A 56,612-nucleotide genomic window follows, 5' to 3' on the forward strand; every position below is an offset into this window, starting at 1 on the left:
CGGGCGCCGGCTCGACGGCTGCCGGAGCGGGCGGCGCGGCGGCGGCAGGCGCTTCGGCGGGCGCCGGCGCCTCGGTCGAGGGAACCTCGGCGGCAGGTGCCTGCTCGGCAGGCGCTGCGGCGGCCGAACCGTCGCCGATGGTCACCAGCGGGGTGCCGACCTCGACGGTCTCGTCCTCCTGGACGAGGATGGCTTCGATGACACCGGCGATGGGGGATGGGATCTCCGTGTCGACCTTGTCGGTCGATACTTCGAGCAGCGGTTCGTCGACTTCGACGCGGTCTCCCACGTTCTTCAGCCAGCGGGTAACCGTACCCTCTGTGACACTCTCACCGAGTGCCGGGAGGTTGACGGATTCGCTCATGCGTTTGTCTCCTTTGAAACCATTAATGTCTGACCAATGTTAGTGAGAATCTGTGTGCCGTAACGGGCTACATCGCGTGCAAGGGCTTGCCGGCGAGGGCCAGGAAGGCCTCGCCAAGCGCTTCGTTCTGGGTGGGGTGCGCGTGCAGCAGCGGAGCGAGGTCCTCCGGGTACGCTTCCCAGTTCACGATGAGCTGGCCTTCACCGATCAGTTCGCCCACGCGGGCGCCGATCATGTGGATGCCGATGATGGGGCCATCGGCCTCGCGGACGACCTTGATCGACCCCGTGGTGCCGAGGATCGAGCTCTTGCCGTTACCGCCGAGGCTGTACTCGTAGCTGGTGACCTTGTCGGCACCGAACTTGGCGACGGCCTTGGCCTCGGTGTAACCGACTGACGCGATCTCGGGGTCGCAGTAGGTGACCTTGGGGATGTTCAGGTCGTCGACGACGATCGGGGCCAGGCCCGCGATCTCCTCGGCGACGAAGATGCCCTGCTGGAAACCGCGGTGCGCGAGCTGCAGGCCGGGAACGATGTCGCCGACGGCGTAGATGCCGGGGATGTTGGTGGCGAGTCGTTCGTCGGTGATGACGAAGCCGCGGTCCATGGTGATACCGGCCTCTTCGAAACCGAGACCAGCGGTGGACGGGCCGCGACCGACGGCGACGAGCAGCAGCTCGGCCTCGATCGTGGTGCCGTTCTCGAGGGTGACGACCACGCCTGAGTCGTCCTGGCTGACCGACTGGAACCGCACACCGAGGGAGAAGTCGATGCCGCGCTTGCGGAATGCCCGCTCGAGTTGCTTGGAGACCGACTCCTCCTCGTTCGGAGCGAGGTGGGGGAGGGCTTCGATGATGGTGACGTCGGCGCCGAAGGACTTCCAGACGCTGGCGAACTCGACGCCGATCACGCCGCCGCCGAGCACGGCGACCTTCTTGGGCACGTAGTTGAGCTCGAGGGCCTGCTCGCTGGTGATGACGCGTCCCTCGATGGCCAGGCCGGGCAGCGACCGGGAGTACGACCCGGTGGCCAGCACGACGTTCTTGCCGACGATGGTGTCCTCGCCGACCTGAACGGTCGTGGGGGAGATGAGCTTGCCCTCGCCCGCGATGACGGTGATGCCGCGGGCCTTGATCAGTCCCTGCAGGCCGCGGAACTTGCTGGCGACGATGCCCTCGCGGAATTTGGTCACGGCATCCATGTCGATGCCTTCGAAGGAGGTGTTCACCCCGTACTTGGCCGATTCGCGGCTCACGTCGGCGACCTCGGCCGAGTGCAGCAACGCCTTGGTCGGGATACAACCGACGTGCAGGCAGGTGCCACCGAGCTTGTCTTTCTCAATCAGGCCGACGGTCAGGCCCAGCTGAACGGCACGCAACGCGGCTGCGTAGCCGCCACTGCCGCCACCGAGAACTACAAGGTCAAAATTCTGTTCAGACACCCAGATACTCCCTCGTGCATCACATACACTTTCACGGCCCGTCCGACGCACGTGTTGTGCGTGGACAGACGTTGAACGGCAAGGATTTTCCTGCCTATAAGACCTTACTACGGGCGTGAAAAGTCCTCGGCCAGTCGCAGCAGGGTGCGCACCGTCACGCCGGTGGGCCCGGGGGACGTGAAGCCGAGCCCGCTGCCGACGAGCTGGGCGCTGCCGGCGATGTCGAGGTGGGCCCACGGAATGGTGGTTGCGTCAGCGCCCTCGCCGGTCTTGCCGATGAATTCGTTGAGGAAGACCGCGGCCAGGAGCATCCCGCCGCCGGTGTTGCCGATCTTGGCGTTTGCGATGTCCGCGACGTCGGAGTTGAGCAGCGCGCGCAGTTCCTCGGGCATCGGCATCGGCCAGGCCAGTTCACCCTCGGCCTTGCTGGCGGCGAGGACGTGCGCGACGAGGTCGTCGTCGCCGAGCACGGCGGAGTAGCGGGTGCCGAGGGCCACAACGGCAGCGCCCGTGAGCGTCGCCACGTCGATGATCGCGTCCGGGGTCTCCTCCCCGGCCGCGACAAGTCCGTCCGCGAGCACCAGCCGGCCTTCGGCGTCGGTGTTGAGCACTTCGACGGTCCGTCCGCCGCGGATGGTGAGCACATCGTTCGGGCGGATCGCCGAACCTGAGGGCATGTTCTCGGCGATGCACAGCCAGGCCGTGAGCCGCACATTCAGGCGCAGGCGGGCGGCGGCGAGCGTGACGGCCAGCACGGTTGCGGCACCGGTCATGTCGTATTTCATGCCCACCATCGATGCCGGCGGCTTCAAGGACAGTCCGCCGGTGTCGAAGGTGATGCCCTTGCCCACCAGGGCGAGGTGCTTGGTCGCGGCGATCGGGTCGTAGCTGACCTTGACCAGCCGGGGCGGCCGGGTCGAGCCCTGGCCGACGCCGGCAATTCCGCCGAACCCGTCGGCGACGAGCTGCTCCTCGTCCCACACCGTCAGGGTCACCGGGAGCCCCTCGGCCGCGGCCGCGGCCAGGTCGGCCAGGGAAGCGGGGTAGAGGTCGAGCGGCGGCATGTTGACGAGGTCCTTCACCAGGCTCACGGCGTCAGCGATGATCCCGGCCCGTTCGGATGCGTCCTCGGCGGCCTGGTCGGTGTGCACGGTGATGTCTGCGGCCGGCAGTTTTGTGGACGCCAGCGATGCCGTGCGGTAGGTGGTGAAAGAGTACGCACCGAGCGCGGCGCCCTCGAGCACGGCGTCGGCCTGGTCCCGATCGGCCAACGGAAGGGCGAACGCCACCGTGGTGGTGCCGGTGAGCTGCCGCACCGCCGAACCGGCCGCGTAGCGCAGCGACTCCGGTGAGACGACGGAGCCGAGTCCGATCACGGCGATGCTGCGGGCGGCTCCGACCACGGGCGCAAAACGGACCAGCTGATCCTTCGTTCCCGACACGCCGACGGCGGCGAACTGAGCGGCGATCTGCTCGAATCCGGGGTCGGCGAGCAGGGTCGGTCCGTCCTTTCCCTGCACGGCGCCGAGGACGATGACGTCTGCGGTGGATTCGATCGAGGGCTGTGCGGACACGGAAACGCGGGAAACGGTCATGCCTTGATGGTACGGGGCGCAGGTGTTCGCTCTGGGCACCACGGCCTGGCCGCGATTCCCTGACGCCGGGCGAAACCTCCGCCTAGAGTTAACGAATGCGCGATCCCGATGAAATCTACACGCTCACTGCGGACGCCGCCGGCGTCCCCGAAGGGCTGCATCTCGTCGCCGGCCTCACCGGCTTCGCGGACGCCGGTGGGGCCGTGTCGCAATTCACCGAATACCTGCTCGCCACCCTCGAGCACGAGGTGATCGCGGAGTTCGACGCCGATCTGCTGCTGGACTACCGGGCCAGGCGCCCGATCATCTACTTCGATCAGGACCACCTCACCGACTACCAGCCGCCGAGACTGCGCCTATACCTGGCACGAGACGAGATCGGCCAGCCGTTCCTTCTCCTGGCCGGCTTCGAACCGGACTTCCGATGGGAGCAGTTCACGGCCGCTGTGCTCGAGTTGGTCAGCCGGTTCACCGTGTCGTCCACGACCTGGGTGCACGCGATCCCGATGCCGGTGCCACACACCCGGCCCATCGGCGTGACGGTCAGCGGCAACCGCACCGACCTTATCGAGAGCATGTCGGTGTGGCGCCCGCACACCCAGGTGCCCGCGAACGCCCTGCACCTCGTCGAGTTCAGATTGCAGGAGATCGGAGCCTGGACCATCGGCTACGTCCTCCTCATTCCGCATTACCTGGCCGACACCGAATACCCATCCGCGGCCCTGTCCGCGCTGGAAAGCACCAGCGCCTCCACCGGGCTGATCTTCCCGACCGACCGGCTCCGCGAGAAGAATCGCGAGTTCATCGGCCGGATCGACGAGCAGGTCGGTGACAACCCCGAATTGGCCAAACTCGTCGGCACCCTCGAGGAACGCTACGACGCCTATATGGAGGGGAACACGCTCAGGTCGCCGTTGACCGACGAAGACGGTGCGCTGCCGTCGGCGGACGAGATCGCCGCCGAATTGGAGAAGTTCCTCGCCACCAGGCGCGGCCGGGACGACGGGCAACAGCCGTAGCCCGTCGGCAGCGGGCCTGTCACCAGCCGAATGGTCCGGGGAGGCCGACCGTCCGGCTAGATTGAGGCGAGTGAACTCTCGTCGATCCTGGTTGATCTTTTCCTTCGGATCGTTCGTGTACCTGTCCGCCGTCATGCAGCGCACGTCGCTCGGCATTGCGGGGGTGTCGGCAACCGAACGATTCGGTGGCTCCGCCGCCGTCCTGTCCAGTCTGGCCGTGGTGCAGCTGATCGTCTACGCCGCCGCCCAGATTCCGGTCGGAGTCCTGATCGACAGGTTCGGGCCCCGCGTGCTGATGCTCTCCGGCACCGTGCTGATGGTGGCTGGACAGCTGATGCTCGCTTTCGCACCGTCCATCACGATCGCAGTGCTGGGCCGGATGCTGGTGGGGGCGGGCGACGCCACCATCTTCATCTCGATGATCAGGCTGATCACCTCCTGGTTCTCCGGCCGCACCGTGCCCCAGCTCTCGCAGTGGTTCGGCAATATCGGCCAGCTGGGCCAGGTGCTCTCCGCCGTGCCGCTCGCCTGGATCCTGCACGAGTTCGGCTGGACGCCGGCGTTCCTGGCCGCCACCCTGGTGGCCTTCGTGGCCTTCGTTGTTGTGGTCGTCGGCATCCGCGACCGGCCGGCCGGTTCACTCGACCAGCCCCGGCCGAGCGACTGGGGGAGTGCACTGACCCAGCTGCGGCACAGTTTCAGCCGGCCAGGTACCCAATTGGGCTTCTGGTCGCACTTCGTGACCCAGTCGTCCGGAACCGTCTTCACCCTGCTGTGGGGCTTCCCGTTCATGGTCTACGGACTCGGCTACGAGTCGAGCATGGCCGCGATGATGCTCACCATCCCGGTCGCGGCGGGAATCATCTGCGGGCCGATCCTGGGCGTGCTGACGGCGCGGCATCCATTGCGGCGCAGCAACATCGTGCTGGGCATCGTCACGGCGATGGCCACTGCGTGGGCGCTGGTGCTCCTGTGGCCGGTGGCCCCGCCCCTCTGGCTCATCGTCCTGCTGTTGATAGTGCTGGGCGGTGGTGGCCCCGGGTCGCTGATCGGCTTCGACTTCGCCCGCACCTTCAACCCGCAGCGCAGCCTCGGGTCGGCGAACGGCGTCGTCAACGTCGGTGGATTCCTGGCCAGCTTTGTGATGATGTTCCTGATCGGGGTGCTCCTGGACCTGCAGGACGGCTGGCGCCAGGCGCAGGGCGGAGCCAGTGACCTGTACTCGTTGGACTCCTTCCGTATCGCGTTCACGGTGCAGTTCCTGATCGTCGGCACCGGCGTGGTGATGCTCATCAACACCCGCAAGCGAACCAGGCGCCTGCTCTCCCGTGACGAGGGAATAGAAGTAGCCCCGCTCTGGGTTGAACTCTCTAGGAAGTTGCGGCACCGCAGACGGGGACTGTAGGCACGCGTGGCTCGGTTTATACACAATCCGTGCAATAATTGTCAATAGGACCCGTTCTGGTTCCTGGGCGCACCGACTGCTTGTCGGCTGCAATCCCGGGGACTTGACATGGGTCCTAGTACTGCCCAAAAACGTACTGCCCACAAACGTAATGGCCACAAATCCCCGCTCCTTTGCTGAACCCGGCCCGTGCCGGATGTCAGAAGGAGCGCGGCCGCGCCGCACGCGCACGAACCACGGCATGAGAGGTGTTCGAATGGCAACCCCAACGAAGACAGAGCCCGAATTGAAGACCACCGAGACCGCGCCGGCCGACGACGCATCGACCGCCACCGTGGCCAAGACGCCCGCGCAGAAGGCCGCGGCAACGCGCGCCGCCAAGGCCGCGGCCGCTGACGGTGCCGATGCGCCCGAGAAGGCCGCGCCGCGGAAGCGCGCCGCCGCCAAGGCCAAGGCGCCTGCGGGCAAGAAGAAGGCCGGCGCTGCCGAAGCCGGCGACGACGAGGTCGCGGCGCCCGGCGATGAGCACGACAACGATGACGACGACTCCACCGACGGCACAGCCAAGCGGGTCACCCCCGCAGAGCCGCTGCCCAGCGGTGCGCTCGTGCTGTCCCTCGTCGACGACGAAGACGAGGTCCCGGTCTACTCCAGCGCCATCACCGGCGCGACGGCCGACCCGGTCAAGGACTACCTGAAGCAGATCGGTAAGGTCGCGTTGCTCAACGCCGCCGAAGAAGTCGAATTGGCCATGCGCATCGAGGCCGGTCTCTTCGCCGAGGACAAGCTCTCCCAGATGACCGACGCCGAGAAGAAGAGCGCGCTAGGACGCGAACTGCAGTGGGTCGCCAAGGACGGCGCCCGCGCGAAGAGCCACCTGCTCGGCGCCAACCTGCGCCTGGTGGTGTCGCTGGCCAAGCGTTACACCGGTCGCGGCATGCAGTTCCTGGACCTGATCCAGGAAGGCAACCTGGGCCTCATCCGTGCGGTCGAGAAGTTCGACTACACCAAGGGCTTCAAGTTCTCCACCTACGCGACCTGGTGGATCCGCCAGGCCATCACCCGGGCCATGGCCGACCAGGCCCGCACCATCCGCATCCCGGTGCACATGGTGGAAGTCATCAACAAGCTCGCCAGGGTGCAGCGTCAGATGCTGCAGGACCTCGGTCGTGAACCCACGCCGGAAGAGCTGAGCCGCGAACTTGACATGACCCCGGAAAAGGTCGTCGAGGTGCAGAAGTACGGCCGCGAGCCGATCTCCCTGCACACCCCCCTCGGCGAGGACGGCGACAGCGAATTCGGCGACCTGATCGAGGACACCGAAGCGGTGGTTCCCGCCGACGCCGTGGGCTTCACCATGCTGCAGAAGCAGCTCGAGAGCCTGCTGGACTCGCTGTCCGAGCGTGAAGCCGGCGTGATCCGGATGCGCTTCGGCCTCGGCGACGGCATGCCCAAGACCCTCGACCAGATCGGCGACACCTTCGGCGTCACGCGGGAGCGTATCCGCCAGATCGAGTCGAAGACCATGGCCAAGCTGCGCCACCCGTCCCGGTCGCAGTCGCTTCGCGACTACCTCGAGTAAAGAGTTGCCTGTGCGGTACGCGCCGGCGATCCTGCTCGGCAGGATCGCGCGCACCCTCGCGCGCTGGCGCAAACCCGGTGGCGGGTCTGCGGTACCCGGCCTGGTGGTCAACACCATCGCGCCCGGGTTCCTCCCGCGCACCCTGAACGGCTTTCCCGGTGGGCTCGTCATCGTGACGGGGTCGGCCGGCAAGTCCACGACCACCAAGATGCTCGTTGCCGCCCTGCGCGCCCACGGTCTGTCGGTGTTCACCAACCAGTCGACGGCGAACATAAGCCAGGGTCTCACCTCGGCGCTGCTGGAGCGGGTCAGCCTGACCGGCCGCATCGCGGGCGATATCGCGGTACTGGAAATGGACGAGGGCCACGGCGCGCTGATCTCGGGCACTTTGCACCCGCGCGTGGTCGTGCTGACCAACGTGATGGTCGATCAGATCGACAGGTTCCACGATTCCGACATGGTCGCCGCGATGCTGGCGAAGATCGCCGCACGCGCCACCGGCACCGTCGTGCTGAACGCCGACGACCTCTACCTGGCCAGGCTGGGCGAGGGTATCGCCGCCGGCGTCAGCGTTGCCCGCTACGGGGTGGCTGACGAGGTGCTCGCGGCGAACCCGCGCGGATTGGGATACACGCTCACCTCGCCGACCCGGCTCGAGGCCGCCGACGGCATGATCCTGACCGGGGTCAGCGGGCTCGACGCAACTGTCCTGGTCGATGGGCGGATGCACGAGCTGCGGTTGCCTGCCAGGGGCACCCACTATGCAGTGGACGCACTCACCGCCCTCGCCGCCGCCCGGGCGGCACTGCTCGAGACGTTCGATGCCGCCGTCGCAGCCGCGGCGATCTCAACCATCCCCCCGGTGTTCGGCCGGGGTGAGATCGTGAAAGTGCGCGGTACCACGGTGGAATTCGTGCTGGTGCAGAACCCGGCCAGCCTGCAGCTGAACGTGGACAGCCTCGACCCTGACACCGAACAGATCCTCGTCGCCATCGGTTCCGATGTGCGCGACCCGTCCTACCTGTGGCCGGCCGACACGTCGGGCCTCGGCCACGTGCTGATCGCCTCCGGTTCGAAAGCCCACGACATCGGCCTGCAGCTGGCCTACGACGGCGTGCTCGTCGACCGGATCGAACCCGACCTCGGCCGGGCGCTCGACGATTTCCTGGCCCTGCCGGAGCCCACCCGCGGTGTCAAGACCATCATCTTCTCGGCCGACTCGATGCGGCGCACCCGGGCTCACCTCGGCCTGGAGACCAACGAAGCGGACCCGTCATGACAGCAGATCACCCGGCAGACCTCACCATCGTGACCCTGCTGCCGCGGCTGCTGGACACCAACGGCGACGCCGCGAACGCGCGGGTGCTTGCCCAGCGCGCCCGCTGGGCCGGACTGTCGGCCCGGATCGTGGCCGTGCAGTCCGCCGCCGACCTTCCCGAGGCCGTCGACCTTGTCGTGATCGGATCGGGGACCGACACCGATCTTGTGGCAGCCCGTGATGCCCTCGCCACCCTGGCCGAACCCCTGCGCGCATGGCTGGCCGGGGGAGTGCCCGTGGTGGCCGTCGGTACCGGGTGGGAGCTGCTCAGTGCCGGGCTTGACCTGCCCGACGGCTCGTCGGTTGATGGTCTGGGCCTGGTGGCCGGGCGCGCGAGCGCCCTGCCCGTCCGCGTCGCCGACGATCTCGCCGTCGACGCCGGGGGTCTGCGCCTGCTCGGCTTCGAAAACCACGTCCGCGGCTACACCGGGGGCGCGACCGCGCTCGGCACGGTGTCCTACGGCATCGGCAACGGCGACGGCACCGAGGGTGTGGTCGACGGAAGCTTCACGGGGACTCACCTGCACGGCCCGGTCCTCGCCCGCAATCCAGAACTGGCCGACCGGCTCCTCCGGGCCGCCTGCCACGCCAGGGGCCTGACCCTGGCACCGTCCGCGCAGACCGAATCGGTCGATGGCATAGCAAAAGCCGCACGCAACCAGGTTGCAGTGCGGCTCAGCCTCACCTCTGAATAGTTATCGTCAGATAGATCTCGTCAGATAAATCTCGTCAGAAGATTTCGTCAGGCGCCCTCGGCGCCGCAGCGGACTGCGGCGCCGACCGGCGACTACGACTTCTGGTCTTCGAAGAGCCGACTCGACTCGTCGTGCCAGCTTTCGGCGATTGCGGCGAGCTTCTCTTGGTGCTTGCGTCCGTGGTGGGCGCAGAAGAGCAACTCGCTGTTGTTCACGACTACACGGATGTAGGCCTGAGCGCCACAAGCGTCGCAGCGGTCGGCCGCGGTGAGCTGGTGGGGGGCGCCCTGTTGGTCGACGGCACCATTTTCGGTGGCGATCTGGGACATATTCTCCTCCTCCAGACTGATACCAGGTGATACCAATTGAATCCTTACTCACCATGTAAACACGGCCCGGCCCCGATTGGGCCACAGTTGGGTGACATTTCGCTCACCGCGTAGCATTCGGCGCGGTGAACCCGGCGCATTGGACCCCGCTCGAGTGTCGATCGGAGCGGGACGCAGTCGGGTCACTATCCTTAACCCTTGTGAGTTCTGACTATTCCGCCCGCCACCTCTCGGTCCTCGAAGGCCTCGACGCGGTGCGCAAACGCCCCGGCATGTACATCGGCTCGACCGACTCCCGTGGGCTGATGCACTGCCTCTGGGAGATCATCGACAACTCCGTCGACGAGGCACTCAGCGGCCACGGGTCGTCGATCGGCATCGTCCTGCACCCCGACGAGAGTGTCGAGGTCAGTGACACCGCACGCGGCATCCCCGTCGACATCGAACCGAAGACCGGCCTGTCCGGTGTGGAGGTCGTCTTCACCAAGCTGCACGCCGGCGGCAAGTTCGGCAGCGGCTCCTACGCGGCCTCCGGCGGCCTGCACGGCGTCGGCGCCTCGGTCGTGAACGCGCTGTCCGAACGGCTCGACGTCGAGGTCGACCGCGACGGCAAGACCTGGGCGATGTCCTTCCACCGCGGCGAGCCAGGAGTCTTCGCCGACACGGGCGAGAAGAGCCCGGATGCCCCGTTCACGCCCTTCGAGAACAAGAGCGAACTGCGCGTGATCGGCAAGGTGCGCAAGGGCGTGACCGGGACGCGCATCCGGTACTGGGCCGACCGCCAGATCTTCACCAAGGGCGCAACCTTCCAAACCGAGGACCTGATGGGCCGGGCCCGCCAGACGGCGTTCCTGATTCCGGGCCTCACCATCGACATCGACGACCGGCGCAGTGCCGAGCCCGCGAAAGCGTCCTTCACCTTCGCCGGCGGCATCTCCGAATTCGTGGACCACCTCGCCGTCGATACGCCCATCACCGATACCTGGAGGCTGACCGGCGCCGGAAGCTTCACGGAAACAGTGCCGGTGCTCACCGAGACCGGCGCGATGATCCCCACCGAGCTGGTCCGGGAGTGCCAGGTCGACATCGCCCTGCGCTGGGGGACCGGCTACGACACCGTGATCAAGAGTTTCGTCAACATCATCGCCACCCCCAAGGGCGGCACCCACCAGGCGGGCTTCGACGCGGGCATGCTCAAGTTCCTGCGGGCGCAGGTCGAGCAGAATGCCCGGCGGCTCAAGGTCGGCTCCGACAAGCTCGAGAAGGACGACATCCTCGCCGGCCTCACCGCGGTGCTCACTGTCCGGTTGCCCGAACCGCAGTTCGAGGGTCAGACCAAGGAGGTGCTCGGCACGCCTGCGGTCCGGGCCATCGTGGCCGCCGTGATCAACAAGACAATGACCGAGCGGTTCACATCGCCCAAGCGCGACGACAAAACCCAGTCGGCAGTGGTGCTGGACAAGATCGTGGCAGAAATGAAGTCCCGCATCTCCGCCCGCGCACACAAGGAGACCCAACGGCGCAAGAACGCCCTGGAGAGCTCGTCGCTGCCGGCCAAGCTGGTGGACTGCCGCAGCAACGACGTCGCCCTGAGCGAGCTTTTCATCGTCGAGGGCGACTCGGCGCTCGGCACGGCGAAACTGGCCAGGGACAGCGAGCACCAGGCGCTTCTGCCGATCAGGGGAAAGATCCTCAACGTGCAGAAGGCCTCGGTCTCCGACATGCTCTCCAACCTGGAATGCGCGTCGATCATCCAGGTGATCGGCGCCGGTTCCGGCCGCAGCTTCGACCTGTCCGCCGCCCGTTACGGCAAGGTCATCATCATGAGCGACGCGGATGTCGACGGCGCGCACATCCGCACGCTGCTGCTCACCCTGTTCTTCCGTTACATGCGGCCCATGATCGAGGCCGGCCGGATCTTCGCCGCCGTACCCCCGTTGCACCGGGTGGTCGTGATGAACCCCGGCAGCAAGCCCAACGAGACGATCTACACCTACTCTGAAGCCGAACTGCAGGGCGTGCTCGCCGCGCTCAAGAAGAGCGGGAAGCGCTATCAGGATCCCATCCAGCGCTACAAGGGACTGGGCGAGATGGATGCCGACCAGCTGGCGACGACGACCATGGAACGGGCCCATCGCACCCTGCGCCGGGTCCAGGTGGCCGACGCCGAAATGGCGGGAAAGGTCTTCGAACTACTGATGGGAAACGACGTCGCCCCCCGCAAGGAATTCATCATCGAGAGTTCGGACAAGCTCAGCCGCGAACGTATCGACGTCTGACCGGCCGGCCGCTCGCGCCGGTCAGACTGGCGCGAAGGCCGTGCTGGGCAGGTCCCGTTCGCCGTCGACGATGCCGCGCACGATTCGCGCGCACACGGCGGCGGGATCAAGTCCGGCCGGCAGAGGCGGCGCGGTCCCGCTGATCGGATGCGTGGACAGGGCCGTCTCGGTGTGCCCCGGTCTGGCGTCGATCACCCGGATGCCCGCCCGTCGCAGTTCCCGGCCCGCCGCGGACCCGAAGGCGGCCAGCGCGGCCTTCGACGCTGAGTAGGCCGCGAGATTCGCGGTCGGGCTCTCGCTGACGACCCCGCTGAGGGTGAGCAGGAAGGGCGACCGGCCGGCGGCGGCGGATGCCGCGAGGGGAGCGTGGGCGGCCTGGAGCAGCAGCATCGGCGCGGTCGTGTTCACCGCGAAGAGCCGGGCAATGGTGTCAGCGGTGAGTTCCGCCGCCGGGCCGAAGGCCACCACCCCCGCCGCCACCACGATTCCGTCGAGCTGGCCGGTCACGGTGGCCGCAACGTCCACGAGCCGTCGCACGGCGGCCGGGTCGGTGAGGTCGGCGGCGACGACGGCGCCCGGCAGGCCGAGGGCGGCCAGGGCGTTGGGGTCCCTGGCACTGAGGACCAGGGTCGCCCCGGCCTCGGAGAGCTGGCGGGCGATCTCCCGGCCGAGCCCGCCCGTGGCCCCGACAACGAGGATGGTGGAACCGCGAAGTTCAAGCATGCCCCACCCTACTGCGGACACCGGGCCGTGCGGCGGGAACAGCCGGGCGAGGGGTCAGCCGATCCCCGAACCGATCGAGCCGACCACGGCATCCAGCATGGTGCCGGAGGCGTCGCGTCGTGCCCCGGTCTCGGGCAGGGTCCGGGCTGAGCCCTCGACGCCCAGCGCACGCGCCGGTGCAGCACCGACCCAGGCCACAGCCAGGACATCCTCGCCCTTGAGAAAACGGTGGGACCGCACCCCTGACGTGGCTCGTCCCTTGGCGGGGAACTCGGTGAACGCAGACACCTTCGCACTGCCAGGATCCGTGCCGGGCAGGGTCTGGCTGCCGGAGGCTATCGTCGCCACGACGGCGTCTTCGGCGGCGTCGGCGGACAGGCTGGTGAAGAAGACCACCCGCGCATCCGGGCCCAGCTTGATGCCCGCCATCCCGCCGGCCGTTCGGCCCTGCGGGCGCACGGTGGCTGCGGGGAACCGCAACAGCTGCGCGTCTGAGGCCACGAACACCAGTTCGTCGTCCTCGGAGCCCTGAACCGCGCCGACGACCTCATCACCGGGTTTGAGCGCGATGATCTCGAAATCGGGCTTGTTCGCCCAGTCATTCGGGGTGACCCGTTTCACCACCCCCTGCCGGGTGCCGAGCGCAATCGCCCGGTCGCTGTCCAGGGCCACCAGGGCCCGCACAACCTCGCCGCCGCTGCCCAACGACAGATAGTCGCGCACGCGGACGCCGGCCGCGAGCTGGATCGAGGTGGGCGGCAACCCCGGAAGGTCAACGGGGGAGAACCGGATGAGCCGGCCCCGATTGGTCACGGCCCCGATCTCGGACCGGCTGGTGGTGTCCAGCACCGACAGCACGGCGTCGTGCTTGGTGCGGCGGTGCGCCGGCGTGATCCGTTCGGTCTGGTCGTCGCCGGGGGCAGGCAGGTCGACTCTGGCGATGCGGCCGGTGGTGCTCAGGTACACCCGGGTGGGGGAGTCCGTCACCTCGAGCACGGCCGCCTTCCGGGACGACGCGCCGGCGATGCTCGGTCGGGCCTCGGTCAGCAGGGTGCGCCGCGGCGTGCCGAATCTGTCGGAGATGGTGGCCAGCTCATCGGAGACCAGGGTGCGGATGGCCTGCTTGCTGGCGAGCAGGGCCTGGAGCTCCGTGATCTCGGCGAGCAGCTGGTCCCGTTCGGTTTCCAATTCGATCCGGGAGAACCTGGTCAGGCGGCGCAGCCGCAGCTCGAGGATGTACTCCGCCTGCAGCTGGCTGAGGTCGAACACGTCGATGAGGCGGGTACGGGCCTGTTCGGTGTCGTCGCTGGCGCGAATGACCTGGATGACCTCGTCGATGTCCAGGATCGCTATGAGCAGCCCCTCGACCAGGTGCAGCCGTTCCAGCCGGCGAGCCAGCCGGTACGCCGAGCGACGCGTGACGACTTCGATGCGGTGGTTGACGTAGACCTGCAGCAACTCCACCAGGCCCAGGGTCTGCGGGCCGCCGTTGACGAGGGCGACAGCGTTGATGTTGAAGGAGTCTTCCAACGGGGTGACCCTGTAGAGCTGTTCGAGCACGGCCTCCGGGCTGAAGCCGGTCTTGATGCCGATCACGAGGCGCAGCCCCTTGGTGCGGTCGGTGAGGTCTGTGACGTCCGAGATGCCGCTGAGCTTCTTGGAGTTGACCCCGTCCTTGATTTTCTCGATGACCCGCTCGGGGCCGACGAGGTACGGCAGTTCGCTGACGACGAGTCCGGCCTTGCGGGCCGTGATCGCTTCGACGGTCACCTTGGCCCGGGTCTTGAAGCTGCCGCGCCCGGTCAGGTAGGCATCCTTGATGCCCGCCAGGCCGACGATCGTACCGCCGGTGGGAAGGTCGGGGCCGGGAATGAACTCCATCAGCTCGTCCAGGGTCGCCCGCGGGTGCGCGAGCAGGTGCCTGGCCGCCCCTATGACCTCGATCAGGTTGTGCGGGGCCATATTCGTGGCCATGCCCACCGCGATACCGCTGGCCCCGTTGACGAGCAGGTTCGGATAGGCCGCCGGGAGCACGTCAGGCTGGGTCAGCTGGTTGTCGTAGTTGGGCACGAAGTCGACGACGTCCTCGTCGAGGTGTTCGGTCATCGCCAACGCGGGCGCAGCCAGACGTGCCTCCGTATACCGGGGTGCGGCCGGGCCGTCGTCGAGTGAGCCGAAGTTGCCGTGCCCGTCGATCAGCGGTACCCGGAGGGTGAACGCCTGAGCCATGCGCACCATGGCGTCGTAGATGGCCGTGTCGCCGTGAGGGTGCAGCTTGCCCATCACTTCGCCCACGACTCGCGCCGACTTGACGTGGCCGCGATCGGGCCGCAGGCCCATCTCGCTCATCTGGTACAGGATGCGACGCTGCACGGGCTTGAGCCCATCCCTGGCGTCGGGGAGGGCGCGCGAGTAGATCACCGAATAGGCGTACTCGAGGAACGACCCCTGCATCTCCGTGGACACATCGACGTCTTCGATGCGCTCGGTCGATGCAGCGGGCCCCGTGGTGTCTGACACTGTCTTGTCTGAGCGGCTCATTCGTAGATTCTGCTGTGTGGTGCACACCGGCAGGACCGGCGGCACGTGGCTGATGCGCACGGACCTGCGCTGAGGAAACGTGCGGCCGGGTCTATGTCAGACTGGGCCAGATGCCCCCTATGTTACCGGTCCGGCCCTTCAGCGCCGTCCGCCTTGCCGATGTGATGACAAGTTCCTTGGCGTCGCTGTCGGCCGAGCCGAACCCGCTCGGCCTGCAGAGCACCGGCAAGGCCGTCGTAGTACTGGCGGATGGATTGGGCGTCAGCAATCTGCGGGCCAGGGCCGGGCACGCCAGGTTCCTCACCAGCAACCTGGCCAAGGCCGATGTGGTCGACGGGGTATTCCCGGCCACCACCGCCGCGGGCATCGCCTCCCTTGCCACCGGGGTCGCGCCCGGCACCCACGGCCTGGTCGGCTACAAGGTCCTGGACAGCGCGCACGACAGGGTGGTCAACCAGCTCACCGGCTGGGACGAGCAGATGGAACCGCGCCTCTGGCAGAACCAGCCCACGGTCTTCGAGCGCGCCGCGGAGGCCGGGATCCCCAGCTTCGCCGTCGGACCCAAGCGGTTCGCCGGATCGGGTTTCAGCCAGGCGGTGCTGCGCGGCGCGGCCTACCTGCCGGCGGAGACCATCGGCACGCGTTTCGCCGCGGCCCGCGCGGTCTTCGACACCGAGCCCCGGGCGCTGATCTATCTGTATGTGCCTGAGCTCGACATCAGCGCGCACGCACACGGCTGGGAATCACCGCGCTGGCTGGCCCAGTTGGAGGCATTGGACGCGGAGACTGCCCGGTTCGCCGGCGCCCTGCGTCAGGACGAGGGCATGATCCTCACCGCAGACCACGGGGTCGTCGACGTACCCGAAGCCAAGCAGGTGCTCTTCGACACCGTGCCGCAACTCGTCGCCGGCGTGCGGCACATCGGCGGCGACCCGCGCTGCCTGCAGCTCTACACCGAACCCGGGGTAGACGCGGACGTGCTGGCCGAGAACTGGCGTGCCGTGGAGGGTGAGCGAGCCTGGGTCTTCACCAGGGCCCAAGCCGTCGCCGCTGGATTGTTCGGCGCCGTGCGGGCCGAGGCGCTACCCCGCATCGGCGACGTGATCGTCGCCGCCCGCAAGCTCATCGCCTACTACGACTCCCGGGAACCCAATCAGTCCGCACGCAGCATGATCGGTCAGCACGGTTCGCTCACCGACGAGGAACTTCGCGTTCCACTCGTGCGCCTGGGCGCCTACCGGCGCTGACCGCTGAGCACGAAAAACCCCTCGCAGCGAGAGCTGCGAGGGGTTGCCGTGTGTCGTGGGTCAGGCCGGGTACTGGCCGCGCTTGACCTGCGGCTTCGGCAGGCGCATGACCCGCAGCTGCAGGGCTCGCATGGCCGCGTACCAACGAACCTTCTCGGCCCGGTCGGCACCGAACTTGGCTTCGATCTTCTTGGTCAGGATGAATCCCAGCACTATGCAGTCCGCGATCGCCACCAGGAAGAACGCCCAGAGCGCGAGGATGCCGTAGGTCTGCACTGACGGGTCCGGGAAAAAGGTGAGCAGGATGACCAGGAACATGACCGGGATCATGAACTCGCCCACGTTGAACCGCGCGTCGATGTAGTCGCGGGCGAAGCGCTTCTGCGGTCCGCGCTCACGCAGCGGCAGGTACTTGTCCTCGCCTGCTGCCATGCCCAGACGGGCCCTCTCGCGGGCATCGGCCGACTTCGCACGGGCCTGTTTGGCGGCGAGCTTGCGGTCGTCCGGAACCAGAGGGCGCTTGTTCGCGGCCTCCTGGACCCGGCGGCTCGGCGTGGGCTGGCCCTTGCCGGTGGGCGTTCCGGCCAGACGCGCCTTCGTCTCGTCGGTGGACTCGATCGACGGCTCTGCGCCGGGATTTACAGGTTGCTTAGCCACATCAGTTCCTTGCAGTCAGGTTGCCTTAAGATTACCCGCATGACGGATACCGCGGATACAGAAGCAGGAACCACCCAGCAAGACCCGGCGCAGACGATCGAATCCGCGCTGCGGAACGCCGTCGAACGGGAGCTCCCGCGCACCATCGCCGACCTCTGCACGCTCGTGCGGATACCCTCCGTGTCCTGGGCGGCTTTCGACCGGGCGCACGTGAGCACCAGCGCCGACGCTGTCGCCGAACTGGTGCGGGAAATCGGCATCTTCGACGCCGTCACCGTGACCCAGGCCGGGATCCCCGGCACCGACGAACTCGGACAGCCCGCTGTCCTCGCCACCCGCGCGGCCAAGAACGGGCGTCCCACGGTGCTGCTCTACGCCCACCATGACGTGCAACCCCCCGGACTCGACGAACACTGGGAATCGCCCCCGTTCGAACCGACCGTGCGCGGCGACCGGCTGTACGGGCGCGGCGCCGCCGACGACAAGGCCGGCGTGATGGCGCACGTCGCCGCGTTGCGCGCACTCCACGATGCCACCGGCGGCGACCTGGACCTGGGCCTCGCGCTCTTCATCGAGGGTGAAGAGGAGTTCGGCAGCCGCTCGTTCGCCACCTTCCTCACCGAGAACCGGCAGGCGCTGCGGGCCGACGCGATCGTCGTCGCCGACTCCAACAACTGGGACATCCACACCCCGGCGATCACCATCGGGTTGCGCGGCAACGTCACCTTCCGGCTCACCGTCAGCACCCTGGCGCACGCGTCGCACTCGGGGATGTTCGGCGGCGCCGTTCCGGACGCGATGATGGCGACCATCAAGCTGCTCGGCACTCTGTATGCCGCGGACGGGTCAGTGGCGATCGAGGGTCTCACCAGTCACGACGCACCGACCCCGCCGTACGAGGAATCCGCCTTGCGCCAGGAGACCGGCCTCCTTGATGGAGTCCAGCCGATCGGCCACGGCACGATCCTCAGCCGGATCTGGTCGCAACCCGCGCTCACCGTCACCGGCATCGACGCGCCCAGCGTCGCCAACGCGTCCAACACCCTGACCCCGTCCGTCAGCGTGCAGGTCAGCGTGCGCATCGCACCGGGTCAGTCCGCCAGGGAAGCCGCCGCCGCGATCGAGGCTCACCTGCGTCAGAACGCGCCGTTCGGCGCCCACATCCAGATCGACGACCTCGACACCGGAGAACCCTTCCTGGTCGACACCGGGGGATGGGCAGTGGCCGAAACCCGCCTGGCCATGACGGCCGGTTGGGGAGTTGCCCCCGTCGACATCGGCGTCGGCGGCTCAATCCCGTTCATCGCGGACCTGGTCCGGGAATTCCCCGATGCCCAGATCCTGGTCACCGGGGTGGAAGACCCGGATTCCCGGGCGCACAGCCCCAATGAGTCGTTGCACCTGGGCGTCTTCACCCGGGCCGTGCTCAGCGAGGCGTTCCTGCTGGGCCGGCTGAACGAACGCACCGGACACTGATCAGGCAACCCCTGCCGCCGGTCCAGCCCGTTCCCGGGCCGGGCGGATACACTAGGAACAGATTCGCCGGCCGGACCCCATGCGCGTGGGATGCTCACCGAAGCGAAACCGGATAATACCGAGGAGTACCATGACCGACACGATCGAAACCCGCACTGAAGCCCACGGCGTCGGCCTCACCGACGTCGCTGCCCAGAAGGTCCGCAGCCTGCTCACCCAGGAAGGCCGCGAAGACCTGCGTCTGCGCGTCGCCGTACAGCCCGGCGGCTGCTCGGGCCTGATCTACCAGCTGTACTTCGACGAGCGCACCCTCGAGGGTGACGCTGTCCGAGACTACGACGGTGTAGAGGTCGTCGTCGACAAGATGAGCGTGCCGTATCTGGAAGGAGCCTCCATCGACTTCGAGGACACCATCCAGAAGCAGGGCTTCACCATCGACAACCCCAATGCCGGCGGCAGCTGCGCCTGCGGAGACTCGTTCCACTAGACGTCTCGCTGTACACGAAGGAGACCGTCCTCGGACGGTCTCCTTCGTGCGTATCCCGGTGGCGGCCGTCCGGCGGACCCTTCAGCGGTGATCCGGCCCGGGAATCCGCCCGGAACAGGCCCTTCGACCCTGTTGCCGTGCCGGGGCCGAGGTCGAGAATTGCGACGGGCCCGTCCTTCGTGCACTCAGCGGGGACCGGCGCGGAGTAGGCTAGAGAGCATAAATGCACTTCCTGTGTAGTGCCCTCACGTCTCCCGAAAGGTCACCGGTGCTCAAAAACCGCCGTCTCCGATGGGCCGCCATTCCGGTCGCAGCAACGCTAGCCATTGTCCTCGCCGGATGCACCCAGGCTCAACTCAACGGGTACCTGCCCGGTTTCGAGGAGGGCGAGTCCCCGGTAACCAACAACACCGAGCGTGTGTCCGGTTTGTGGACCACCTCGTGGATCGTCCTGCTCATCGTCGGCCTGATCACCTGGGGCCTCACGATCTGGGCGGTCGTGGTCTACCGACGCCGCAAGGGCCAGACCGGTCTGCCCGTGCAGCTGCGCTACAACATGCCGATCGAGATCTTTTACACCATCGTTCCGCTGATCCTGGTGCTCGGCTTCTTCGCCTTCACCGCTCGGGACCAGAACGCGATCGAGGCCAGGTTCGACGAACCTGACCTGCAGATCGAAGTCATCGGCAAGCAGTGGGCCTGGGACTTCAACTACGTCACCGACGATGTGTTCACCCAGGGTATCCAGGGCCAGCCCGACCTCGAGGGGGAGAAGGGCGCACTCGTCGAGTCCGAGATCCCCACCCTCGTCCTTCCGGTCGGCAAGAAGATCGAGATCGCCCTCGAGGCGCGCGACGTCATCCACTCCTTCTGGGTCATCGACTTCCTCTACAAGAAGGACATGATTCCCGGCAAGACGAACTACATGTCGGTCATCCCCGAGCGCGTCGGAACGTACGCCGGCAAGTGTGCCGAGCTGTGCGGCGAGTACCACTCCCTGATGCTCTTCAACGTGGAGGTCGTCTCAGAGGCCGACTACGAGGCGTACGTCGACTCGCTCCGCGCCGCCGGCAACGACGGCCAGGTCTCCAACGAATACGACCGCAACTTGAATCTCCCAGGCACCGACGCCCCGACGGCTGAGGAAGGCAACTAGACCATGAGCACGACAACAGCTCCCGCCGGCGCCCAGGCGGCCACCCCGGCCGCACGGCCGACCGGTGTCGACCGCAAGGGCAACATCGTCGTCCGGTGGATCACCTCCACCGACCACAAGGTCATCGGGTACATGTACCTGATCACCTCGTTCATCTACTTCTGCCTCGGCGGGGTGATGGCGCTTGTGATGCGCGCCCAGCTCTTCGAGCCCGGCCTGCAGATCGTGCAGACCAAGGAGCAGTACAACCAGCTCTTCACGATGCACGGCACGATCATGCTGCTGATGTTCGCCACACCGTTGTTCTTCGGCTTCGCGAACGCGCTGATGCCGCTGCAGATCGGTGCACCCGATGTGGCCTTCCCGCGACTGAACGCGTTCTCGTTCTGGTTGTTCTTTTTCGGCAGCCTGATCGCCGTCGGCGGCTTCCTCACCCCGCAGGGTGCGGCGTCGTTCGGCTGGTTCGCCTACCAACCGTTGGCCTCCACAACGTTCTCGCCAGGTATCGGCGGCAACCTCTGGATGGTGGGACTGGGCCTGTCCGGCTTCGGCACCATCCTCGGTGGCGTGAACTTCATCACCACGATCATCACTATGCGCGCACCGGGCATGACCATGTTCCGCATGCCGATCTTCACCTGGAACACCCTGGTCACGTCGCTGCTGATCCTGATGGCGTTCCCGGTCCTCGCCGCGGCGATGCTCGCCGCCGCCAGCGACCGGATCTTCCTCTCGCACATTTACGACCCGGCCAACGGTGGCGCCATCCTCTGGCAGCACCTGTTCTGGTTCTTCGGCCACCCCGAGGTGTACATCATTGCGCTGCCGTTCTTCGGCATCGTCTCCGAGGTCTTCCCGGTCTTCAGCCGCAAGCCGATCTTCGGGTACAAGACCCTGATCTACGCCACCATCTCGATCGCAGCGCTGTCAGTGACGGTGTGGGCTCACCACATGTACGTGACCGGCTCGGTCCTTCTGCCGTTCTTCTCCCTGATGACCATGCTCATCGCTGTACCCACCGGTGTGAAGATCTTCAACTGGATCGGCACCATGTGGCGCGGTTCGCTGACCTTCGAAACGCCCATGCTCTGGGCGATCGGCTTCCTCATCACGTTCACCTTCGGCGGACTGACCGGCGTCATCCTGGCGTCGCCGCCGCTGGACTTCCACGTGTCCGACACCTACTTCGTCGTCGCCCACTTCCACTACGTGGTCTTCGGAACCGTCGTCTTCGCTATGTTCAGCGGGTTCTACTTCTGGTGGCCCAAGTGGACCGGCAAGATGCTCAACGAACGCCTGGGCAAGTGGCACTTCTGGCTGCTGTTCGTCGGCTTCCACACGACCTTCCTGGTGCAGCACTGGCTCGGCGTGGTGGGCATGCCCCGCCGCTACGCGTCCTATCTGCCCGATGACGGATTCACGTGGATGAACCAGCTCTCCACCGTCGGCTCGATGATCCTGGCCGTGTCGATGATCCCGTTCTTCCTCAACGTGTACGTCACCGCGCGCACGGCTCCGAAGGTCACGGTCAACGACCCGTGGGGCTACGGTGCCTCCCTCGAGTGGGCGACTTCCTGCCCGCCGCCGCGCCACAACTTCACGTCGATTCCCCGGATCCGTTCCGAGCGTCCCGCGTTCGACCTGAACCACCCAGAGGTCGGGATGCCCGTCGGTATCGGTCCGGCAAAAGACGCGCCGGATGCCCCCACGTATGACGCAGGATCGGAAAAGGTCAAGTAGATGAAAGCCAATATCAACCTCTATTGGATCCTGGCGATCTTCTTCGGGCTCCTCACGGGCGTCTACGTGGTGTGGAGCCTCGTTGATCCGCAGCACGGCCGGATCGAATGGGTCGGGACCTTCGGCATCGCCCTGAGCGGTGTCCTGGTCGCCTTTGTGGCCTTCTACCTGTCCAAGGTCCACCAGGCGCAGGGCGGCGAACTGCCCGAGGACACCCTCAGCGCCAACATCGACGACGGCGACCCCGAGATGGGCTTCTTCAGCCCGTGGAGCTGGTGGCCCATCATGCTCGCGGCAAGCGCCGGCCTGCTGTTCCTCGGCCTCGCGGCCGGGTTCTGGATCTCGTTCATCGCCGTGGGCATCGGCGTGATCAGCCTCGTCGGCTGGGTGTACGAGTACTACCGGGGTTTGTTCGCCCGCTAGTCGCGTATCCGATGACACAGCGCCAGTGACCTCAGGGTCACTGGCGCTTCGTCGTGTACCGCGCTCAGTCCCCGGTGCGCCGGAAGGCGAGCAGGCGGAACGCGACGGTGACGTCGGTTGACGTGAGCGGTCCTGACGGGCTCGGTGACGACGCCGGAGGCGGCGCGTGGTGCGACGACGGGCCCATGCCGATCAGGGCGGTGACATCGTCGGGGGAGAGCTGCAGGACCCGGCTGAGGTCCTCAACGGACTCCAGGGTGAAACCGGACGCGAGACTCTCGATCAGGTCCTGGGTCTTGTTCCCGTGCACGTCCACGGCCAGGCCGGCCGCCCGGAGTTCCTGTAGATGGCTCGGGTGCGGCACCACGACGGCCAACAGGCCGCCTGGGGCGAGGACCCGATGGAATTCGGCCGGGTTCCGGGGCGCGAACACGTTGATCAGCACGTCGGCCGCGCCGTCCCGGATGGGCAACGGCGACCAGACGTCGGCGACGAGACCCTGCGTCGACGTGTCATCGTCGGCGAGCCCGGAACGGACCGTGCGCGCGACAGCGGCCGCGGACAGGTCCATGGCCAGGGCACGGACACCGGGGCTTACCACCCCCTGCGAGGCTGGAGACGTGCCGGGAGCGAGAGAGTCCACGGAAGCGGCGGTTGTGCTGGCCAGCACGCCACGCAAGTAGTAGCCGGTGCCGCAGCCGATGTCGACGACCCGGACCGGGGATTCGGCGGCGACGAGCGCGCCGAGAGCGGTGCGCAGCTCGGCGTACCAGCCGCGTTCCAGGAAAGTGTCCCGTGCGTCGAGCATCGCGGGGGAGTCCCCGATGAGCTTCCGCGAGCCGACGATGAGCGAGGCGAAGCCGCGGCGGTTGGTGTCGAAGCGGTGCCCGTTGGCGCAGGCGAGCACCAGTTCTTCAGCGGCCTGGAGGTCGCTGAAACAGTTCGGGCACCGCAGCCACTCCGACAGAGTCTGGAGTGACAGCGGTGCCCGAACCGGCTCGCCTGGGTGGCTAGTGGTGATCGCCGTGGCTCTCTTCGAGTTCCTTCGTGCCGACCGGGGCGATCCGGTCTTCGAAGAACCACCGGGACAGGCCGGCCCGAACGCGCTGGATCGGCGAGACCTTGCCCTGTGCGTTGGGGGTGAGTTCCAACGGCTTGTAGTTGGTGTAGCTGACCAGCTTCCAACGCTCGTACTCGTCGACGGGCTGGTGCACCTCGATGTACTCGCCGCCGGGGAGGCGCACGATGCGGCCGGATTCATAGCCGTGCAGAACGATCTCGCGATCCTTCTTCTGCAACGCCAGGCAGACACGCTTGGCAATGAAGTAGGCGATGAACGGGCCCAGGATCACGACGGCCTGGAGAGTGTGGATGACACCCTCCATCGTCACCTTGAAATGGGTGGCGATGATGTCGGACGATGCGGCAGCCCACAGTCCCGCGTAGAACGTGACACCGGCGGCGCCGATGGCCGTTCGGGTGGGCGCGTTGCGCGGACGGTCCAGGATGTGGTGCTCGCGCTTGTCCCCGGTCACCCAGGCTTCGAGGAACGGGTAGAGCAGCACGACTGCGATGAACAGGCCCAGGCCCACCAGGGGGATCAGGATGTTGAACGAGTACGTGTGCCCGAAGATGACCCACTCGAGTCCCGGCGGAATCAGTCGCAGGGCGCCGTCGGCAAAGCCGATGTACCAGTCCGGCTGGGTACCGGCCGACACCGGCGAGGGGTCATACGGCCCGTAGTTCCAGATCGGGTTGATGGTGAAGAACGATGCCATCAGCATCACGACACCGAAGACGATGAAGAAGAATCCACCGGCCTTCGCGGCGTAGACCGGGAGCACCGGGTAGCCGACGACGTTGTTGTTGGTGCGGCCCGCTCCGGGGTACTGGGTGTGCTTGTGCACGACGACGAAGAGCAGGTGCATCGCAATCAGCGCGACGATGATGGCCGGCAGGATCAAGATGTGCAGCGAGTAGAGCCGACCGACGATCGCCGTGCCGGGGAATTCACCGCCGAAGAGCAGGAAGGAGATCCAGGTGCCCACGACGGGCATGCCCTTGACCATGCCGTCGATGATCCGCAGGCCGTTGCCGGAGAGCAGGTCGTCGGGGAGCGAGTAGCCGGTGAAGCCCTCGGCCATGGCCAGGATGAAGAGCACGAAGCCGATCACCCAGTTGAGCTCGCGCGGCTTGCGGAATGCGCCGGTGAAGTAGATCCGCAGCATGTGCAGACCGATGGAGGCCACGAACAGCAGGGCTGCCCAGTGGTGCACCTGACGCATCAGCAGACCGCCGCGAACGTCGAATGAGATATCCAGCGAGGACGCCATGGCCACGGACATCTCCACGCCCTTGAGAGGCACGTAGGAGCCGTCGTAGTGGACTTCGGCCATCGACGCCTGGAAGAAGAACGTCAGGAAGGATCCGGACAGAAGGATGATGACGAAGCTGTACAGCGCCACCTCACCAAGCAGGAACGACCAGTGGTCGGGGAAGATCTTGCGACCCAACTCCTTGACCGCGGTGGACACGCTGGTGCGCTCGTCGATGTAGTTGGCCGCGGCGCCCGTGAAGCCGCCGGACTTCTTCGTTTCGGCGGGTTTCATATCGGTTGTCGTACTCACTGTCGCTCCCAAAAGCTCGGTCCGACTGGTTCAAGGAAATCGCTCTGTGCGATGAGGTATCCCTCTGCGTCCACGGCAATGGGCAGCTGGGGGAGTGCGCGCTTGGCCGGTCCGAAGATGACCTTCGCGTGGTCTGCCACGTCGAACTGCGACTGGTGGCAGGGGCAGAGGAGGTGGTGCGTCTGCTGTTCGTAGAGTCCCACCGGGCACCCGACGTGCGTGCAGATCTTGGAGTACGCGACGATGCCGTCGTAGGACCAGCCGGCACGCTCGGGGGACTGGATGAGATCCTGCGGCTTCATGCGCACGAGGATCACCACCGACTTGGCCTTCTCCTCGAGCCGGCCGTGTTCGAGGTCCATCAGGCCCTCGGGGATCACGGCGAAGGAGGAGCCGAGGGTGACATCGGAGGCCTTGATCGGCGCGCCGGACGGGTCGAGTGCCAGCCTGGTGCCCTTCTCCCACATGGTCTGCTTGAGCAGGGCGACGGGGTCCTGGTCCTGCGGGGCGAGCCCGCGGAACAGCACCACCGCGGGCAGCGGGAAGACCACGAGCGCGCCGATGAGGCTGTTGCGGATGAGGGTGCGCCGGCCGAATCCGGACTCGGTGTTCGCTTCCTGGAAGATCTCCACGGCACGGGCCCGCGTTTCGTCGGAGCCGCGAACCGGGTGCCGTTCGTCGACGCCTTCTTCGTCGTGCATGAGCGCCTTGCCCCAGTGCACGGCACCGATGCCCAACGCCAGAAGTGCCAAGGCCAGGCCGACGCCGATGAACAGGTTGTTCAACCGCACGGAGCCCGGGTCCTCGGGCACGATGGGGAAGATCATGTACGCCGCGATGGCGAAAATGCTGCCGACGATCGACAGGTAGAACAGGGTGTACACCGTGCGCTCGGCGCGCTTCTCGGCGCGGGGGTCGAGGTCGGTGATGCGGGGCCGGTGCGGCGGGAAGCCGGGATTGGCCACGGCGTCACGCGCGACCACGGCGGTGCCGGCGGCGGCCGTGTCGTGCTCGACGCTCGAGGAGTCGGCAGCGGTCAGGTCCTTTCCGCTGGTCTCATCGCTGGCCATTGTTCTCCTTCGTGGGCGCTGTCTGTGCTGGTTGTGTCATGACCGGATGCCGATCAGTTCGATTTCGCCGTGATCCACACGGTCAGGGCCACAATGGCGCCCAGACCGAAGATCCAGAGGAAAAGGCCTTCGGACACCGGTCCGAGAGATCCAAGGGCGAATCCGCCCGGAGACGGGTTGTTCTCGACGTACTTGAGGTACGTGATGATGTCGCGCTTGTCTTCGGGAGAGATGTTCATGTCGTTGAACACCGGCATGTTCTGCGGGCCGGTGACCATGGCCTCGTAGATGTGCTGCGGGCTGACGCCATCCAGCGCGGGAGCGTACTTGCCCTCGGTGAGCGCGCCGCCGGCTCCAGCTACGTTGTGGCACATGGCGCAGTTGATCCGGAAGAGCTCGGCGCCGGAGGCGGCATCGCCGGCGGCATCGAGGTACTCGGCTTCGGGCACGGCGGGGCCGGGTGCAAGGGAAGCGACATAGGCGACGAGAGCCTGGGTCTGCTCCTCGGTGAACTGCACCGGCTTGACGATGGCCTGGGGGCCGTTGGCCTGCATGGGCATGCGTCCGGTGCCGACCTGGAAGTCGACGGAGGCGGCGCCGACGCCGATCAGGCTGGGACCGCTGCCGGTTCCGTCAGCGCTGAGCCCGTGGCAGGTGGCGCAGTTCGCGGCGAAGAGTTTTTCACCCTCGCTGACGGTCTGCTGCGACGCGGTTTCGGTCTGAGCAGTGGCGGTGCTGGTACTGATCATCGCGTAGGCGCCACCCGTGAAGAGCAGGCCGATCGCGATGAGGGCGACGCTCGCAAGCGGGCTGCGCCGGCCGGTGCGACGTGCGCGGCCGTTGGTAGGTTTCTGAGTCCTGGGCATACTGAGTGTGTCCGCTCCTGCTTGTTATTTAAGAACGTAGATGACCAGGAAGAGCCCGATCCAGACGACGTCGACGAAGTGCCAGTAGTACGAAACCACGATGGCGCTGGTGGCTTCCTTGTGACCGAAGTTCTTGACCGCGAAACCGCGACCGATCACGAGGAGGAAGGCGATGAGTCCACCGGTGACGTGGATGCCGTGGAATCCGGTGGTGAGGTAGAACGCCGACCCGTAGGCGTTGGAGGCCAGAGTGACGCCTTCCGACACGAGGGTGGCGTATTCCAGGACCTGACCGGACACGAAGATCGCTCCGAGCGCGTAGGTGAGGAAGAACCATTCGACCATGCCCCACTGGCTGGGCTTCCAGCCGGTGGACCGCGCCTGGAGGCGCTCCGCGGCGAAAACGCCGAACTGGCAGGTGATCGAGGAGGAGACCAGGATCAGCGTGTTCACCAGGGCGAAAGTGAAGTTGTGCTTGTCCGCCTCGAACTGCCACAGCTCCGGGGAGGTGGAGCGCAGAGTGAAGTAGATGGCGAAGAGGCCAGCGAAGAACATGACCTCACTGCCCAGCCACACAATGGTGCCAACCGCCACGCTGTTGGGCCTGTTCACTACGGGGATGGTCGCCCGGGGAGTAATTGAGGTCGTCGTCACCCTTCCATTATGACCGATTCCTCCACAGGTTTTTCTCAAGGTGAAGTGCCATAAGACCCTAATCTCAAAACTGGTACCCCATCCAGGGGCCGAAGTGCCGGAATTGCCGGGCAGGGTGCGGCGCCGCTTAAGCTGGGGACATGCTCGAATCCCAGTCCTGGCCCGCCGTTCTCGATGCCCTCTTGCGTGGAGAGGACCTGAGCGTGGCCGATGCCGCGTGGAGCATGGAACAAATCATGCTCGGCGAGGCGACCTCCGCCCAGCTCGCCGGTTTCCTGGTGGCGCTGCGGGCCAAGGGTGAAACTGTGAATGAGATCGTCGGTTTCCGTGATGCGATCCTGGACCACGCGGTACCGCTTGACGTCAATTCGATGGGCCTGGACATCGTGGGCACCGGGGGAGACCGGTTCGGCACCGTGAACGTATCGACTATGGCGTCGATTGTGTGTGCGGCGGCGGGGGTGCCGGTGATCAAGCACGGTAATCGTGCGGCCAGCTCGGCATCCGGTTCGTCGGACGTTCTGGCGGAGCTGGGCATCGACCTGACCCTGTCTGCTGAGACTGTAGCTGGAATCCTCGCTGCCACCGGCATCACGTTCGCCTACGCCGCAGCCTTCCACCCCGGTTTCCGCCACGCCGCCACGGTCCGAGCAGAGCTGGGGATTCCCACGGTGTTCAACTTCCTCGGCCCCCTCGTCAACCCGGCCAGGCCGGAGGCGTCCGCCGTCGGCGTGGCGAACCTCGACCGGGTGCCCCTGTTCGTCGGCGTGTTCCAGACCCGGGGCGCGTCGGCTCTGGTCTTCCGCGGGGACGACGGCCTCGACGAACTGACCACAACCGGGCACAGCCACGTGTGGGAGGTGTCACGGGGTCTGGTGACCGAGCATGACATTGACCCTCGCGAGCTCGGGATTCCGCGCGCCACCATGAGCCAGTTGGTCGGCGGCACGCCGGCGCACAACGCGGCCGTTGTGCACTCGGTTCTCGCCGGTGAGCGCGGTCCCGTGCGCGACATCGTGCTCCTGAATGCGGCAGCCGGCCTGGTGGCCTACGACCTCGCCCACGATCCCGCCCAGTCGCAGGTCAGCATCCTGGACCGCTTCCGGGCCAAGCTCACGGTGGCGGCAACGGCCATCGACTCGGGCGCCGGCACGGCGAAGCTGTCCCAGTGGGTGCAGGCCAGCCGAGCCTGAGCGGATCCGCCAGACGCTGACATGCCCGACCCGCTCTGCCACCCAGGGTTCCGGGGCGGCAGAGCGGGTCGGGCTGCAGTCCGTGCTCTGCGCCTTACAGGACGTCCTCGTCGACCCAGTCGAAGGTCTTGGTGACCGCCTTCTTCCAGTTCCGCAGCTGCCGGGCGCTCTCCTCAGCGCTCAGCTTGGGCGTCCAGCGGCTGTCCTCCTGCCAGTTGGCCCGCAGCTCGTCCAGCGTGCTCCAGAAACCCACCGCCAGGCCGGCCGCGTAGGCGGCGCCGAGCGCGGTGGTCTCCGCCACTACAGGGCGGATCACCGGCACGCCGATGATGTCGGCCTGGAACTGCATCAGCAGGTTGTTCTTGATCATGCCGCCGTCGACCTTGAGCTCCGTCAGCGGCACACCGGAATCGGCGTTGACCGCGTCGAGGACCTCGCGGGTCTGGAAGGCCGTGGCCTCCAGCGCCGCGCGGGCGATGTGGCCCTTGTTCACGAACCGGGTCAGGCCCACCAGTGCACCGCGGGCATCCGAACGCCAGTACGGCGCGAACAGGCCGCTGAACGCCGGCACGAAGTACGCGCCGCCGTTGTCGTCCACGGTCGCGGCAAGCGTCTCGATCTCCTCGGACGAGGTGATCATGCCCAGGTTGTCGCGCAGCCACTGCACCAGGGCGCCGGTGACGGCGATCGAGCCCTCCAGCGCATAGTGCGGCTCGGCGTCGCCGAGCTTGTAGCCCAGCGTGGTGAGCAGGCCGTTCTTGGAGTGGACGATTTCGGTGCCGGTGTTGAAGATGAGGAAGTTACCGGTGCCGTAGGTGTTCTTGGCCTCGCCCTGGTCGAACGCGGCCTGGCCGAACGTGGCGGCCTGCTGGTCACCGAGGATGCCGGCGATCGGCACCTCGCGCAGGAGGCTGTGCTCGTTCACGGTGCCGTAGACCTCCGACGAAGACCTGATCTCGGGCATCATCGACTTCGGCACGTTGAAGATGCTCAGGATCTCGTCGTCCCACTGCAGGGTCTCCAGGTCCATGAACAGGGTACGGCTGGCGTTGGTGACGTCGGTGGCGTGTACCCCGCCCTCCAGGCCGCCGGTGAGGTTCCAGAGGACCCAGGAGTCCGTGGTGCCGAACATCAGGTCGCCGGCCTCGGCCTTTTCCCGGGCGCCCTCGACGTTCTCCAGGATCCAGACGATCTTGGTGCCGGAGAAGTAGGTGGCCAGCGGCAGCCCGACCTTCTGCTTGAACCGCTCCACGCCGCCGTCCGCGGCGAGCCGGTCCACGATCGGCTGGGTGCGGGTGTCCTGCCAGACGATGGCGTTGTAAACCGGTTTTCCGGTGGTGCTGTCCCAGACCACGGCGGTCTCCCGCTGGTTGGTGATGCCGACAGCGGCAATGTCATGCCGGGTGAGGTTGGCCTTGGACAGGGCCTGGCCGATGACTTCACGGGTGTTGTCCCAGATCTCCATCGGGTTGTGCTCGACCCAGCCGGCTCTGGGGAAGATCTGCTCGTGCTCGAGCTGTCCGGTCGAGACGATGGATCCCGAGTGGTCGAAGATGATGGCGCGCGAACTCGTGGTGCCCTGGTCGATGGCGAGTACATACTGAGCCATGGTGTACCTCCTTGTACGTTGCGTAGTGGCTTGGACAAACTATAAAACCGACGGCGCGAAGACCGGCGGGCGATTTCGGTTCAGGTCCGACACAGCGAAGCAGGCCGGTCCGTGGAGGAGCCGGCCTGCCGCGGCTATGCCACGATGGGCAGCCAGATGAGCGACGCCCAGCCGGCCAAGACACCGCCGATAACGGGGCCGACCACGGGAACCCAGGAATAGGCCCAGTCCGACGAGCCCTTGCCCTTGATCGGCAGGATGAAGTGCGCGATCCGGGGGCTCAGGTCACGGGCAGGGTTGATGGCGTACCCGGTCGGGCCACCGAGCGAGACACCGATCACGAGAACCAGCAGCGCGACCGGCAGAGCGCCGAGCGCCGCAAGGCCGCCGGACTCGCCCTGGCGCCCACCGCCGAAGGCGATCACGACGAACACCAGCACGAAGGTGCCGATGATCTCGGTGACCAGGTTCCAGCCGTATGAGCGGATGGCCGGGCCGGTCGAGAAGGTGCCGAGCTTGTTGGCCGGCTCCGGCTCCTCGTCATAGTGCTGCTTGTAGGCCAGCCAGACGACCACGGCACCGAGGAACGCGCCGAGGAACTCACCGGCCAGGTAGACGAGCACGGAGAGGAAATTCACCGGAACTCCCAGACCGAATTCGGTGGCGCCCGACGCGACGAGGCCGAGGGTGACGGCCGGGTTGAGGTGGGCGCCCGAGTTATAGGCGACAATCACACCGGCGAAGACCGCAAAAGCCCATCCGATGGTCACCATGAGGAAACCGCCGCCGAAACCCTTGTTCTTCGTCAGGGCCACGTTGGCCACGACACCACAACCGAGGAGGACCAGCATCCCTGTGCCCAGCACCTCCGACAAAAACACTAGACCGATATTGTCCACGATGACCTTTCTCGTAAGAAGCGAGATGCCGGTTGAACCGGAGCAATCCCTTCGCGGTGAGCGATTTCGCAGTCACCATAGCGCGGCAAGGGCGTGAGCGAAATAGTCCCGGTGGGCCGCATCATCTGCCTCTTACCCAGACCGAGGGCAGCGCGTAGGTTGGGCAGGGAGCACGGTTGCGTGCCCGGCGCTGATGCTTGCGCCGATCGATCCCGACGAAACGAAGGAATGGTCATGAAAAAGCTTGTCAACGACCCGAAGAACGTTGTCGACGAAGCCGTCGCCGGTTTCGGTGCGGCGCACGCCGATATCGTGCGTGTCTCCCTGGACCCGGTGTTCATCGTGCGCGCGGACGCGCCGGTGGCCGGCAAGGTCGGCATCGTCAGCGGTGGCGGCAGCGGGCACGAGCCCCTGCACGGTGGTTTCGTCGGTCTCGGCATGCTGGATGCCGCCGTGCCCGGCGCCGTGTTCACCTCGCCCACTCCCGACCCGATCCTGGCAGCGACCAAGGCCGTCGACGGGGGAGCAGGGGTGCTGCACATCGTCAAGAACTACACCGGGGACGTTCTGAACTTCGAGACCGCGGCGGACCTGGCCGAAGCCGACGAGATCGAGGTGCGCACCGTCATCGTGAACGACGACGTCGCCGTGAAGGACTCGCTGTACACCGCCGGCCGGCGCGGCGTGGCCGGAACCGTTCTCGTCGAGAAGATCGCGGGGGCGGCCGCGGCCAGGGGCGATGACCTCACTGCCGTGGCCGCCGTGGCCGAGAAGGTGATCGGCCAGGTGCGCTCGATGGGGGTTGCACTCACCCCGTGTGTGGTGCCGCACGCCGGCGAGCCGAGCTTCACTCTGGCCGATGACGAGATTGAGATCGGTATCGGTATCCACGGCGAGCCCGGCCGCGAGCGGATCAAACTCGAACCGGCCGACGCGATCGTCGATCGGATCCTCGGTCCGATCCTGGACGACATCCCGTATGTGTCAGGGGACAAGGTGCTGCTCTTCGTCAACGGAATGGGCGGGACGCCACAGGTTGAGCTGTACATTGTATTCCGACGGGCCGCCGAGGTTCTCGCCGAGCGAGGCATCGAGGTGACACGCACGCTCGTCGGCAATTTCACAACGTCACTGGAGATGCAGGGCATGTCGATCACGGTTCTCAAACTCGACGACGAGTTGACCGCCCTGTGGGATGCTCCGGTGCACACGGCCGCACTGCGGTGGGGAAAGTAGGGAAGACCGTAATGAGCGTAGACGTCGCATGGGCCCAGGCCTGGATCAGGAGCAGCGCGCAGGTTCTGTCGGAGCACCGCGCCGAGTTGAACACCCTCGACCGGGAGATCGGTGACGGTGACCACGGCGAGAACATGGACAGGGGCTTCCAGGCCGTCCTTCCCAAGCTCGATGCCGTGCCAGACGCGGCCACTCCTGGAGAGCTGCTCAAGACGCTCGCGGCTACGCTCATTTCCACCGTCGGCGGCGCGGCGGGTCCGCTCTACGGGACCGCGTACCTCAAGGCCGCCGCCGCCGTCAGCGGGGCCGCCGAGCTGGACGGCCCGGCCGTTGTGGCCCTGCTGAGCGCGGGGCGGGACGGCATCGTGTTGCGCGGCAAGGCCGAATCAGGCGACAAGACCATGGTGGATGCCTGGACCCCGGCGGTGGACGCGGCCATCGAGGCCGAAGCCGCCGGGGCCGGCCCCGGCCTGATCCTGGCTGCCGCCGCGGACGCCGCCGAGGCCGGCGCCGTCGCGACCGAACCCTGGGTCGCGCGCAAGGGCCGGGCGAGTTATCTGGGTGAGCGGGCGATCGGCCATCGCGATCCTGGAGCCCAATCGACGGCGCTGATTCTGCGCTGTGCTGCCGATGCAGCCGCCCAGTCCTGACCATGGCGGAGAAGAGTGTGCCTGAACGCGGCGCCGCCGGGCCTCTGGTCGGTCTGGTGTTCGTGTCGCACAGCGCCGACATCGCTGCGGGCCTGGTGACGCTGGCCCGCCAGATGGCCCCCACCGTCACCCTCGTGGCTGCGGGCGGTACCGACGACGGCGGTATCGGCACCAGTTTCGACAAGATCGCCGCCGGCCTGGCGGAGGCCGACGCCGGGCGCGGCGTGGTGCTGCTCTGCGACCTGGGCTCGGCCATCCTGACCGCGGAGACCGCGCTGGATTTCCTCGACGACGAGGCGCGCCAGCGTGCGCGCCTCGCCGACGCCCCGCTGGTGGAGGGCGGTGTGGCCGCGGCGGTCGCCGCTGAGATCGGGGGAGACCTCGCGGCCGTCGTGGCGGCGGCCGAATCGGCCGGAGGCGGCTCCGCGGAGCCGGAGCCGGTTGAGGCACCTGCCGGGGGAGTTGCGCAGCCGGTCAGCCGCACGGTGATCCTGCGGAACCGGGACGGACTGCACGCCAGGCCGGCAGCGGATTTCGTGAAACTGGCCAGCGGGTTCGATGCCGAGGTCACCGTGAACGGGAAAGACGCGCACAGCCTGCTTGGCATCATGTCGCTGGGGCTGACCCGGGGGATGAGCGTGGAGATCTCGGGACCCGACGAGCGTTCCCGGGCGGCCGTGGATGCCCTGGCCGACCTGATCGAGACCGGCTTCGGCGAGGAGTAGCCGCGCGTTCCCGGCCCGGTTCCTAGCACCGGGGTGCCCGGTGGGCGTACGCTGTGCCCATGGTCAAGAATGAGAAATCCTCGACCCGGGCCGGTCGGAAGGGCCCGAGCCGTTTGTTCGACTGGGTGGAGGACCGCATCCGGCCGGCCTTCGAATCGCCGCCCGTCGGCACCTACAATGCGGCCGAGACCACGGGTCTGACCGAGTGCCCGGTCTGCGGTCGGCCGATGACCGAGCACACGATCGAGCACTCGGCCCACGACACGGTCCTGAATTGTCCGGTGCCGCACCCAGGGGCGTGGGACCGGGACGCCTTCGAGCCGGTCAACGAATTCGGCATGGTCATCCGCCGTCGCGGGAACGAGAGCGGCGCGAACTGATCGACCGCGGTTGTTCATCGACGGCGGTTGGTCACCGTCACGGTGACGATACTTGCCCGAGTGTCCAGCCGGCGGGAAACCGTCAATCTCGGGTTGAATCTCGGCCCCGATCTCAACTTGTTGACATAATGTGCATTATCGGTCACATATCGGTTCCGGGGAAAGGGCCGGAAAGTTGGTCGATTTGCCGTGAGCTCGGTCTGACGCCAGCTGTGTCGGCGTCAGCTGTGTCGACGCCAGCCGCGTCGTTGCCGGCCGCCTCGTAGCCAGTCGCCTCGCCGCCGGAATGCCGGCGTGTGCGCGGTGACGTGCTCCCTGACGCGCCGGACGAGCGTTGCCGCACCCCTTCCGAGCGCCTCGGGAGGCCAATACGCTTGTTATGTCAAGAAGACCGGTTTTGGATCAGGCTCCCACGTACGCCGCGAGGTGCTGGCCTGTCAGGGTGGACCGTGCGCTGACCAGGTCGGCCGGCGTGCCCTCGAAAACGATCCGGCCGCCGTCGTGGCCGGCACCGGGACCCAGGTCGATGATCCAGTCAGCGTGCGCCATCACCGCTTGGTGGTGTTCGACGACGATGACCGACTTGCCGGAGTCGACCAGGCGGTCGAGCAGGCCGAGGAGCTGTTCGACGTCGGCAAGGTGCAGCCCCGTCGTCGGCTCGTCGAGAACGTAGATGCCGCCCTTCTCCGAGAGATGAGTGGCCAGTTTCAGCCGCTGCCGCTCTCCCCCGGACAGCGTCGACAGCGGCTGACCCAGGCTGAGGTAACCGAGCCCGACGTCGGCCAGGCCGAGCAGAATGCCGTGTGCGGCAGGGAGCCGGGCCTCGCCGGCGCCGAAGAACTCCACGGCGTCGGTGACCGACATGGCGAGGACCTCGCTGATGTCACGGCCGCCGAGCCGGAACTCCAGCACCGACGCGTCGAACCTCTTGCCCTCACAGACCTCGCAGGTGGTCGAGACTGTCGCCATCGGGCCCAGGTCGGTGAAGATCACGCCGGCGCCGTTGCAGTTGGGGCAGGCGCCCTCGGAGTTGGAACTGAACAGAGCGGGCTTCACCCCGTTGGCCTTGGCGAAGGCCTTGCGGATCGGTTCGAGCAGCCCGGTGTAGGTGGCCGGGTTGCTCCGCCGCGAGCCGCGGATGCCGCCCTGGTCGATCGCCACCACGCCCGCGGCGGCCGGCACGGAGCCGTGCACGAGCGAACTCTTGCCCGAGCCGGCCACCCCGGTGATCACCACAAGCACGCCCAGGGGGATGTCGACGTCGACATCCTGCAGGTTGTGCGCCGTCGCACCCCGGATCTCCATCGCCCCGGCGGGCGTGCGCACGGTGTCCTTGACCCGGGCACGGTAGTCGAGGTGGCGGCCCGTCAGAGTGTCGCTGGACCGGAGCCCTTCGAGAGTCCCCTCGAAGCAGACCGAGCCGCCCGCCGTGCCGGCGCCGGGTCCCAGGTCGATGACGTGGTCGGCAATGGCGATCATCTCCGGCTTGTGCTCCACCACCAGGACGGTGTTGCCCTTGTCCCGCAGCCGCAGCAGCAGCTCGTTCATCCGCTGGATATCGTGCGGGTGCAGGCCGATGGTGGGCTCGTCGAAGACATAGGTGACATCCGTGAGCGAGGAACCGAGGTGCCGGATCAGCTTGGTGCGCTGCGCCTCACCACCGGACAGGGTGCCGGCCGGCCTGTCGAGCGAGAGATAGCCCAGACCGATCTCGGTGAACGAGTCGAACAGGTGCTGCAGCGCCGCCAGCAGCGGGGCCACCGACGGGTCGTCGACGGTGCGCACCCAGGCGGCGAGGTCGCTGATCTGCATCGCACAGGCCTCCGCGATGTTGACGCCGGCGATGCGGGAGGAGCGGGCGCCCTCGTTGAGCCGGGTGCCGCCGCAGTCCGGGCAGGTGGCGAAGGTGACGGCGCGGTCCACGAAGGCGCGGATATGCGGCTGCATGGCCTCGCGGTCCTTCGACAACATCGACTTCTGCACCTTGGGCACCAGGCCCTCGTAGGTCATATTGATGTCGCCGACCTTCACCTTGACCGGTTCCTTGTACAAGAAGTCCCGGAGCTCCTTCTGGGTGTACTCGCGGATCGGCTTGTCGGCGTCGAGGAAGCCCGAGCCGGTGAAGATTCGCACGCCCCAGCCGTCCGCGGTGTAGCCGGGGATGGTGAGTGCGCCCTCGTTCAGCGACTTCGAGTCGTCGTACAGCTGGGTGAGGTCGATGTCGTTGACCGTGCCCATCCCCTCGCAACGGGGGCACATACCGCCGGTGACGGTGAAGCTGCGCCGCTCCTTGACGGTGATGCCGCCCTTCTCCATGGTGACCGCTCCGGCGCCCGAGATTGAGGCCACGTTGAAGGAGAACGCCTGCGGCGGGCCGAGGTGCGGCTGGCCGAGCCGGCTGAACAGGATGCGCAGCAGCGCGTTGGCGTCGGTGGCGGTGCCCACCGTGGAGCGGGCGTTGGCGCCCATCCGCTCCTGGTCCACGATGATCGCCGTGGTCAGTCCGCTGAGCACGTCCACATCCGGCCGAGCCAGCGATGGCATGAAGCCCTGCAGGAAGGCGCTGTAGGTCTCGTTGATCATCCGCTGCGACTCCGCGGCGATGGTGCTGAACACCAGCGAACTCTTGCCGGAGCCGGAGACACCGGTGAACACCGTCAGGCGACGCTTGGGGATGTCGACGCTGATGTTCTTGAGGTTGTTCTCCCGCGCACCTTGCACCCGGATCAGATCGTGACTGTCCGCAACGACGGCGGACGACTGGGGGGACGGTGAAGCGGAAGCGGTCATCGTGTCTCCAAAGAAAAGCAGAGCAGTCGACGCTGGGCGGCCGACCAGTTCCGAGCATACGACAGGGTCTCCCCCGCCACAGAGAGTTCCCGCCGGCGGTCGCGGGTATATCCGGATCCGCGCCATCGGATTAGTTTGGCGTGCATGACCAACACCGTCGGACCCACCAGCGCCGTCTTCGCCATCACCGTCGACCCGCGGCAGCTGTCGCCGCGGGAGATCAGCGGTATCCGGGTGGCTTTCGCGGTGAGCGGGGTCGTGGCACTAGCGATCGGCACGATTCTGTTGGTCTGGACCGAGGCGACCCTTTCGGTGATCGCGGTGCTGTTCGGGCTCTACTTCGTGATCAGCGGTGTCGTCCGGATCGTGCGCGGGGCGGCGAGCACCGGGTCGTCGGCCGGCGGTCGGGTGCTCAACATAGTCCTCGGTGTCCTGGTGTTGATCCTGGGCATCCTGGCGATCCGCAACCCCGAGGGGTCGCTGGCGGTGCTGGGCCTGCTGGTCGGCATCGTGTGGATCGTCGAAGGGGTGGCGGCGCTGGTGGAGTTCACCACCGATTCGAGTCGCTGGCCCGGAATCGTGCTGGGCGTGGTGGGCATCCTGGCCGGCGTGATCGTGCTGTTCGCGCCCGTGGCGACCATCGGCGTGCTCGTCACGATCGGCGGCATCATGCTGATCGTCTCGGGGCTCGTGCAACTGGTCCGCGGCTTCACCTTCGGGCGTGGCGTCGCCGCGTGAGAGCTGCCCTGACTAGCTGGTGAAGTCGGAGGTGTCGCCGACGTACCGGGTGTTGTTCGCCGGCACAGGCTCGACGGCGGCCAGGACGATCTCAGCGGCGAACTCGCTCACGTTGTACAGCTTGCCGGCGGAATCCTGGCGGGCGCTGATCGCGCCCGGGTTCGCCCGCTCGAGCAGGACGGCCGTGATGGTGCCCTGGATCATGTCGCCGGAGACGACGACGAAGCCGATGCCGGCCTCCGCCAGCTCGGGGATCACCGCGCGGAGGGCGTCCTCGCCGGCGCGCTTGCTGCGGGCCACCGGCTCGTAGACGGCGACGTTCGACGCCGTGTCCACGAAGTGAGCCTGGTGGCTGGTGATGAACACCACACGGGCGCCGTCGCTGAGCAGCGGCACGGCGGCGGTGAGCAGGTTCACCTGGGCATCCCGGTTCAGCTGCATGGCGTAATCCTCGGCCATTCCGGACTCCATGCCGCCGGAGGCATTCATCACCAGGATGTCCAGTCCGCCGTATTCGGCGCGGATGGTGTCGAACATCGCCGAGACGGACTCGGCGTCGGTGAGGTCCGCGGCCACGGTGATGGCGGTCCCGCCGGCGGCGCGGATGGCGTCAGCCAGCTTGTTGGCCCGCGCTTCCTTGTTCCGGTAGTTGATGACGACCTTCGCGCCGGCTTCGGCGAAATAGGCGACGGTGTCGGCTCCGATCCCCCGGGACGAGCCCGTGACGAGGATGCGCTTTCCCGAAAGGCTGCCGGGCTGGAGGGGATTCATCGATGGTGTGCTCACGGTCATAAAGACTACCAACATGCCCCACACCTCCAAGTGCTAGCGTCGTGTGCAACCGACGCTTAGAGGGGCGGCGACATGGTGGATTTGACCGACTACCTGTGGATCGTGTGGCTGGTGTTCATCCTGGTCTGCGTGATCATCGAGCTGCTCACCCTGGATTTCACGTTTCTGATGATCGCCGTCGGCAGTGTGGCCGGGCTGGGAGCGAACCTGCTCGGCTGGGACTGGTGGGTCCAGATCCTCGTCGCCGGCGCGGTATCGGTGCTGCTCCTGCTGCTCATCCGCCCGGTATTGCTGCGCCTGATGAACAGGAACGCCACGTCGGTGCCGCCGAGCAATGTCGCCGCCCTGATCGGCATGGGCGGACGGGTGTCCTCAACTGTGGCCGACCTGGGCGGCCTGGTCAGGCTCGACAACGGCGAGACCTGGACCGCCCGCCTCTCCCCCGGCGGGACGCCCGCCCGCATCGATCCCGGAGAGCGGGTGCGGGTGTCCGCCATCGAAGGTTCCACAGCGGTTGTCGTCCCCGACGAAAGGATCACCTAACGTGCCCAGTCTCGATCAGCTCCTTGTCCAGATCTTCGTGGTGGTGCTCATCCTCGTCGTCCTGGTCTTCGTGGTGGTGGTGCTCGTGCGCACCATTCGCATCATCCCGCAGGCCAGCGCCGGTGTCGTCGAGCGCCTCGGCAAGTACCACAAGACGCTGATGCCCGGGCTCAACATCCTGGTGCCGTTCATCGACCGGGTGCGTCCGCTCATCGACATGCGCGAACAGGTGGTGTCCTTCCCTCCGCAACCGGTGATCACCGAGGACAACCTGGTCGTCTCGATCGATACCGTCGTGTACTTCCAGGTGACGGATGCACGCGCCGCCACCTACGAGATCGCGAACTACCTCGGTGCGGTGGAACAGCTCACCACGACCACGCTCCGCAACGTGGTCGGCGGGCTCAACCTTGAAGAGGCACTGACCAGCCGCGACAACATCAACGGTCAACTACGGATCGTGCTGGACGAGGCGACCGGAAAATGGGGTATCCGGGTCGGCCGGGTCGAGCTGAAGGCCATCGACCCGCCGCACTCGATCCAGGACTCGATGGAGAAGCAGATGCGAGCGGAACGGGACCGCCGGGCGTTGATCCTCACGGCGGAGGGCACCAAACAGTCCGCGATCCTCACCGCCGAGGGTGCCCGGCAGGCGGCGATCCTGCAGGCCGAGGGCCAGGCCAAGGCCGCCGTGCTGCGCGCTCAGGGAGAAGCCGAGGCCATCACCACAGTCTTCAAGGCCATCCACGATGGCGACCCCGACCCGAAGCTCCTCGCCTATCAGTACCTGCAAACCCTGCCGAAGCTCGCCGACGGCAGCGCGAACAAGCTCTGGATCGTGCCGAGCGAGTTGACCGAGGCGATGAAGGGCATCGGACGGGCCTTCGGACCGAATCCGGTCCCCGGGTCCCACCCGGGCGCCGTCGCCGATTCCCCCGCGGCCGGAGAAGGCACCGGGCGCGGCCATGACGGCTGACCGGGCGACGTTCCTGTCACCACCGGGGCCGCGGATCCTGGCCCACCGGGGCCTGAGCACTCAGGCGCCCGAGAACACGCTGCTCGCCTTCCTGCAGGCCATCGCGCACGGGGCGACGCACTTGGAGACGGATGTGCACGCCAGCCGCGACGGAGTCGCCGTGATCAGCCACGACCCGGTCCTGCCCGATGGAGCCGCCGTGAACGAGCTCACGATGGCGCAGCTCGGCCGGGTCGACCTGGGCGAGGGGCAGAACTACTGCTCGCTGGCGGAGGCGCTGGCCGCTTTCCCTCAGGCGCGGTTCAACATCGACGTCAAGTCCGCCGACGCTGTGCTGCCGACCGCGCGGGCCATCCGGGCGACGTCGGCCTCCCGCCGGGTGCTCCTCACCTCCTTTTCTGAGAGCCGGCGCCGCCGGGTGCTCCGCGAGGTCCCCGGCGCGGCGACGTCCGCCTCAGCGCAGGGGGTTGTGCTGATGCTGGCCGCCCTCACCCTCCGGCAACACTGGGCCCTCCCCCGCATCCTGCGCGGGATCGACGCCATCCAGGTGCCGATCAACGCCGGACGGCTACGTATTGTCACCCCGCGGGTGGTCAGGCACATGCATGCAATCGGGGTGGAGGTGCACGTCTGGACCGTGAACGACCCCGCGCTGATGGGCCGGCTGCTCGAGCTGGGTGTGGACGGCCTCGTCACCGACCGCTGTGACCTCGCCGCCCACGTGGTCGCGCGCCTGTAATGTGCGACGCTGAGGGCGACACGCCGAGGAAGGCAGGCCGATTCTGAGAGATCCCCGCGAGAACGGCAGTAACGGAAAGATAACGTCCAGCTTGATGGTTTACAACTAGGAGAGCATCGCGAGAGGAGACCACACGATGGCAGATCGTAGTTTGCGTGGCATGAGGTTGGGTTCACAGAGCCTGCAGAGCGAAGAGGGTGTGACCTTTTCCCCACGCGTGAGTCACACGTACTTGTGTGCAACGTGCGAGCGCGAGACGGTGATGATTTTCTCCGCCGAGGCTGAGGCGCCGGACGAATGGGAGTGCCGATTCTGCTCCCAGACCGCGACCCGGTTGGTCGATTCGAAGCCCGTGGTCGTCGACCACTCCGACGAAAAGATCGCCCGCACCCACTGGGACATGCTCCTGGAACGTCGCACAAGGGCCGAGCTTGAAGAGCTGTTGGAGGAGCGCCTCACGGTTCTTCGCCAGCGTCGCGGCCAGAAGGTCGGCGCGTAGCCCATCCCCGCGGGAGTCTTGCTCCCGCACCATACCTGACGGCGCCGGCTAACCCCGGCGCCGTTTGCGTATTCTGGCGCGGTCGGCGCGCAGGTGCACCGCGGCCAGCCGAGGGCCGGAATCAGTCTTCCCCAGCGCCCGGGCAGAGAACAGGCAGAGCAGAACCCCCGCAAGGCCGAGGCCGGAGACGAACCACTCCAACGGGCGGCCGATGCTCATCGCCGGCGTATCCGTGACGCTCAACGGTACGGTCTGCACCATCGCCCCTGGCTCCCAGGTCGGCAGGCTGTCCAGTGACTCACCGTCCGGTGTGATGATCGCGCTGGTTCCGACGGTCGAGATGTTCACCACGGTGCGACCGGCCTCGATCGCCCGAAGGCGGGCGATCGCCAGCTGTTGCACGGACTCGTCGGTGCGACCGAAGTCTGCATTGTTGGTCTGGGCCAGGATGATCTCGGCGTTGTCGCGGATCATCTCGTGCACCAGCTGGTCATCGGCGATATCGAAGCAGATGGCGATGCCGGCGATGATGCCGTCGATGTCGAAGACGTTGTCCCTGGTGCCGATTTCGTAGTCGCGGGAGACAAGGTCGATCAGGTCGGGGGCGAACGGCCGCCAGAAGGCCCGGTCCGGCATGTACTCGGCGAAGGGAACCGGGTGAACCTTGTCGTAGAGGTCGACGGCGCCCTCGCCGGCCTTCCAGAGCAGTGAGGTGTTGTAGAACTTGCCGTCGCGCTCGGTGATGGTGCCCGCGATCAGCGGGGCGTCCATGACCCGGCTGATGTAGTCGGCCGCCCTGGCCGAATCTGCCGATCGGAGCGGGTCCACGTCGATGCCGTTTTCCGGCCAGACGACGAAGTCCACCTGTTCGCCCACGAGCGGCAGGGTGGCCGAGATATGGTCGTTCAGGATCTGACCGGGTGCGTTCTGGGCGAACAGGCCGGCATCCGAGGCCCCTTGCACGGCGGCGATGCGGGCTGTGCCGCTCTGCAGGGTCGGCCAGGCCGGGAATGCCAGCAGGAGGGCGACAGCCGCCACGGCGATCGCCGACCTGGCCGACACCCGCACACCGGGCTCCCGGCACAGCTGCACGGCCAGGGCGCTCAGCCACACCATCACGAAGCTGAGACCGGACATTCCGACCCAGGCGACGAGCCCGTTGAACGGGCTCTCCGACTGGGAGATGGCGACGCGGCCCCACGCGAAGCCGCCGTAGGGCCACACTGCCGAGATCGCCTCGCGGGCCGTCCACAACCCGGCGACGACAACGGGGAGGACACCGAGCCGCCCGGTGACGGAGGGCCAGACCCTCGGTCCGAGGTTCAGGACCACCGCGGTGAGGGCCAGGCCCACCCCGAAGAAGATCGCTTGGAGTCCGGCCAGCGCCAGCCACGGCACAGGGCCGAGGTAAAGGGTGAGCCAGCTGATGTGGATCAGCCAGAACGACAGGCCGGCCACCAGGCCCACGACGAGGCCGGTCCAGAGCCCCCGCCCCAGCAGGGCCAGGAGCATTAGGGCCACCCCGACCGGAGCGAGGAACCACCAGGATCGATCCGGGAAGGCCCCGTCCAGGATGGCGCCGGCGCCGACGGCAAGCAGGAGCGCCGCCCAGAGGGGCAGGCCGGTGCTGCGCTGTAGACCTGTCTTCACTTCAACAGCCTAAGCGACCGAGGAATACGCGACGATGCCCCGGCGGATGGAGTCCATCGCCACCCGGGCGGTGCGGCCGACCGGGCCGTCTGCGACGAGCGAGAGCTGATCGAGCAGATCGATGGTCTGCTTGGTCCACCGGACGAAGTCGCCGGCGGCCATCTCCGCCTCCTCCAGGACCAGGCCGAGCGAGTCCCCGCGCGCCCACTTCCACATCGCCAGGCTCAGGCCGCCGGCGAGGGGGTTGCTGCCGGGCAGTTTGTGGTCGCGTTCGAGGTCGTCGAGCTGACTCCAGAGGATCTGCGTGGCATCCAGCGCCGGCCGGAACGAGCCCTTGGGCAGGAATCGTTCGTGAGTCTCGCCCTCGTCACGACGGGGTTCGAAGACCAGGGCGCAGGCCATCGCGGCCAGGCTGGGCGCATCGAGCGAGTTCCAGAGGCCACGGCGCAGGGACTCGGCCACGAGCAGGTCCCGGTCGGCGTAGATCCGGCGGAGAATCCGGCCGCTTTCGCTCAGGGTCACGGCGCGGCCCTCACCGGGTACGAGGTAGCCGAAGCCGAGAAGCACATCGGTCACCCGGTCGAAGACCCGGGCGACGGCACCGGTCCTGGCCGTGATCTGGCTGGTCAGTGCCTCGGTCTCCCTGGTAAGTTTCCACCAGCGCTGCGCCCAGCGGGCGTGCGCCTCGCGCTCGGGGCAGCTGTGGCAGGGGTGCGCTCGCATCCGCTTGCGCAGCGCGGCCAGTTCTTTCTGTCGTCGGTCCCGGCCGCGCGCGTTCGAGTCCGCGGCGGCGTTCTCCCGTTCGAGGTCGCTCAGGCGCCGCCGGATACCGGAGTATTCGGTGAAGTCGCCCAGGTGGCAGGCCATCGACGTGGCGTATCCGTCGAGCGAGCTCTGCTGCTGCCGCACCCGGCGGGCCAGGTCGACGACGGCACGGTCCGCCTGGAATTGGGCGAAGGAGGACTCCAGGACCTCCCGGGTGCGCTCCCGGCCGAACTGGTCGATGAGGTTCACGGCCATGTTGTAGGTCGGCTTGAAGCTGGAGTTCAGCGGGTAGGTGCGCCGCGAGGCCAGGGACGCGACGGCCTGCGGGTCCAGGCCCTGCTGCCACTGGATGACGGCGTGCCCCTCAACGTCGATGCCGCGGCGGCCGGCCCGGCCGGTGAGCTGGGTGTACTCCCCCGGTGTGATGGGCACCCGCGCCTCGCCATTGAACTTCTCGAGCTTGTCCAGGACCACGGTTCGGGCGGGCATGTTGATGCCCAGCGCCAGCGTTTCGGTGGCGAATACCGCCTTGACCAGCTTTTTCTGAAAGAGTTCCTCGACGACTTCCTTGAACGCCGGCAGCATGCCGGCGTGGTGGGCGGCCACGCCGCGTTCCAGCCCGTCCAGCCATTCCCAGTAACCGAGCACCGCGAGGTCCTCGTCGAGCAGGGTGCGGCAGCGTTCGTCGACGATCTGCCGGATCTCCTCGCGTTCGGCGGTGTCGGTCAGGCGCACGCCGGCGCGGAGGACCTGGCGCACGGCCTGGTCGCAGCCGACCCGGCTGAAGATGAAGAAGATCGCCGGCAGCAGGTGCTTGCCCTCGAGCATCCGCACGATTTCGGCGCGGTCCATGCGCCCGGACTCGGCCTGCGCGCGTTGCTGGTGATACCGGCTCTGGTTCGGCCCGCGGCGGCCACCGCCGGACCGGTCCGAGAGCGGGCGGCCACCGGACTGGGCCAGCCGGACCAACTCAGGGTTCACCCGGTGGGTCGCGGCCAGGCCGGACGAGTCGAACAGGTCGAGCATCTTGCTCTTGACCAGCACATGCTGGTCCAGCGGCACCGGCCGTTCTTCGGAGACGATGACGTCGGTGTCGCCGCGAACGGCCTGCAGCCAGTCGCCGAACTCCTCGGCGTTGGAGACCGTCGCGCTCAGCGACACCATCCGCACCGCCTGCGGCAGGTGGATGATGACTTCTTCCCAGACCGCCCCGCGGAAGCGGTCGGCGAGGTAGTGCACCTCGTCCATGATCACAAAGGCGAGGTTGTGCAGCAGGTCGGAGTCGGCGTAGAGCATGTTGCGCAGCACTTCGGTGGTCATCACCACGATCCGGGCGCCGGCATTGACGTTGGTGTCGCCGGTGAGCAGGCCCACCTGGTCTGCCCCGTACTCGGCGACGAGCTCCTGGAACTTCTGGTTGCTCAGCGCCTTCATCGGTGCGGTGTAGAAGACCTTGGCCGTGGGCTGCTGCATGGCCAGATAGATCGCGAACTCGGCCACGACGGTCTTGCCGGCGCCGGTGGGGGCGGCAACCAGGACACTGTTGCCGGCCTCGAGGGAGGCGCCGGCGGCGAGTTGGAACGAATCCAGGTCGAACCGCAAGCCGCGCCGGAAAGCCTCGAGTTTCGGGTTCTGCGCCCGGAGGCGGGCTGCCGTGTACCGGTCCGCCGGTGACTGAAGGTCTGTCATCTGGTGCGCTAGTGCGCCAACTCCCGTTCGAGGGCGAGTGCACGCCGGGCGGCGCGCCTGTCGTGCAGGAAGGCGATTCCGTATGCGGCGAAGTAGAGCACGATCATCGGCACCGCGAGCATGAACATCGAGATCACGTCGGCGGCCGGGGTGGCGATGGCGGTGAAGAGGATGATCACCAGGACGGCGATGCGCCAGGACTTGATGATCGAGGCGGCGCTGATCACTCCGGCGAAATTGAGCAGCACCACGAAGACGGGCAGCACGAAGGCGATCCCGATCGCGACCAGCAGCTTGAGGGTGAAGTCCAGGTAATTCTGCGCGTTGATGAATGCCGCGTCCTCAGGTGGCGCGAAGCTCGTCATCAGGCCGACGATCTGGGGCAGCACGTACCAACCGGCCGCACAACCGGCGAGGAATAGGGGAACCGCCGTGAGCACGAAGCCGTAGACGTACTTCTTCTCACCGCGGGTGAGGCCAGGCATCAGGAAAGCGAAGATCTGATACAACCAGACCGGACTGGAGACGACCAGACCGACGTAGAACGCGATCTTCAACCGCAGGTCGAAGGCCGACGTGATGTCCGGGTAGTTGATCTGGGCATTCCGGTTTTGTGCCTCGATGATCTCGTAGATGGGTTCGCGCAGGGCACTCCAGACGCCCTCGGAGAGCATCCAGCCGATGATGCCGCCGATGAGGATACCGGCGGCAGCGCGGAAGAGACGCTTCCTGAGCTCGATCAGATGCTGGCCGAGCGACATCGTGCCGGCACGGTTCGCACGCTTGGTGGTGCGTACGGCCACGGGAGTTAGGACTTCGTCTGGTCGCCCGGGCCGACGGGCCGTGTTGTCCCGTCAGCTGAATCCGGCTGTGCCGGCGTTCCGGCGGGCTCGTCGACGGTGTCGCTCTTGATCTCGCTCTTGAAGATCTTCATCGACTGGCCGAGGCTGCGGGCGAGGCCGGGGAGCTTGGGCGCACCGAACAACAGCAGGATGACGACGAGGATGATCAGGAAATGCCATCCGGTCAGATTGCTCAACATGAGGGTCGATCCTCTGGTTCGTAGGGAGTGTGTTGCAACAGTTTACCCCGGCTGATGGAGAGATCCCGACGGAGCGCCCGCCGGTAGGCCCGCTGGATGCGGGCCTGATCGATCGCGGCGGCCAGCTCCCGTCTGTTCTGGAAGACGGCCGGATGGAATGGCGCGGGCGCCACAGCGGCATCCAGGTCAAGCTCGGCGAGCTGGTCTCCCAGGTCTTCGAGGGCGCCGAAGGTGGCCGTCAGCTTGCGGAACAGCCGCACGCCGAACCAGGCCAGCATGGTGAGGAGGCCGGCGACCAGCAGCGTCCAGATCAGGATCCAGGACCAGACCGGCATCAGGCCGACGTCCCGTCAGCCCGGTCATCGTCGATTCGGGCGCCGCCGGCAGGGTCATTGTCGTAGCGGGCGGCGCCGGCGGCGGCCCAATCGGCGACGGTCTGCCTGGCCGGACCAGGGTCCACCACGGTGACCACGCCGGCCAGGCCGGCGACGAGTCGCTTGAGGCCGTGGAAGTGGGACACCCGGAGCTGGGCCCTGGAGTGCTGCCCGGCGGCGCCAGGCGCGACGGGCACTGGGCCGTAGTCGGCGAGGAGCCCGAGGGCAGCCTCCGGAAGCTCGATCGTGACGGTGAGGTCGTCGGCGGAGCCCTCGAACAGGGTGTCCGGGAGCGGGGCGCCGTCGTCGTGCGAGTCCGCGGGCACATCGGTGGAGCGCAGGTCGCTCATCCGGTCGAGCCGGAAAGTGCGCATGGCCTCTCGCAGGTGGCACCAGCCGCGCAGGTACCAGGCGTTGTCGACGGACTCGATCCGCAACGGGTCGACACAGCGATGCTCGGCGGTGCCGCGGGAGTTCAGGTAGTCGAATTCCACCTGGGTGCCCGCCCGCACGGCCGCTTGGATGACCGAGATGGTCACGTCGGCGTCGGTTCGCGACACGGCGAGCTGGCTGGGCGCGCCCGTCGAACTGCGGGTGAGCTTGGCCATCAGGGTGGCGATCGCATCCCGGTCGCCGTTTTCGGGCAGCGCGGACAGATACTGCAGCCCGGCGATGAGCGCCGCGGCCTCCCGCGCCGAGAAGCGCGGCGAATCGTCGATGGCGACCAGGTGGGTGAGCACGATGTTGTCGTTGGCCTCGAACTCGTCCCACTGGATGTCGAACAGGTCACCGTGCAGGTACTGCCGGGTCTCCCCCGGCACGCCGGACATCGCGATCAGGTTGACGGCATCCCGCACCCGCTCCGGGGAGACCCCGAAGTGGTCGGCGACTGCCGTGACGCTGACCCTGTCGTGGTCCATCAGGAACGGGACAAGGGAGAGCAGGAAGGTGAGCTTGTCCGAGGCGCCCAATGCCGCCGGCTTGGCGGTCATCGTGCGGCCTCCTCGTCCGGGTTCGTCAGCGGCTGGTGGCTGTCACGTACCCGGCGCAGGCGGTCGAGGACCGCGTCGATGAGGGTGGCTGGGGAGAGCACGTAGACCTCCGGTCCGTAGCCGGCCAGTTCGTCGGCGAGGATGTTGACATCGGTGTAGTGGAGTTCGACGCTTTCGGCGGCGCCGCCGGGTTCGCCGCGCTTGCTCAGCCGCACAGCGGCATCCGACCCCGGTTCGACGGTGATCAGCGCGACCTGGGCCCGCCACAGTGCGTCCAGTTCGGCGAGGGCGCGGTCCCCCTGGCCGTCGTCGGCTCGCTGGATGAGGACGCCGGGCACGGTCACGACAGGGCCGACGATCCGGGAGAGCAAGAAGGTGCGGGTGGCGCCGGCATCCTGGTCGGCGCCGTACAGGTGCCAACGGCCCTCGTGCAGCACGACGGCCAGCGGGGCGACGACCCGGCGGCGCGGTGCGCTCTCGCCCGGCTTGAGGTAGAGGAACGCGACGACCTGGCCGCGGTCCATGGCCTTGCCCAGCGGCTCGAAGGACGGTTCGCGGGCCCGCAGCGACGGCGCGTACCCGATGACCGGGTCGCTCGAATCGATGCCGAGCGAGTTGAGTTTGGTGAGCGCGCGGCGGGACTCGGCCGAAAGCGAGCCCTCGCGCCAGACCGCGGCGGCGAGCTTGAGCAGCATGATCTCGTCGGGCGAGAACGCGATGTCCGCCGGCAGGTCATAGAGCCCCTTGGGGATCCGGTAGCGCAGGTGGTGGTTGCTGCCCGGGTCATCGGGCGACTCGATCGTTTCCAGCGGGATCCCGAGCTCGCGGATGTCGTCCTTGTCCCGTTCGAACTGCCGCTCAAGACTGGCATTGTCGGCGCCGACCCGAAAGCGTTGCCGGTAGCCCTGCACGGTCGAGAGGATATCGGTCTTGGTCAGGCCGATCTGGGTGGCGATGAGCGCAAGGACCAGGCTGAAGAGGCGTTCCTCGACAGTGACGGGATGCGGCTGTTCAGGAGTGGGCGACACGTACGCGATTCTATCGGTGGTGCGCCGGCCTCCCGGCCCATCCCGCGGGGAACGCGAGACGGGCGGGGAGGCTTCGGGTGGGTGTGTCAGTCGACGCCGAGGATGTCCACGACGAAGACCAGGGTGGAACCGGCCGGGATGGTGTCGGTTGCTTGGTCGCCGTAGGCCTGGTCGGGCGGGAGGACGGCGACGATCTGCGACCCGACGGTCTGGCCGATCAGGGCATTGGCGAAGCCGGGGATCACACCGCCCTCGGTGGTCGAACCGTCAGCGGCGACGAACGCGGCCGGAGCGCCGGCGGCCCAGCTGGAGTCGAAGACCTCCTTGGTGTCCCAGACGACGCCGGTGTAGTGCACGGTGACCGTTGACCCGTCGGTGACGGTCTCGCCGTCGCCCTTCTTGAGCACGCCGACCTTCAGGTCGGTCGGCGGCTTGGCCGAGGGGATGGTGATGCCCGGGGTGCCGTCCTCCGCGAGGACCACGGCGGGCAGTCCGGCGACGGGAAGCTGGTCGGCTCCGTCGGCGCGGGTGAGGTAGGACTTCACGACGTCGAGCACGAACACGAGCGAGTCGTCGGCGGCGACACCGATGTCGGCGTTGCCGCCGGCCGGGCCGAAGGCATCCTCGGCCGAGGCGACCACGGCGACCCGCGACCCGACCTGGGCGCAGAGTAGACCGTCGGTCAGGCCGGTGAGAGTCTGGTCGTTGAGCACGAAGCTGGCCATGCTGGTGCCGTCGTAGCTGCTCTGCTCGATGGACTCCCCCGTGGTGGCGTTGAAGACGCTGAGGTCGACCTGCACCTTCTGACCTTCGACGAGGCCCGGCCCGGTACCTTCGATGATCGTGCTGCGCTGCGTGGCGTCGGTCTTGAGCGGGGTCGGGAAGTCGACCGTGGGTGCTGAGCCGATCTCTCCCGTCACCGACACCAGCTTGGACGCGTCTCCGGAGGACACCGGAGCGGTGCAGTCGGCGTTCGCGGGGCCGGGGCTGCATGCGGTCAGGGTCGCGAGCACCAGGCCGGCGGTTGCGATAAGTGCGGGAACTTTACGCACGGGTCCTCATTTCGGTACGGGAGGCGGCAGCGTGGTGCCGTCGAGTGAGTTGCGGGGTGAGTGCTGGCGGAAACCGCTGGTGCGGGCGGCAAGCCAGACCCATCCTATCCGGCGTCGAGGTCGCGAGCCTTGGAGAGCGCTGCACCGTTCTCGGCCGTGCGATTGCGCTTGCGCATCACCTTGGCGCTGACGGACCGTTCGCCGAGGGCGCCGGGCGTCCACAGCTCGACGTCCGCGTCGCTGAAGTCGGTCTTGGACGGGCGGCGCTTGAGTTCGGGCAGGATCGTGTCCGGCGCGAGCCGGCGGGCAGTGATGAGGAAGCCGGTGTGCCCGATCATCCGGTGGTCAGGGCGGACCGCGAGTCCCTCCACGTGCCAGCCGCGCACCATCGTCTCGTGCGAGTCGGGGTTGGTGTAATTGCCGGTGGCGCGGATCGCCTCGGCGACGCGGGACAGCTGGGTGACGGTGGCCACGTAGCAGAGCAGGACTCCCCCGGGCTTGAGGGCGTCGGAGACGACGTCGATGCACTCCCACGGAGCGAGCATGTCCAGCACCACCCGGTCAACGGACTGCGCGGGCATCGTCTCCGGTAGCGTGTCGGCGAGATCGCCCAGGGTGATGGTCCAGTTCTGCGGGTCGGCGCCGAGGAAGGTGGCGACGTTTGCCCTGGCCACATCGGAGAACTCCTCACGGCGTTCGAAGGAGGCCAGGGTGCCGGCCGGGCCGATCGCACGCAGCAGCCAGAGCGACAGCGCGCCGGAGCCGACCCCGGCCTCGACCACGGTTGCGCCGGGGAAGATGTCGGCCTGGGCGAGGATCTGGGCGGCGTCCTTGGGGTAGATGATGGCCGCGCCGCGCGGCATGCTCATCACGAAGTCGATGAGCAGCGGACGCAGGGCGAGGTGCTCGACGCCCACGTTGTTGGTGACGACGGAGGCGTCGGGCAGGCCGATGATGTCGTCGTGTTCGAGGATGCCCCTGTGGGTGTGGAAGGTCTTGCCCGGTTCGAGCGTGATGGTGTTCAGCTTGCCCTTGGGGCCGGTCAGCTGCACTCTGTCGCCGGCGCGGAACGGACCGCTGTTCTGGATGACCTGGTTGTCGCTCATTCGCGTGTTGCGTCCTTGGGTGTGGTGGGGCGGACCTCGGTGCTGCTGAGGGGAGAGAGAAGGGCGGACCGGCGGGAGCCGTAGAGCTCGTTCAGCCAGGCCAGGGTGGTGCCGGACAGGGTGTCCAGGACTGTGTAGTGCTCGCTGGGCAGGATCGGGACCATGTGCGGCACCGCGACCACGACGGCGCCGGACGCGACGGCCGCGGCGACACCGGGCAGCGAATCCTCGATGGCGACGCAGTGCCCGGCGTCGACGCCGAGCTCGTCGGCTGCCGTGAGGTAGGACTCCGGGTGCGGCTTGCTCTGCTGCACCATGTCGCCGGAGACGATCGTGGTGAAGGCGTCGAAGCCGACGATCCCGGCGATCTGGCGGGCCATCCGCTGTTCGGACATCGTCACCAGGGCCATCGGCACGCCCGCGGTGTGCAGTTCGGTGAGCAGCTCGTGCGCGCCGGGGCGCCACGGGATGCCCGCCGAGGCGAGCTGTTCCTGCACCCGGGTGGTGAGCAGGTCGACGATCGCCTCCGCGGCCAGGTTCACGCCCCGGTTCTGCAGAATGGCGGCTGACCCGAGCAGACCTGAGCCGACCAGGAGCATCGCGTCGGCGTGGGTCCAGGTGCCGCCGAACGACTCAACGAGCTCGTGTTCGGCTCGCATCCAGTACGGTTCGGTGTCGACCAGGGTGCCGTCCATGTCCCAGAGAACGGCAGCTGGCGGGGACGAGAAAGCGGGGATCAGAGTCACGGGGTTCAAGTTTAGGGGGCACGGCCTATCCTTGAAGGAGGCCACCTCGTCCTGGTGGCCGGAATACACGAGGTTTTACGCAAGTGACAGACGGCAATGGGTTCCTCAGCGGGCGTCTCCTGGTGGTCGCCTTCGAAGGGTGGAACGATGCGGGTGAAGCCGCAACGGGTGCCGTGAATACGCTGAAGGACCTTCTCGACGTGGCCGAGGTCAAGCGCATCGACCCCGAGTTGTACTTCGACTACCAGTTCAACCGTCCCACGATCTCCACCGACGAAGACGGCCACCGGGTGATCGAATGGCCCAGCGCGGTCATGTACGGTCCGGCAGTTCCCGGCAGCAGCGGCCTGCCGCTGGCCGAGGACGCCCAGCTGAAGGTGAGCGGCAGCAACGTCGGCAACATCTACTTGCTCATCGGCACCGAACCGTCGCGCAGCTGGAAGAGCTTCACGGCCGAAATCCTGGATTCCGCCCTCGCGGCCGATGTGACCGGGATCGTCTTCCTGGGCGCGATGCTGGCGGATGTGCCGCACACCCGGCCGATCTCGATCTTCGTCTCCAGTGACAACCCCGAGGTCCGTGCCGAGCTGCAGATCGAGCGCAGCAGCTACGAGGGCCCGGTCGGCATCCTCAGCGTGCTGGCCTCCGCGGCCGAGACCGTCGGGATTCCGAGCCTGTCGATCTGGGCGTCGGTGCCGCACTACGTGCACAACGCGCCGTCCCCCAAGGCGATGCTCGCGCTGATCGACAAGCTCGAGGAGATCATCGACGTGGTCATCCCCCGCGGCGATCTCGTCACCGACGCCTCGGAATGGGAAACGGGTATCGACGCCCTCGCCGCTGAAGACGACGAGATGTCGTCGTACATCGGCCAGCTTGAGCAGGCCAGGGACACCGTCGACTCGCCGGAGGCGAGCGGCGAGGCGATCGCCCAGGAGTTCGAGAAGTACCTGCGCAAGCGCGGCGACGGTCGGGACGGTTGGGCCGACGGCCGGCCCGGATCCGGTCCGGAGCCTCGCCAGCCCTAGCCGATCCACCGAGTTGCCCCCGTGTGGACGAGGTGCCCCGCTCTTGCGGAGCAACTCGTCCAGAGATGGGCAACTCGTGGGGTGGTTACAGTTTGACGCCGAGCAGCGCGTCGATCGCGGCGGCGATGAGGGCACGGTCGTCCACTCCGGCAGCGACGGCTTCGTCCACGGCCGCGAGGGCACCCCGGGTATCGAGATCGTCGACCAGCGCTGCACGCATCCGTTCGACGACCGCGGCGGCGCTCTCGAAGGCCGACACGGCCGCGCCAGCGGCGGCGTCGCTCGGGGCGAAGGCCAACGTCCACGCGGCCAGCCTGGCCTCGGCGTCGGCGAGCTGCGCGGCGGTCCACTCCCAGTCGGTGCGGTAGTGCTGCGCCAAGAGGGCCAGGCGGATCGCCCGCGGGTCGCTGCCCGCGGCCCGCAACCTGGAGACGAGCACCAGGTTGCCCAACGACTTGCTCATCTTCTCGCCCTCGTAGGCGACCATGCCCGTGTGGCTATACACCTTGGCCAGCGGATGCCCGCTCAGCGCGGCGGCGTGGCCGGCGCTCATGTCGTGGTGCGGGAAGATCAGGTCGCTGCCGCCGCCCTGCACGGTGAAATCGGTGCCGAGCTCCGCGAGAGCGATCACCGAGCACTCGATGTGCCAACCTGGCCGACCGGCGCCGACGGGCGACTCCCAGGCCGGCTCCCCCGCCCTGGCGGCACGCCACAGCAGCGGATCGAGCCGGTCACGCTTGCCGGCGCGGTCTGGGTCACCGCCGCGCTGGGCGAACAGGGTGAGCATGGTCTCGACGTCGAGGTTGCTCTCCTCGCCGAGCGTCCACGGTGCCTGGCGTTCGGCAGCCCGAATGTCGAAGTACAGGTCGGCACCGGGCCCGTCGGGCGTCGGCAACGCATCCGGCGTTGAGACCCGATACGCCAGCGCGGACTCGCGAAGCTGCAGCACCGCGGCGCTGATGTCGTCGATGACGTCGGTCACGGCCACGAAGTCGTTCGGCGGGATGATGCCGAGGGACTCCATGTCGGCCCGGAACAAATCGGTCTGCGACGCGGCGAGCTCGCGCCAATCGACGCCGGTGGCCGTGGCCCGCTCCAGGAGCGGGTCGTCGACATCGGTGACGTTCTGGGCGTAGTGCACCCGGTAGCCGCCGTCCAACCAGACCCGCTGCAGAGTGTCGAAGGCCAGGTACGTGGCCGCGTGGCCCAGGTGGGTGGCGTCGTACGGGGTGATCCCACAGACGTACAGCCTGGCCACATCGCTGGGCTTGGCTTCGACGATCGAGTCCGTCGCCGTGTCGTGCAGGCGAGGAGCGTCGGACGTTCCCGGGATCGACGGGATGAAGGGATGTGACCAGGCGCGCATGTTCCCAGCCTAACTACGCTGTGATGACGTTGGTGCCGAGCAGGACCATGACGACGACGCCGAGCACGATGCGGTACACGACGAACGGCAGGAAGCTGCGCTTGGAGATGTAGTTCATGAAGAAGCCGATGACGAACAAAGCGACGACAAAAGCGACCACGGTGGCGACGAGGGTCTCCCACGGGCCGAACAACTCCGGCGTGCAGTTCGCGGCGGCGGTGACGCAGGGTTCCTTGATCGACTTGTACACCTGGTAGAAGCCGCTGCCGAGAACGGCGGGGATGGCGAGCAGGAATGCGTAGCGGGCGGCCGCGGCGCGTTCGTAGCCGAGGAACAGGCCGGCCGTGATGGTGCCGCCGGAACGGGAGACGCCCGGGATGAGCGCAAGCGCCTGCGCGAAACCGAACACGATGCCGTGCCCGACGGTGATGTCGCCCAGCTGACGACGCTTCGCCCCGACGTAGTCGGCGATGCCAAGCAGGACACCGAAGGCGATGAGCATGATCGCTGTGACCCAGAGGTTGCGCAGGCTGGTCTCGATCTGGTCCTGGAAGAGCAGGCCCAGGATGACGATGGGCAGGGTGCCGAGGATGATCAGCCAGCCCATCCTGGCGTCGTCGTCGCCGCGCGGCACCTTGCCGACCAGGGACTTGGCCCACTGGCCGATGATGCGCACGATGTCACGCCAGAAGAAGATCACGACGGCGGCCTCCGTGCCGATCTGCGTGATCGCGGTGAACCGGGCGCCGGGGTCCTCTCCGGTGCCGAGGAACTGGCCCACGATGCTGATGTGGGCGCTGGAGGAGACCGGCAGGAACTCGGTCAGGCCCTGAACCAGGCCCAGGATGACCGCATTGATGAAGTCCACGTGATACTCGTTTCGCTTGTGCTGTGTGCTGGCCGGTAGCGCGACAGTGGGCTAGTACGTCGACAGCAGATCGGTCAAAACCGTCCTGCCAAACACTAATGCGTCCAGCGGCACCCGCTCATCAACGCCATGGAACAGCGCGGGGAAGTCCAAATCTGCTGGGAGCTTCAGCGGGGCGAAGCCGTATCCTTTGATGCCCAGTTTGCTCAGCGCCTTGTTGTCGGTCCCGGCGGGCATGAGGTACGGCAGCACTGGCGCGCCGGGATCGTGGATCTCGAGGGTCGACACGATCTTGTCGATCAGCGGGCCGGCGAATTCGGTCTCAAGCCCCACATCGCGGTGCATCACCACGATTTCGATGTCCGGGCCGACCAGTTCGGCCAGTTCGGCCAAGACGGCGTCTTCCTCACCCGGCAGGGAGCGCACGTCGATGAGGGCCTCCGCACGGTCGGGGATGACGTTGTGCTTGTAACCGGCCTGCAGCACCGTCGGGTTCATCGTGGTGCGGAGGCTCGCCTGGATGAACCCGGACGCGGTGCCGGTCGCCAGGGCCAGCTCGTCCGGGCCCATCGACTGAGGCTCGACCCCCAATATCCGGGCGATCTCGGAGAGCAGCGCTCTGGTGGTGTTCGTCAGGCGGATCGGCCACTGGCGACGGCCGACCTTCGCCACGGCCTCCGCGAGACGGGTGATGGCGTTGTCGGTCACCAGTCTGGAGCCGTGCCCGGCCGGACCGTGTGCCACGAGCTTGAGCCAGATGAGAGCCTTCTCACCCGTTTGCAGCAGGTAGGCACGTTCGCCACCGATGCTTATCGAGTATCCGCCGACCTCGCTGATGGCTTCGGTGGCCCCGGCGAACAGGTCTGGGCGAGTGTTGACGAGGTGGTGCGAACCGAACACTCCCCCGGCCTCCTCGTCGGCGAAGAACGCCACGACCAGGTCCCGCTCGGGCTGGCCGCCCTGACCGAGGACATCCTGCAACGAGGCAAGGATCATCGCGTCCATGTTCTTCATGTCCACCGCACCACGGCCCCACAGCATGCCGTCCTTGATCACTCCGCCGAACGGGTCCACCGACCAGTTCGCCGGGTCGGCCGGCACCACATCCAGGTGGCCGTGGACCACCAGGGCGCCCTTGCTGCGGTCTCGGCCGGGTACCCGGGCCACCACGCTGGTGCGGCCAGGCTCCGAGTCGAACAACTCGGGCGCCAGGCCGAGGTCGCGTAGCTTCGCAGCCACATACTCCGCAGCATCCGTCTCGCCGTTGGACCGGCCCTCACCGAAATTGGTCGTATCGAACCTGATCAGGTCGCGAGCGATCTCAGCAGTCAGGTCGAGCGTGTCGGCCGAAGCGGGGGCGGGGGCAGGGGCTGTCATGCAGTTCACGCTACCGGGCATCGGGGCCCGGCAGACGGCCACCCGGTTCATGCGGAGTAACTGTCG

52 protein-coding genes are annotated in these 56,612 nt (G+C 67.2%); 23 read left to right on the top strand and 29 right to left on the bottom strand.

The window, feature by feature from the left end; translation table 11 throughout:
* The 3 genes from E3T61_RS02010 to E3T61_RS02020 form a co-directional block, all read right to left on the bottom strand.
* The coding region (locus E3T61_RS02010) for a biotin/lipoyl-containing protein (protein WP_338145494.1) at positions 1-364 on the bottom strand (364 nt) is incomplete at its 3' end.
* Positions 365-431: 67 nt separating this feature from the next.
* On the bottom strand, positions 432-1,805 hold the full coding sequence (lpdA, locus tag E3T61_RS02015) for a dihydrolipoyl dehydrogenase (protein ID WP_134639265.1): 1,374 nt from the start codon (positions 1,803-1,805) through the stop codon (positions 432-434).
* A gap of 107 nt (positions 1,806-1,912) precedes the next feature.
* Complete coding sequence (locus E3T61_RS02020) at positions 1,913-3,400, bottom strand: leucyl aminopeptidase (protein ID WP_134639266.1); 1,488 nt, start codon at positions 3,398-3,400, stop codon at positions 1,913-1,915.
* A 95-nt stretch (positions 3,401-3,495) separates the two neighbouring features.
* Between E3T61_RS02020 and E3T61_RS02025 the strand changes: the two genes are divergently transcribed.
* From E3T61_RS02025 to E3T61_RS02045, 5 genes are all read left to right on the top strand, one after another.
* Positions 3,496-4,419 carry a proteasome assembly chaperone family protein gene (locus E3T61_RS02025; protein ID WP_134639267.1) on the top strand — a complete coding sequence of 308 codons (924 nt, stop codon included), beginning with the start codon at positions 3,496-3,498 and terminating at the stop codon, positions 4,417-4,419.
* A 70-nt stretch (positions 4,420-4,489) separates the two neighbouring features.
* A complete protein-coding gene (locus E3T61_RS02030; protein ID WP_134639268.1) occupies positions 4,490-5,824 on the top strand; it encodes an MFS transporter in 1,335 nt (444 codons plus the stop codon).
* Between the two features lie 196 nt (positions 5,825-6,020).
* Positions 6,021-7,406 (top strand): RNA polymerase sigma factor, encoded by a 1,386-nt coding sequence (locus E3T61_RS02035; RefSeq protein ID WP_420898458.1) that lies wholly within the window; start codon positions 6,021-6,023, stop codon positions 7,404-7,406.
* A gap of 10 nt (positions 7,407-7,416) precedes the next feature.
* On the top strand, positions 7,417-8,685 hold the full coding sequence (locus E3T61_RS02040; protein WP_134639270.1) for a MurT ligase domain-containing protein: 1,269 nt from the start codon (positions 7,417-7,419) through the stop codon (positions 8,683-8,685).
* On the top strand, positions 8,682-9,419 hold the full coding sequence (locus E3T61_RS02045) for a type 1 glutamine amidotransferase (RefSeq protein ID WP_134639271.1): 738 nt from the start codon (positions 8,682-8,684) through the stop codon (positions 9,417-9,419). Before E3T61_RS02040 ends, E3T61_RS02045 begins: the two co-directional genes overlap by 4 nt.
* Before the next feature lie 92 nt (positions 9,420-9,511).
* On the opposite strand, the gene E3T61_RS02050 is transcribed toward E3T61_RS02045, so the two are convergent.
* Positions 9,512-9,748 (bottom strand): DUF7455 domain-containing protein, encoded by a 237-nt coding sequence (locus E3T61_RS02050; RefSeq protein ID WP_066595309.1) that lies wholly within the window; start codon positions 9,746-9,748, stop codon positions 9,512-9,514.
* Between the two features lie 200 nt (positions 9,749-9,948).
* On the opposite strand from E3T61_RS02050, the gene E3T61_RS02055 reads away from it, so the two are divergent.
* Positions 9,949-12,027 carry a DNA gyrase/topoisomerase IV subunit B gene (locus E3T61_RS02055; RefSeq protein WP_134639272.1) on the top strand — a complete coding sequence of 693 codons (2,079 nt, stop codon included), beginning with the start codon at positions 9,949-9,951 and terminating at the stop codon, positions 12,025-12,027.
* A 21-nt stretch (positions 12,028-12,048) separates the two neighbouring features.
* On the opposite strand, the gene E3T61_RS02060 is transcribed toward E3T61_RS02055, so the two are convergent.
* Positions 12,049-12,750: an SDR family NAD(P)-dependent oxidoreductase gene (locus E3T61_RS02060; RefSeq protein ID WP_134639273.1), complete on the bottom strand. Its 702-nt coding sequence runs from the start codon at positions 12,748-12,750 to the stop codon at positions 12,049-12,051.
* Between the two features lie 54 nt (positions 12,751-12,804).
* A complete protein-coding gene (locus E3T61_RS02065) occupies positions 12,805-15,291 on the bottom strand; it encodes a DNA gyrase/topoisomerase IV subunit A (protein ID WP_134639274.1) in 2,487 nt (828 codons plus the stop codon).
* Positions 15,292-15,455: 164 nt separating this feature from the next.
* Between E3T61_RS02065 and E3T61_RS02070 the strand changes: the two genes are divergently transcribed.
* The gene (locus E3T61_RS02070; RefSeq protein WP_241992348.1) at positions 15,456-16,538 is read left to right on the top strand and encodes an alkaline phosphatase family protein; all 1,083 of its coding nucleotides are present in this window, start codon (positions 15,456-15,458) and stop codon (positions 16,536-16,538) included.
* 60 nt (positions 16,539-16,598) lie between these two features.
* Here the strand turns inward: E3T61_RS02070 and E3T61_RS02075 are convergent, their stop codons facing one another.
* Positions 16,599-17,195 carry a DUF3043 domain-containing protein gene (locus tag E3T61_RS02075; RefSeq protein ID WP_134639276.1) on the bottom strand — a complete coding sequence of 199 codons (597 nt, stop codon included), beginning with the start codon at positions 17,193-17,195 and terminating at the stop codon, positions 16,599-16,601.
* A 39-nt stretch (positions 17,196-17,234) separates the two neighbouring features.
* On the opposite strand from E3T61_RS02075, the gene E3T61_RS02080 reads away from it, so the two are divergent.
* From E3T61_RS02080 to E3T61_RS02100, 5 genes are all read left to right on the top strand, one after another.
* Positions 17,235-18,671, top strand: a complete 1,437-nt coding sequence (locus E3T61_RS02080) for a dipeptidase (RefSeq protein ID WP_134639277.1) — start codon at positions 17,235-17,237, stop codon at positions 18,669-18,671.
* 130 nt (positions 18,672-18,801) lie between these two features.
* Positions 18,802-19,158 (top strand): HesB/IscA family protein, encoded by a 357-nt coding sequence (locus E3T61_RS02085; RefSeq protein WP_066595323.1) that lies wholly within the window; start codon positions 18,802-18,804, stop codon positions 19,156-19,158.
* Positions 19,159-19,426: 268 nt separating this feature from the next.
* The gene (ctaC, locus tag E3T61_RS02090; RefSeq protein ID WP_174776971.1) at positions 19,427-20,314 is read left to right on the top strand and encodes an aa3-type cytochrome oxidase subunit II; all 888 of its coding nucleotides are present in this window, start codon (positions 19,427-19,429) and stop codon (positions 20,312-20,314) included.
* Between the two features lie 3 nt (positions 20,315-20,317).
* Positions 20,318-22,054: an aa3-type cytochrome oxidase subunit I gene (ctaD, locus tag E3T61_RS02095; RefSeq protein WP_134639279.1), complete on the top strand. Its 1,737-nt coding sequence runs from the start codon at positions 20,318-20,320 to the stop codon at positions 22,052-22,054.
* Positions 22,055-22,477 carry a cytochrome c oxidase subunit 4 gene (locus E3T61_RS02100; RefSeq protein WP_134639280.1) on the top strand — a complete coding sequence of 141 codons (423 nt, stop codon included), beginning with the start codon at positions 22,055-22,057 and terminating at the stop codon, positions 22,475-22,477.
* A 64-nt stretch (positions 22,478-22,541) separates the two neighbouring features.
* Here E3T61_RS02100 and E3T61_RS02105 read toward each other — a convergent pair whose 3' ends face one another.
* The 5 genes from E3T61_RS02105 to ctaE all read right to left on the bottom strand — a co-directional run bounded on the left by E3T61_RS02105 (position 22,542) and on the right by ctaE (position 27,694).
* A complete protein-coding gene (locus E3T61_RS02105) occupies positions 22,542-23,384 on the bottom strand; it encodes a class I SAM-dependent methyltransferase (RefSeq protein ID WP_134639281.1) in 843 nt (280 codons plus the stop codon).
* A gap of 103 nt (positions 23,385-23,487) precedes the next feature.
* Positions 23,488-25,086 carry a cytochrome bc1 complex cytochrome b subunit gene (gene qcrB, locus E3T61_RS02110; RefSeq protein WP_134639562.1) on the bottom strand — a complete coding sequence of 533 codons (1,599 nt, stop codon included), beginning with the start codon at positions 25,084-25,086 and terminating at the stop codon, positions 23,488-23,490.
* A gap of 14 nt (positions 25,087-25,100) precedes the next feature.
* Positions 25,101-26,174 carry a cytochrome bc1 complex Rieske iron-sulfur subunit gene (gene qcrA, locus E3T61_RS02115; protein ID WP_134639282.1) on the bottom strand — a complete coding sequence of 358 codons (1,074 nt, stop codon included), beginning with the start codon at positions 26,172-26,174 and terminating at the stop codon, positions 25,101-25,103.
* A 53-nt stretch (positions 26,175-26,227) separates the two neighbouring features.
* Entirely contained in the window at positions 26,228-27,040 is an 813-nt protein-coding gene (qcrC, locus tag E3T61_RS02120) for a cytochrome bc1 complex diheme cytochrome c subunit (RefSeq protein WP_134639283.1), read from the bottom strand.
* 24 nt (positions 27,041-27,064) lie between these two features.
* Positions 27,065-27,694, bottom strand: coding sequence for an aa3-type cytochrome oxidase subunit III (gene ctaE / locus E3T61_RS02125; RefSeq protein ID WP_420898459.1), 630 nt, complete (start codon positions 27,692-27,694; stop codon positions 27,065-27,067).
* A 140-nt stretch (positions 27,695-27,834) separates the two neighbouring features.
* On the opposite strand from ctaE, the gene trpD reads away from it, so the two are divergent.
* Positions 27,835-28,887, top strand: coding sequence for an anthranilate phosphoribosyltransferase (gene trpD / locus E3T61_RS02130; RefSeq protein WP_134639284.1), 1,053 nt, complete (start codon positions 27,835-27,837; stop codon positions 28,885-28,887).
* A 94-nt stretch (positions 28,888-28,981) separates the two neighbouring features.
* Here the strand turns inward: trpD and glpK are convergent, their stop codons facing one another.
* Complete coding sequence (gene glpK / locus E3T61_RS02135) at positions 28,982-30,496, bottom strand: glycerol kinase GlpK (RefSeq protein WP_134639285.1); 1,515 nt, start codon at positions 30,494-30,496, stop codon at positions 28,982-28,984.
* Positions 30,497-30,630: 134 nt separating this feature from the next.
* Positions 30,631-31,347 carry an MIP/aquaporin family protein gene (locus E3T61_RS02140; protein ID WP_241992367.1) on the bottom strand — a complete coding sequence of 239 codons (717 nt, stop codon included), beginning with the start codon at positions 31,345-31,347 and terminating at the stop codon, positions 30,631-30,633.
* Positions 31,348-31,629: 282 nt separating this feature from the next.
* Here E3T61_RS02140 and dhaK point away from each other — a divergent pair, with 282 nt between their 5' ends.
* Genes dhaK through E3T61_RS02160 form a run of 4 tightly spaced genes read left to right on the top strand, consistent with a single transcriptional unit; the run spans position 31,630 to position 34,386 of the window.
* Complete coding sequence (gene dhaK / locus E3T61_RS02145) at positions 31,630-32,631, top strand: dihydroxyacetone kinase subunit DhaK (protein ID WP_134639287.1); 1,002 nt, start codon at positions 31,630-31,632, stop codon at positions 32,629-32,631.
* A gap of 11 nt (positions 32,632-32,642) precedes the next feature.
* Positions 32,643-33,281 (top strand): dihydroxyacetone kinase subunit DhaL, encoded by a 639-nt coding sequence (dhaL, locus tag E3T61_RS02150; RefSeq protein WP_134639288.1) that lies wholly within the window; start codon positions 32,643-32,645, stop codon positions 33,279-33,281.
* Positions 33,282-33,283: 2 nt separating this feature from the next.
* Positions 33,284-34,006, top strand: coding sequence for a dihydroxyacetone kinase phosphoryl donor subunit DhaM (gene dhaM / locus E3T61_RS02155; RefSeq protein ID WP_134639289.1), 723 nt, complete (start codon positions 33,284-33,286; stop codon positions 34,004-34,006).
* A 59-nt stretch (positions 34,007-34,065) separates the two neighbouring features.
* Entirely contained in the window at positions 34,066-34,386 is a 321-nt protein-coding gene (locus E3T61_RS02160) for a hypothetical protein (RefSeq protein WP_134639290.1), read from the top strand.
* Between the two features lie 402 nt (positions 34,387-34,788).
* Here the strand turns inward: E3T61_RS02160 and E3T61_RS02165 are convergent, their stop codons facing one another.
* Complete coding sequence (locus E3T61_RS02165; RefSeq protein WP_134639291.1) at positions 34,789-37,176, bottom strand: ATP-binding cassette domain-containing protein; 2,388 nt, start codon at positions 37,174-37,176, stop codon at positions 34,789-34,791.
* Positions 37,177-37,320: 144 nt separating this feature from the next.
* On the opposite strand from E3T61_RS02165, the gene E3T61_RS02170 reads away from it, so the two are divergent.
* The gene (locus E3T61_RS02170; RefSeq protein WP_134639292.1) at positions 37,321-37,914 is read left to right on the top strand and encodes an HdeD family acid-resistance protein; all 594 of its coding nucleotides are present in this window, start codon (positions 37,321-37,323) and stop codon (positions 37,912-37,914) included.
* 12 nt (positions 37,915-37,926) lie between these two features.
* Here the strand turns inward: E3T61_RS02170 and E3T61_RS02175 are convergent, their stop codons facing one another.
* Entirely contained in the window at positions 37,927-38,721 is a 795-nt protein-coding gene (locus tag E3T61_RS02175; RefSeq protein WP_241992349.1) for an SDR family oxidoreductase, read from the bottom strand.
* Positions 38,722-38,778: 57 nt separating this feature from the next.
* Here E3T61_RS02175 and E3T61_RS02180 point away from each other — a divergent pair, with 57 nt between their 5' ends.
* The 4 genes from E3T61_RS02180 to E3T61_RS02195 all read left to right on the top strand — a co-directional run bounded on the left by E3T61_RS02180 (position 38,779) and on the right by E3T61_RS02195 (position 41,463).
* Positions 38,779-39,249, top strand: coding sequence for an NfeD family protein (locus E3T61_RS02180; RefSeq protein WP_134639293.1), 471 nt, complete (start codon positions 38,779-38,781; stop codon positions 39,247-39,249).
* Between the two features lies 1 nt (position 39,250).
* Positions 39,251-40,225, top strand: coding sequence for an SPFH domain-containing protein (locus tag E3T61_RS02185; protein WP_134639294.1), 975 nt, complete (start codon positions 39,251-39,253; stop codon positions 40,223-40,225).
* Positions 40,215-40,964, top strand: coding sequence for a glycerophosphodiester phosphodiesterase family protein (locus E3T61_RS02190; protein ID WP_134639295.1), 750 nt, complete (start codon positions 40,215-40,217; stop codon positions 40,962-40,964). Before E3T61_RS02185 ends, E3T61_RS02190 begins: the two co-directional genes overlap by 11 nt.
* Positions 40,965-41,100: 136 nt before the next feature.
* Positions 41,101-41,463, top strand: a complete 363-nt coding sequence (locus tag E3T61_RS02195) for an RNA polymerase-binding protein RbpA (RefSeq protein WP_130177507.1) — start codon at positions 41,101-41,103, stop codon at positions 41,461-41,463.
* Between the two features lie 48 nt (positions 41,464-41,511).
* On the opposite strand, the gene lnt is transcribed toward E3T61_RS02195, so the two are convergent.
* The 10 genes from lnt to E3T61_RS02245 form a co-directional block, all read right to left on the bottom strand.
* Positions 41,512-43,113 carry an apolipoprotein N-acyltransferase gene (lnt, locus tag E3T61_RS02200; protein ID WP_174776972.1) on the bottom strand — a complete coding sequence of 534 codons (1,602 nt, stop codon included), beginning with the start codon at positions 43,111-43,113 and terminating at the stop codon, positions 41,512-41,514.
* Between the two features lie 9 nt (positions 43,114-43,122).
* Positions 43,123-45,567: a DEAD/DEAH box helicase gene (locus E3T61_RS02205; protein WP_134639296.1), complete on the bottom strand. Its 2,445-nt coding sequence runs from the start codon at positions 45,565-45,567 to the stop codon at positions 43,123-43,125.
* An 8-nt stretch (positions 45,568-45,575) separates the two neighbouring features.
* A complete protein-coding gene (tatC, locus tag E3T61_RS02210) occupies positions 45,576-46,370 on the bottom strand; it encodes a twin-arginine translocase subunit TatC (protein ID WP_338145495.1) in 795 nt (264 codons plus the stop codon).
* 5 nt (positions 46,371-46,375) lie between these two features.
* Positions 46,376-46,609, bottom strand: a complete 234-nt coding sequence (gene tatA, locus E3T61_RS02215; RefSeq protein WP_134639297.1) for a twin-arginine translocase TatA/TatE family subunit — start codon at positions 46,607-46,609, stop codon at positions 46,376-46,378.
* A complete protein-coding gene (locus E3T61_RS02220) occupies positions 46,603-46,944 on the bottom strand; it encodes a hypothetical protein (RefSeq protein ID WP_134639298.1) in 342 nt (113 codons plus the stop codon). Before E3T61_RS02220 ends, tatA begins: the two co-directional genes overlap by 7 nt.
* Positions 46,944-47,975 carry a helix-turn-helix transcriptional regulator gene (locus tag E3T61_RS02225; RefSeq protein ID WP_134639299.1) on the bottom strand — a complete coding sequence of 344 codons (1,032 nt, stop codon included), beginning with the start codon at positions 47,973-47,975 and terminating at the stop codon, positions 46,944-46,946. The genes E3T61_RS02220 and E3T61_RS02225 overlap by 1 nt, the downstream gene beginning before the upstream one ends.
* Positions 47,972-49,003 (bottom strand): helix-turn-helix transcriptional regulator, encoded by a 1,032-nt coding sequence (locus E3T61_RS02230; RefSeq protein WP_134639300.1) that lies wholly within the window; start codon positions 49,001-49,003, stop codon positions 47,972-47,974. Before E3T61_RS02230 ends, E3T61_RS02225 begins: the two co-directional genes overlap by 4 nt.
* Positions 49,004-49,089: 86 nt before the next feature.
* On the bottom strand, positions 49,090-50,055 hold the full coding sequence (locus E3T61_RS02235) for an FKBP-type peptidyl-prolyl cis-trans isomerase (protein ID WP_134639301.1): 966 nt from the start codon (positions 50,053-50,055) through the stop codon (positions 49,090-49,092).
* A 104-nt stretch (positions 50,056-50,159) separates the two neighbouring features.
* Complete coding sequence (locus E3T61_RS02240) at positions 50,160-51,161, bottom strand: tRNA (adenine-N1)-methyltransferase (RefSeq protein ID WP_134639302.1); 1,002 nt, start codon at positions 51,159-51,161, stop codon at positions 50,160-50,162.
* A complete protein-coding gene (locus E3T61_RS02245) occupies positions 51,158-51,907 on the bottom strand; it encodes an HAD family hydrolase (protein WP_255455641.1) in 750 nt (249 codons plus the stop codon). The genes E3T61_RS02240 and E3T61_RS02245 overlap by 4 nt, the downstream gene beginning before the upstream one ends.
* A gap of 83 nt (positions 51,908-51,990) precedes the next feature.
* Between E3T61_RS02245 and E3T61_RS02250 the strand changes: the two genes are divergently transcribed.
* A complete protein-coding gene (locus E3T61_RS02250) occupies positions 51,991-52,935 on the top strand; it encodes a PAC2 family protein (protein WP_134639303.1) in 945 nt (314 codons plus the stop codon).
* An 85-nt stretch (positions 52,936-53,020) separates the two neighbouring features.
* Here E3T61_RS02250 and mshC read toward each other — a convergent pair whose 3' ends face one another.
* From mshC to E3T61_RS02265, 3 genes are read right to left on the bottom strand one after another with little or no spacing between them, the layout of a single operon-like run.
* The gene (gene mshC / locus E3T61_RS02255; protein ID WP_134639304.1) at positions 53,021-54,301 is read right to left on the bottom strand and encodes a cysteine--1-D-myo-inosityl 2-amino-2-deoxy-alpha-D-glucopyranoside ligase; all 1,281 of its coding nucleotides are present in this window, start codon (positions 54,299-54,301) and stop codon (positions 53,021-53,023) included.
* A 13-nt stretch (positions 54,302-54,314) separates the two neighbouring features.
* On the bottom strand, positions 54,315-55,169 hold the full coding sequence (locus E3T61_RS02260; protein ID WP_134639305.1) for an undecaprenyl-diphosphate phosphatase: 855 nt from the start codon (positions 55,167-55,169) through the stop codon (positions 54,315-54,317).
* A 51-nt stretch (positions 55,170-55,220) separates the two neighbouring features.
* A complete protein-coding gene (locus E3T61_RS02265; protein WP_134639306.1) occupies positions 55,221-56,546 on the bottom strand; it encodes a M20/M25/M40 family metallo-hydrolase in 1,326 nt (441 codons plus the stop codon).
* Positions 56,547-56,612 lie beyond the last annotated feature (66 nt).

It is taken from the genome of Cryobacterium lactosi (assembly GCF_004403945.1).
Taxonomy (GTDB): domain Bacteria; phylum Actinomycetota; class Actinomycetes; order Actinomycetales; family Microbacteriaceae; genus Cryobacterium; species Cryobacterium lactosi.

What these genes read in the sequence shown, in the direction of transcription:
- E3T61_RS02225 (WP_134639299.1), bottom strand. Translation starts at nt 47,975, where the DNA reads ATGACCGCCAAGCCGGCGGCATTGGGCGCCTCGGACAAGCTCACCTTC.
- E3T61_RS02045 (WP_134639271.1), top strand. Translation starts at nt 8,682, where the DNA reads ATGACAGCAGATCACCCGGCAGACCTCACCATCGTGACCCTGCTGCCG.
- E3T61_RS02100 (WP_134639280.1), top strand. Translation starts at nt 22,055, where the DNA reads ATGAAAGCCAATATCAACCTCTATTGGATCCTGGCGATCTTCTTCGGG.
- E3T61_RS02035 (WP_420898458.1), top strand. Translation starts at nt 6,021, where the DNA reads ATGTCAGAAGGAGCGCGGCCGCGCCGCACGCGCACGAACCACGGCATG.
- qcrC (WP_134639283.1), bottom strand. Translation starts at nt 27,040, where the DNA reads ATGCCCAGGACTCAGAAACCTACCAACGGCCGCGCACGTCGCACCGGC.
- E3T61_RS02175 (WP_241992349.1), bottom strand. Translation starts at nt 38,721, where the DNA reads ATGTTGGTAGTCTTTATGACCGTGAGCACACCATCGATGAATCCCCTC.
- E3T61_RS02265 (WP_134639306.1), bottom strand. Translation starts at nt 56,546, where the DNA reads ATGACAGCCCCTGCCCCCGCCCCCGCTTCGGCCGACACGCTCGACCTG.
- glpK (WP_134639285.1), bottom strand. Translation starts at nt 30,496, where the DNA reads ATGGCTCAGTATGTACTCGCCATCGACCAGGGCACCACGAGTTCGCGC.
- E3T61_RS02085 (WP_066595323.1), top strand. Translation starts at nt 18,802, where the DNA reads ATGACCGACACGATCGAAACCCGCACTGAAGCCCACGGCGTCGGCCTC.
- E3T61_RS02190 (WP_134639295.1), top strand. Translation starts at nt 40,215, where the DNA reads ATGACGGCTGACCGGGCGACGTTCCTGTCACCACCGGGGCCGCGGATC.
- E3T61_RS02220 (WP_134639298.1), bottom strand. Translation starts at nt 46,944, where the DNA reads ATGCCGGTCTGGTCCTGGATCCTGATCTGGACGCTGCTGGTCGCCGGC.
- E3T61_RS02165 (WP_134639291.1), bottom strand. Translation starts at nt 37,176, where the DNA reads ATGACCGCTTCCGCTTCACCGTCCCCCCAGTCGTCCGCCGTCGTTGCG.
- E3T61_RS02025 (WP_134639267.1), top strand. Translation starts at nt 3,496, where the DNA reads ATGCGCGATCCCGATGAAATCTACACGCTCACTGCGGACGCCGCCGGC.
- dhaK (WP_134639287.1), top strand. Translation starts at nt 31,630, where the DNA reads ATGAAAAAGCTTGTCAACGACCCGAAGAACGTTGTCGACGAAGCCGTC.
- dhaM (WP_134639289.1), top strand. Translation starts at nt 33,284, where the DNA reads ATGGCGGAGAAGAGTGTGCCTGAACGCGGCGCCGCCGGGCCTCTGGTC.
- E3T61_RS02065 (WP_134639274.1), bottom strand. Translation starts at nt 15,291, where the DNA reads ATGAGCCGCTCAGACAAGACAGTGTCAGACACCACGGGGCCCGCTGCA.
- E3T61_RS02195 (WP_130177507.1), top strand. Translation starts at nt 41,101, where the DNA reads ATGGCAGATCGTAGTTTGCGTGGCATGAGGTTGGGTTCACAGAGCCTG.
- E3T61_RS02020 (WP_134639266.1), bottom strand. Translation starts at nt 3,400, where the DNA reads ATGACCGTTTCCCGCGTTTCCGTGTCCGCACAGCCCTCGATCGAATCC.
- E3T61_RS02070 (WP_241992348.1), top strand. Translation starts at nt 15,456, where the DNA reads ATGACAAGTTCCTTGGCGTCGCTGTCGGCCGAGCCGAACCCGCTCGGC.
- E3T61_RS02240 (WP_134639302.1), bottom strand. Translation starts at nt 51,161, where the DNA reads ATGAGCGACAACCAGGTCATCCAGAACAGCGGTCCGTTCCGCGCCGGC.
- ctaD (WP_134639279.1), top strand. Translation starts at nt 20,318, where the DNA reads ATGAGCACGACAACAGCTCCCGCCGGCGCCCAGGCGGCCACCCCGGCC.
- dhaL (WP_134639288.1), top strand. Translation starts at nt 32,643, where the DNA reads ATGAGCGTAGACGTCGCATGGGCCCAGGCCTGGATCAGGAGCAGCGCG.
- qcrA (WP_134639282.1), bottom strand. Translation starts at nt 26,174, where the DNA reads ATGGCCAGCGATGAGACCAGCGGAAAGGACCTGACCGCTGCCGACTCC.
- E3T61_RS02205 (WP_134639296.1), bottom strand. Translation starts at nt 45,567, where the DNA reads ATGACAGACCTTCAGTCACCGGCGGACCGGTACACGGCAGCCCGCCTC.
- E3T61_RS02080 (WP_134639277.1), top strand. Translation starts at nt 17,235, where the DNA reads ATGACGGATACCGCGGATACAGAAGCAGGAACCACCCAGCAAGACCCG.
- qcrB (WP_134639562.1), bottom strand. Translation starts at nt 25,086, where the DNA reads ATGAAACCCGCCGAAACGAAGAAGTCCGGCGGCTTCACGGGCGCCGCG.
- E3T61_RS02050 (WP_066595309.1), bottom strand. Translation starts at nt 9,748, where the DNA reads ATGTCCCAGATCGCCACCGAAAATGGTGCCGTCGACCAACAGGGCGCC.
- E3T61_RS02140 (WP_241992367.1), bottom strand. Translation starts at nt 31,347, where the DNA reads ATGCTGGTCCTCCTCGGTTGTGGTGTCGTGGCCAACGTGGCCCTGACG.
- mshC (WP_134639304.1), bottom strand. Translation starts at nt 54,301, where the DNA reads ATGCGCGCCTGGTCACATCCCTTCATCCCGTCGATCCCGGGAACGTCC.
- E3T61_RS02170 (WP_134639292.1), top strand. Translation starts at nt 37,321, where the DNA reads ATGACCAACACCGTCGGACCCACCAGCGCCGTCTTCGCCATCACCGTC.
- E3T61_RS02180 (WP_134639293.1), top strand. Translation starts at nt 38,779, where the DNA reads ATGGTGGATTTGACCGACTACCTGTGGATCGTGTGGCTGGTGTTCATC.
- E3T61_RS02060 (WP_134639273.1), bottom strand. Translation starts at nt 12,750, where the DNA reads ATGCTTGAACTTCGCGGTTCCACCATCCTCGTTGTCGGGGCCACGGGC.
- E3T61_RS02160 (WP_134639290.1), top strand. Translation starts at nt 34,066, where the DNA reads ATGGTCAAGAATGAGAAATCCTCGACCCGGGCCGGTCGGAAGGGCCCG.
- trpD (WP_134639284.1), top strand. Translation starts at nt 27,835, where the DNA reads ATGCTCGAATCCCAGTCCTGGCCCGCCGTTCTCGATGCCCTCTTGCGT.
- tatA (WP_134639297.1), bottom strand. Translation starts at nt 46,609, where the DNA reads ATGTTGAGCAATCTGACCGGATGGCATTTCCTGATCATCCTCGTCGTC.